We start from the raw sequence: 43,085 nt of genomic DNA on the forward strand, positions 1-43,085 counted from the left end.
CCGTGTCACCACGGGTTTCGTGCCGAGGCTTTCGGCTCCCTCGTCGCTGAGGTCGAGAAGCCGCAGTGGCCGGAGCAGAAGGAAGGCAGCAATGCCGGCCATCGCCAGCCATGGCGCGAACCCGAGCACCACGGCATCGCCGTTCTGGATTAGCGAACCGCTCTGCCAGATGAAGAGTTCCTCGGAATATTCGCGGTTGGCCGCCATCAGCAGGGCGCTCGCCGAACTGCATGTGAGGCTGACCACCAGGCCGGAAATGATGATCGCGACCGGCGAAAAACTCCGGCCCCGGGCCAGAGCCAAAACCGCCAGCGTCGACAGGGCGCCGCCGGCGAGCGCCACCCATTCGCGACCTTGCTCCAGCATCCACGGCGCGTAGAGCGTGGCGATCGTCAGGGCGACGGTGGCGCCGGCATTGGTGCCGATGGTCGTCGGCTCGGCGAGCGGATTGCGCAGCAGCTGCTGGAGCAGTGTGCCGGTCAGGCCGAGCGCCGCGCCGGCCAGCAGACTGATCGCCAAACGCGGCAGAAACGCATGCCGGTAAAGCAGCTGCCGCGGATCGGCAAAGTCGGTCGCCCCGAGCGACTGCCACCACATGTCGGCGGGCAACAGGCGCAAAAGCCCGGCAGCGGTGAGATAGGCGGCGAGCACCGCCGGCACGCCGACGAGGGCGACGAGCATCCCTGCCTTGAAACGAGCACGATGGCCGGCTGTGGACTGCATGATGGTCATGCCCGGGCCAAAAACGTCGCAAAACGGGTAGCGGCGGCTAGCCCGCCGAACGGCCATACCGGCGGGATTGTCCTGACGTTGCCGGCTTTGACGCAGGGAAGGTTGGCCCAGAGGCTGCTCTGGTCGATCCTGATCTTCACATGCGGCGGGATCGGATCGAGCGAAATCACGCGGGCCTCGCCGATCGCAACCAGCTCTTCGATGCCCAGCATGGAAAAGCCCCAGCTATCGGTCGGCGCCGTCCAGGCGTTGGTGAGGCTCAACCTGTCGAGCACGTCCTGGAACAGACTGCCCTTGCCGTAGACACGGACGTGACGATCGTCGAACATGCTGACCACCGCGAGCGGCTGGTCTGCCCGCCCTGAAAACTGTGCCCTGATCTGGGCGATTGCCGCCGCCGTTTCCTGGACAAGGCGCAGAGCCTCAGCCTTGCGGCCGAGCTGTGAGCCAAGTTTCAGCGTCTCATTCTCGGCCTGGCGATAAGGCGCTTCGGTGCCATCGTAGAAGGGCACCGTATGCAGCGGCGCGATCCGCCTGAACGGAGCTTCGTCCAGCCCATAGCCATAGGCGCCGGTGATAAGATCGGGCTTGAGTTCGAGGAGCAGTTCGAGATTGGGCTCGCCGCGCGAGCCGAGATCGAGGCAGCCGGCAGGAAGAGCCGGTCCCGCGACCCAGTCGCGGTAACCTTTTGAGTCGGCGACCGCCACCGGGCCGATCCCGAGCGAGATGACCATCTCGGCCGAGGTCCATTCGAGGCAGGCGACGCGCGGCGGCGGAGCGGCATGCGCCGGGTCGCCGCGCAGGCCGAGGCTCGTCGCGGCCAGGCCGGCCAGGCACCGGCGCCGCGTCAGTGGCGCCAATTGGGTCCGGGCCTGCACGCGCGGGTCACCATGTGTACTTCACCGAGCCGTTGATCCGGCGACCCTCGCCATAAAAGCAGCCGAAGCTTTCCGCGTAGCAGGAGGCGACATAGCGCTTGTCGAACAGATTGCTGACATTGAGGTTCAGCTCGGCGTTCCTCCATTCGTAGTGGAGTGCGGCATCGACAAGCGTGACTGCCGGCACTTTGAAAGTGTTGGCGTCGTCGCCGAAAGTCGAGCCGACATAGCGGATGCCGGCGCCGAGCCCGAAGCCTTCCAATTTGCCGCTGCCGACGGTGTAATTCGCCCACAGCGAGGCCGCATGCTCCGGCACGCCGAATGGGGTGTTGCCCTCATCGCTGATTGTCTCGCCACTATCGTCATCGACGGTGATCGAGGTGGCCCTGGTGATCTCGGTGTCGAGATATGTATAGGCCGCCCGGAAATCGAAGCCTGAATCGAGGCTGGCAACAGCTTCCAGCTCGATGCCGCGCGACCTGATCTCGCCGGTCTGGAAGATGTCGTTGGGCGCGCCAACACCGCCATAACGTACGACATTCTGCCGGGCCAGGTCGAACGCCGAAACGGTGACGAAGGCGTTCCAGCCGACCGGCTGGTATTTCAGCCCGACCTCGTACTGCTTGCCGGTTTCGGGCACGAGCGGATTGCCGTTGCTGTCGGGGCCGGACACCGGCTGGAACGATTCGGAATAGCTGACATAAGGGGCAAGGCCATTGTCGGCGAGATAAAGCAGACCAGCGCGGCTGGTGAAGGCGTCGTCCTTCTGGCGGGGACCGAAAGCGCCGGCCAGATTGTCGTGGACTTTCGCGTCGGCCCAGTCCTGGCGGCCGCCCAGCGTCAGTCGCCAGTTGCCCAGCTTGATCTGGTCCTGCGCGTAGAGGCCGACCTGCGACTGGGTGGTGTCGGTGTCGGTATAGGGCGTCATTTCGCCGACCGGGTAGCCATAGGCCGGGTCGAATATGTTGAAATCATCGTCGGTCATATCGTTGCTGGCGGCATAGTCGCGGTAGGTGTAGCGCTTATAGTCGAAGCCGAGAAGCAGCGTGTGGGCGAGCGGCCCGGTGTCGAAATCGGCCTGCGCCTGGTTGTCGATGGTCACGCCGCTGAGCTTGCTGCCGCCGGCATCGGCATAGCGGGAATAGTCGCCCTCATCATTCAGAAGCCCGCCGCCGAAGACGCCTTCCTCATAGTGCTTCAGATAGACGTAGCGGGCATGCTGGCGAACCTGCCACGTCTCGTTGAAGCGGTGATCCAACTCGTAACCGATCGACGCCTGGTCGTTGTCGTAGGTGTCGAAGCCCGGTTCGCCGACGAACATGCTGTTCGGCAGGTATTTTCCGTCCCTGCCCGGCCTGATCGTGCCGTATGCCGGCAGATACTGCATCGCCCAGCCGGACCGGTCGCGCTGATAGTTGGCGAGGATGGTCAGGCTGGTATCGGCATCGGGCTGCCAGGTCAGCGCCGGCGCGATGAAGATGCGTTCGTCCTCGACGAAATCAGTCTGCGTATCGCCGGTGTGGGCGGCACCGGTGAGGCGGAACAGCAGCGACTTGTCGGCGTTGACAGCCCCGCTGAAGTCGAACTTCCCTTCATAGCGGTCGAAGCTTCCGGCGCCGAGCTCGACCTCGCGGAGGTTCTCCTCGGTCGGGCGCTTGCTGACATAGTTGATGATGCCGCCAGGACTTGCCTGGCCGTAGAGAACCGATGCCGGCCCGTGCAGGATTTCGTAGCGTTCGGCGCCGTAGGAATCGAGCGCTGTGAACAGCGTGAAATTGCTTTCCTTGAGCTGCAGCCCGTCCTTGTAGAAGACGCCGCTGGAGTTCGAAATGCCGCGCATCTGCAAGCCGTGGCCACGATTGTCGGTGCCGTAGAGATTGCCGGTTGCGCCTGGCGTATACCGCAGCGCGCTGTTCAGGCTGTCCACCGCCTGCGCTTCCATCTGGTCTTTGGTGATGACCGATATCGACTGCGGCGTCTCGATCAGCGGTGTTTCGGTCTTGGTAGCGGTGGAGCCCTGGGTGGCGACATAGCCGTCGACCGTCCCAAAGGCGCTTTCGACGCGTTCCTGAATATTGATCGGGTCGAGAGTGGTGGTCGCCTCCTGCGCGACGGCGTGAGCGCCGCCAAGCAGCACCGGCAGCGACATCGCCGCGACCAGCAGGTTTCGGCGCGCAGTCACTTCGCTTTGAGTTCTTCCGCGACCTGAACCAACGACCATCTCGGCGCGCTCCACATTTCGTGTTTCGACGCAAATCCGGCGCGTCACGAAATTTTGTTGACTCAAAAGTCATCTTCATTGTTGACTAGTAAACTCATGTTTCATAGTCAACCGGACATCGGCGCCCGCAAACCGGATTGCCGAAAACCGGATTTCGAAATGCGCGCAAAGCTGGAGTGAGGCCGAGACCGTGGCAGGAATTCATGCCCAGACTGCCTTCCATGTCGAAGCGGTGCGGTTCGCTGTCGGCGAGCGGACGCTGCTCGGTCCCGTCACACTCGAGTTGCAACGCTCGCGCGTCTATGGGCTGATCGGGCACAACGGCTCGGGCAAGTCGACGCTGATCAAGCTCCTGGCGCGCCAGCAGCCGGCAAGCTCGGGCGGCATAACCTTCGCGCAGCGGCCGCTGGTGCAGTGGGGCGCGCGTGAACTGGCGCGCGCGCTCGCCTATCTGCCGCAGACGACGCCGGCGGCGACCGGCCTGACGGTGCGCGAACTGGCGACGCTCGGCCGCTATCCCTGGCATGGCGCGCTCGGTCGTTTCGGGCATGAGGACAGGCGCCATGTCGAGGAGGCGCTTGTCCTGACCGATATGGCTGACTTCACCGACCGGCTGGTCGACGAATTATCCGGCGGCGAGCGCCAGCGCGCCTGGCTGGCCATGCTGGTGGCGCAGAATGCCGGCGTCATGCTGCTCGACGAGCCGATCTCGGCGCTCGACATCGCCCATCAGGTCGAGGTGCTGGGGCTGGTCAGGGACCTCAGCCGCAAGCGCGACCTGTGCGTCGTCGTCGTGCTGCACGATCCCAACATGGCGGCGCGCTACTGCGACGAATTGATCGCGCTGAAGGACGGCAGGCTGCTGACGCGCGGCACGCCGGACCAGATCATGCAGGGCGACGTGCTCAAAGGAATTTTCGGTGTCGAGATGGGCGTGTTTGCGCACCCCGTCACCGGCCAGCCCATCGGCTATGTGCAATGAGGCCACTCTTGAGAATAAGGAAGAAGCCCTTGTCCAGACATGGTTTGTTCGCGGCGTTGCTCGCATCCGCCATCCTGTCGGCCGGCGGCGCAGCCGCCCAGGAGCAACCGGAGGCAGCCGCCCAGGAGCAACCGGGCGCGGCCCCGGCACTAGAGGCGCCGGCTCCAGTGCCTGGGCAGGCTGCGCCAGACGCCGCCGCGCCACCGGCGACCCAGCTCGGCGTGACAACACCTATCGAGACCACGCCTACCGAGACTGACCCTTCGACGGCAACGTCCCTGACCCTGCCGCGTGACCTCTCGCCATGGGGCATGTTCATGGCGGCCGACATCGTCGTGAAAGCGGTGATGATCGGGTTGGCTTTTGCGTCCTTCGTCACCTGGACGATATGGCTGGCCAAATCGCTGGAGATCCTTGGCGGCAAGCTGCGCGCCCGCCGCGCGGCACAAGCGATCGGCAATGCCGCGACGTTGAACCAGGCCGGGCGCGCGCTTGGCCACAATAACGGTCCTGGCGCCCTGCTGGTGCGGGCAGCCGAGGAAGAGACCGCGCTTTCGGCCGGCTCGCTCGACCATGTGTCCGGCGACGGGCTGAAGGAACGGGTCACCTCGCGCCTGTCGCGCATCGAGGCGGCGGCGGCGCGGCGCATGTCGCGCGGCACCGGCGTGCTGGCGACAATCGGCTCGACCGCGCCCTTCGTCGGCCTGTTCGGCACCGTCTGGGGCATCATGAACGCCTTCATCGGCATCTCGCAGGCGCAGACCACCAACCTCGCCGTCGTTGCCCCGGGCATTGCGGAAGCCTTGCTGGCCACGGCGATGGGCCTTGTCGCGGCGATCCCGGCGGTGGTCATCTACAACGTCTTCGCGCGATCGATAGCTGGCTACAGGCAGATCCTTGCCGATGCGTCGGCAGGGGTCGAGCGGCTGGTTAGCCGGGATCTGGATTTCCGCACGGTCGCGCCGGCAAAGCAGATGGCCGCGGAATGAACACGGAGCGACGCCATGGCGGCTAGATTTCGAGAGAACATCGACGGCGATCTCGAGGAAAACCACGAGATCAACGTCACGCCGTTCATCGACGTGATCCTGGTCCTGCTAATCATCTTCATGGTCGCGGCGCCGCTGGCGACCGTGGATGTCAATGTCGACCTGCCGGGCTCGACCGCAACGCCTGCGCCTCGACCGGAGACGCCGCTGTTCCTGACGCTGAAGAACGATCTCAGCCTGGCGATCGGCAACGACAGCGTGCCGCGTGCAGCCTTCGCCGCCGCGCTGGTCGGCAGGACAAAAGGCGACAGACAGACGCGCATCTTCCTGCGCGCCGACAAGGCGGTCGGCTACGGCGAGCTGATGGAGGTGATGAACCTTTTGCGCGGCGCCGGCTATCTGAAGATCGCGCTGGTTGGCCTCGAGACCGCGCCCGGCGATGCCGCGGCGCCGCAAGTCGGAACCGGCCAATAATGTCGCCGGCGGCCGCCCTGCCGATGGCCGATCAGCGGCGTTTCGGCGCGCGCGAGATCGCCTGGTGGGCGGGCGCGGCTGCGCTGGTCCTGATGGCGCATGCCGCGGTCGGCTATGCGATGCAGAGCTGGCGCCCGGCCGAGCCCGATGGCGGGCCGCCGCAGGCGCAGGTGATCGAGTTGTCGCCAATGGCGCTCACGCCGGCCGAGCCGGCGCCGATATCGGATGAGATAGCGCCCGATCAGCCGGACCCGGCCGAGGAGCCCGCGATAACCGAAACGGAGCCTTCGCCCGAACCGCCCGTCGAGCAGGCCGAGCCGGTCACCGAGCCGTCGGAGGCCGCTCCGGCCGACACGGTCGAGCCGACCCCGCCGACAGTGGCCGAACGGGTCGACCAGCCGCCGCTCGAGGAGGTCGTGCCCGAAATTGCCGAAGCCGTCACGCCGGAAGTGGTCGTTCCGCTGCCGCAGCCGAAACCGGTCGACAAACCCGTCGAGGCCAAGCCAAAGAAACAGGCAAAGACTGAGGTAAAGGAGCCGGCTGAGGTTAAGGCGAAGAAGCCTGTCAAAGAAGCCAAAAAGCGTCCGAAAAAGGAAAAGGCCGCACCGCCGCGGACGACGGCCAGTGTCGCTGCGACATCCGCAGCCAGGGCGGCCGCCCCGAAATCGACCAAGGCAACGGCTGCGAGACGCGGGGACGCCAAGAAGTGGAACTCGCAACTGACAAGGTGGCTCAATCGGCACAAGCGCTATCCGAAGGCCGCGAAAGCCCGCCGTTCGGAAGGAACTGTGACCGTCTCCTTCATGGTGGCCGGCTCCGGCCGAGTGACGTCCGTTCGCATCACCGGTTCGTCCGGCGACCCTGATCTCGACCGCGGTGTACTCGACCTGCTGCAGGGCGCTACAGTGCCGGCGCCGCCAGAAGGCGTTAGCTCGCGTGTCAATGTGCCGTTGAGGTTCGACCTGCGGTAATTCGCCCGCCGGCCGAGAGCCATTTGCCGCTTTCCAATTTCTACGTCGTGTTTGCAGATTGCGCGCTATTGTACTGTGCATTCGGCGACGATTTTCGAGTGCCAATTGTCATCTGACTGTCACATACCCGCCATATACATCGATAATTCCGGATTCTAGGATACATGGATAAGAACACCGCTCTTCTCGCATTGGCAGCGCTTGGCCAGGACACCAGGCTCGAAGTGTTTCGCCTGCTGGTGCGGGCGGGCGCGGACGGTGTGCCAGCCGGCGAGATCGCCGCGCGCCTCGGTGCGGTGCAGAACACCATGTCGGCGCATCTGAAGGTCCTCGACCATGCCGGCCTGGTCCGCGCCGAGCGCGACGGCCGGACGATCCGCTACGTCGCGGACATGACCGGCTTTCGCGATCTGCTTGCCTATCTCATGGAGGATTGCTGCAACGGCGCGCCGGAGCTCTGCCAGCCGGTCATTCAGGCCGTGACTTGCAACTGCTAGAAGGGAGGACCACCCATGAATGACCCATACAACGTGCTTTTCCTGTGCACCGGCAATTCGGCACGGTCGATCCTTGCCGAAGCGATCCTCAACCGTGTCGGCGCCGGCAAGTTCAGGGCCTATTCGGCCGGATCGCGCCCGAAGGGAGAGGTCCATCCCTACGCGCTCCAGCTTTTGAAAACCCTCAACCACGACACGTCCTTCGCCCGCTCGAAAGACTGGCAGGAATTTGCGGCTCCTGGCGCCCCCGAGATGAATTTTGTTTTCACCGTCTGCGACAACGCGGCCAATGAAGCCTGCCCGGTCTGGCCGGGACAGCCGATGACCGCGCATTGGGGCGTGCCCGACCCGGCCGCCGTGGACGGCACCGAGGCCGAAAAGCATCTGGCCTTTGCCGAAGCCTATCGCATGCTCAACAACCGGATCTCGATCTTCGTCAGCCTGCCGATGAACACGATCGACAAGCTCGCCCTGCAGAAACGGCTCGATGAAATCGGCCGCGATCTGCCGAAGGCCGGCTGACATCATGGCGGCTGACCTGTCCCGCCGCATCGTCGCGGAAGCGCTCGGCACGGCAATGCTGGTCGCGACGGTCGTCGGCTCCGGCATCATGGCGGATCGTCTGACGGACGATGTGGGTCTCTCCCTGCTCGGCAACACGCTGCCGACTGGAGCGATTTTGGTGGTGCTGATCACCATACTCGGACCGATTTCCGGGGCGCATTTCAATCCGGCGGTGACGCTGGTTTTTGCGCTGCGGCGGGAAATCGAAGCGAACGCTGCACTGGCCTATGTGATCGCCCAGACTGCCGGCGGCATCGCCGGAACGCTGCTGGCGCACGCCATGTTCGAACTGCCAATTCTCCAGATCTCGCAAACCGTGCGGACCGGAAACGGACAATGGATTGCGGAACTGGTGGCCGCCTTCGGCCTGGTCTTCACCATTCTCGCCGGTCTTCGCTTCCGTTCGGATGCCATTCCATGGCTGGTCGGGCTCTACATCACCGCCGCCTATTGGTTCACGGCCTCGACCTCGTTCGCCAATCCGGCAGTCGCCATTGCCCGGGCGGTGTCAAACACCTTCGCGGGCATCCGTCCAGTTGACCTGTCGGCGTTCCTCGTCGCCGAGCTGCTGGGCGCGCTGCTTGCCATGGCGTTGGCAGGATGGCTGCTCGCTGAGCCCAAACCAATCAGACAGATGAGAGCCGCGAAATGACCATCACCATCTACCACAACCCCGACTGCGGCACCTCGCGCAACACGCTCGCCATCATCCGGCAGTCCGGCGAAGAGCCTGAGGTGATCGAGTATCTGAAAAACCCGCCGTCGCGTGAACGGCTGGTCGAGCTGATCGCGGCGATGGGGATGACGCCGCGCCAATTGCTGCGCGAGAAGGGCACGCCGTACGCCGAGCTCAATCTCGGCGACCCCAAATGGACCGACGACGAGATCGTCGATTTCATGCTGGCGCATCCGATCCTGATCAACCGGCCGATCGTGGTGACGCCGCTTGGCACCATGCTTGCTCGGCCGTCCGAAGCGGTTCTCGACATCCTGCCCAATCCTGAGATCGGGCCGTTCGCCAAGGAAGACGGCGACGTTGTCATCGACGCGCAGGGCAAGCGCGTTGCCTGACCAAATGCCTGAAGACTCGTTGCCGAACGTCGACGAAGACCTGTTCCGGCCGATCGACCTGCAGGCGCTGCTCGACGTGCCGCGGTCGATCCAAAAACCTCGCGTGCTGATGCTCTACGGCTCGCTGCGCGAGCGGTCCTATTCGCGGTTTGCGACGGAGGAGGCGGCTCGCATTTTGCGCCGCCTGGGCGCCGAGGTGCGCATCTACAATCCCGCCGGCCTGCCGCTGCCGGATTCGACCTCGGCCGACCACGCCAAAGTCCAGGAGCTGCGAGACCTGTCGATCTGGTCGGAAGCGCAGGTCTGGTGCTCGCCGGAGCGGCATGGCTCAATGACGGGAGTGATGAAGGCGCAGATCGACTGGCTGCCGCTCTCGGCCGGCGGCGTCAGGACGACGCAGGGCCGCACGCTGGCGGTGATGCAGGTGTCTGGCGGCTCGCAGAGTTTCAACGCCGTCAACCAGCTTCGTATCCTCGGCCGCTGGATGCGGATGGTCACCATCCCCAACCAGTCGTCGGTAGCCAAGGCTTTCAACGAGTTCGACGAGGCCGGCCGCATGAAGCCGTCGTCGTACTATAACAGGATCGTCGACGTGATGGAGGAGCTGATGAAGTTCACGCTGCTTTTGCGTGATCGGTCCGCCTATCTCACGGACCGTTATTCCGAGCGCGTCGAAAGCGCCGAAGCGGTCGCCAAGCGGGTCAACCAGCGGTCGATTTGAGGCGTCTGCTAATTCGATAATTTTCGAAATAGTATTGACGCGGCGCTGTTTCGGCGCTAGCTTATTTCTATGAAACTCGAACAAGCAGCCAAACAGCTCGAGGCGCTCGGCAACCCGACGCGGCTCAATCTTTATCGCACGCTGGTGCGGGCAGGCGAAACCGGGAGACCGGTCGGTTATCTCCAAGAAGCCCTCGGCATCGCTGCGTCGACGCTGTCGCATCATCTCCACCGGCTCATCCTGACCGGCCTGGTCACCCAGGAACGCCAGGCAACGACGCTGATTTGCCGTGCCAATTACCCTGTGATGAACGATCTCCTTGGCTTTCTTGCCGATGAATGTTGTGCCGATGCCGCATGCGGCCCGGCTGTCGGTGAGGCGGCTGCATAACTCTTTTTTGACTGGTATTTCTATAATCCTAGAAACATAGAAGGTGTGTCATGGTTTCTGAAAACGATCTCCCGATCGCTATCATTGGCGGCGGACCTGTTGGCCTGGCGGCGGCCGCCCAACTGGTCAGCCGTGGCCTTCCGGTTAGGGTTTACGAGGCTGGTTCTTCTGTCGGCTCGAACCTTCGGGATTGGGGCCATGTGCGGGTTTTCACGCCATGGCGCTATTGCGTCGATGCGGTCGCCCGAAAACTTCTCGAGAGCCACGGCTGGCAAATGCCGGAGCCGGAGGCGTTCCCCACCGCCGATGAAATTGTCGACCAGTACCTCGCGCCGCTGGCAAAGCTTTCCGAACTGGCGCCGTCGATCGAGACCAGTGCCCGTGTTGTCGCCATTTCCCGCTGGGGAGCCGACAAGGTTCTGAGCAAGTCGCGGGAGACGCGGCCGTTCATGCTTGTGGTCGAAACGGCGGAAGGCACGCGCCGGGACAGCGCCCGTGCCGTGATCGATGCATCCGGCACCTGGCAGACGCCGAACCCGCTCGGTGCGGGTGGCTTGCCGGCCGAAGGTGAGAGGGAATTTGGCGACCGCATCGCCTACGGCATCCCAAATGTTCTCGGCCGCGACCGTCATCTCTATGCAGGTCGCACGACATTGGTGGTCGGCGCCGGCCATTCCGCTGCCAATGCCTTGCTGGAACTGGACAGGCTTGCGCAAACCGGGCCGGGCACCTCGGCACTATGGGTGACGCGCAGCACCGACCTTGTCCGCATCTACGGCGGCGGCGATGCCGACGCCCTGCCGGCGCGCGGCGAACTTGGCTCCGATGTACGGCAACTCGCTGAGAGCGGCCGCGTGCGGCTGGTGACCGGCTTTGCCATTGTTGCCATCCGTGAGGTCGACGGCCGTCTCGCTGTCGAAGGCCGGACAAAGGATGGGTTGCGCACGCTCGGACCCGTCGACCGGATCATCGCCGCGACGGGGCAGCGCCCCGATCTCGTGTTGACCCGCGAGCTCCGGCTGGACCTCGATCCGTGGCTCGAAGGCGTCAAGGCGCTGGGACCGCTCATCGATCCCAATGAGCATTCCTGCGGCGACGTCCCGCCGCATGGCCATCGCGAGCTCAGCCACCCCGAGCCCGATTTCTACACGGTCGGCGTCAAAAGCTATGGCCGGGCGCCGACGTTCCTGCTGCTGACCGGCTATGAGCAGGTCCGCTCGGTCGCCGCGGCGCTCGCCGGCGACATGGCTGCCGCCGATGCCGTGCAGCTGGTGTTGCCCAAAACCGGCGTCTGCACGGTGCCGGTGTCACTTTCAGGCGCGTCGTCCCAAGGTTGCTGCGGCGGACCCGTGCCGGCTGCTGTCGATGCCTGTTGCGTCGACGATGCCAAGGCAAAGGCGAGCGGCAAGTCTGGGTGCGGCTGTGGCAGCACGCAAGCGATCGCAGCAGTGCGCAGCGGCGATCTTGAGATCGCCGCTCCATGAGCGACCGGAAAATCCCGGCTGCCGCACTCTGGGCGTTGGGGCTGACGCAGATCATCGGCTACGGCACGCTCTATTACAGTTTTAGTATCCTGGTGCCGTCGATCGCGCTCGAGTTCGCCTGGCCGGAACAATGGGTTTTCGGCGCCCTGTCGGCGTCGCTGCTGGCGGGTGGCCTGTTTGCGCCGACAGCCGGGCGCTGGGCCGATCGTTTCGGCGCCGGCCGGGTGATGACCTTTGGTTCGCTTGCGGCCGCAGCAGCGCTTGTCGCTTGCGCGATAGCACCCGGCCGGGTGAGCTTCGTGCTGGCCTTGATGGTCATGGAACTGGCGTCCGCTTTCGTGCTCTACAGCGCCGCTTTCGTCGCCATCGTCCAGATCGGTGGCGCCAGGGCGCAGCGCAGCATCACCCATCTGACGCTGATCGCCGGCTTCGCCTCCACCCTGTTCTGGCCGCTGACGGCCGCACTTCACGAATACCTGAGCTGGCGCGAGGTCTATCTGGTCTTTGCCGGCATCAACGTCGCCATCTGCTTGCCCATCCATGCCTGGCTGGCACGACTGTCGCGTCGGGTGGACAAAAACGCTTCGGCGACACCTGCGGCCATTGGGCCGGCGGGCGGGCCGGTTGCCTTCACCGCGCGCGACCGCAGCAGAGTGTTTCTGCTCATGCTTGGCGGCTTCGCGATCGAGGGTTTTGTGCTGTCCTCGATCCTCGTTCACATGGTGCCGCTGACGGCGGCGCTCGGGCTTGGCTCCGCCGGGCTTGTCGTCACCACGCTTTTCGGCCCGTCCCAGGTGGCAAGCCGGCTGATCAACATGCTGTTCGGCGGCCGGCTGGCGCAGACCTGGCTCGCGGTCATCGGCGCGACATTGTTGCCGCTCGGCCTTGTCGTCCTGCTGGCGACGACACCGTCGGTGGCCGGCGCCATCGCCTTCGTCATCCTGTTTGGATTGGGCTCGGGCCTTGCCAGCATCGTCGGTGGCACGCTGCCGCTGGAACTGTTCGGACGGGAGCGCTACGGCGCCCGGCTCGGCTGGGTGACGGCCGCGCGGCAATTCTCGTCAGCGCTTGCGCCGTTTGCCCTGGCCATGGCGATGGCAGGCATCGGCGTCCAATCCTCGCTCTGGCTGACCGCTGCGGTCGGCATGCTCGGCATTCTGGCCTTTTCGGCCATCATCCTGATCAGACGCCAGCCTCTTGCGCCAGTGATGCTTCCATCAGCGAACTGACACCGCGCGCAGCGTCGAGCTGTGCGCAACCCGAAACCGCCGGCCATCGGCGCTCGACGGGCTGTGATGCGGTTGATAAGCCCTCTCCGTAAGGAGAGTCGAGACATGACCGTTGCGATCGAGATGGGCCACACGACCGCAGGCGCCCCGGCGGCGCTGGATCTTGAGGAGCTGCTGGCGACGCGCCTTTTGGTGCAGGGCAATTCGGGCTCCGGCAAATCCCATCTGCTGCGCCGGCTGCTGGAGCAGAGTGCCCCTTGGGTGCAGCAGACCATCATCGACCCCGAAGGCGACTTCGTCTCGCTGGGCGACCGGTTCGGCCATTTGGTGATCGATGCCGAGGAGCATACCGAGCGCGGCCTGCAGAGCGCCGGCGAGCGGGCGCGCATCCACCGCGTCTCCACGGTGCTCAATCTCGAGGGGCTCGACGCCGAGAACCAGATGCGCCGCGCCGCCGCCTTCCTTGGCGGGCTTTTTGAGGTCGCCCGCGACCACTGGTACCCGATGCTGGTGGTGGTGGACGAGGCGCAGCTGTTCGCGCCGGCTGTGGCCGGCGAGGTTTCGGACGAGGCGCGCAAGCTCTCGCTTGGCGCCATGACGAACCTGATGTGCCGAGGCCGCAAACGCGGGCTTGCCGGCATCATCGCCACTCAGCGGCTGGCCAAGCTCGCCAAGAATGTCGCCGCCGAGGCTTCCAATTTCCTCATGGGCCGGACTTTTCTCGATATCGACATGGCGCGCGCCGCCGACCTTTTGGGCATGGAGCGGCGCCAGGCGGAGGCTTTTCGCGACCTGGAGCGCGGGCAATTCATGGCGCTCGGCCCGGCGCTGTCGCGCCGTCCGCTCGGCTTGCGCATCGGCCCGACCGACACAAGTCCGCGCAATGGCACGCCGCGGCTGATGCCGCTGCCGGAAGCAGCCCTTGAGGACGCACGCGCCATCATCCTGGCAGCACCGCCGCCGGAAACTGTCCGGCCGCAGCGCCGGTCGTCGCCGGACCTTCTCGATCAGCTGATGGCGGCGAAGTCGGCGGCGCTGGAAATCCGCCCCGAACCGTCGGAGCCGCCGATCAGCGCCGAGGATTTGGCGGAGCGGCGTGAGCGCGTCGACCGTGTCCTGCGCGCCGTTCTGGCGCAGCCCGACGCGGGCTTCCGGGTCATCGGCGTGCTTTATCAGGAGTTCGTGGTCCGCTGCCGGATAGAAGGCCTCGCCTCGGTGGTGCCGGACCTGCCCGCCTTTCGCCGCATGCTGACGCGCGCCCGCGCCGGCCTCGGCTCCGACATGGCAGGGGATGACGCCTGGCAGGACGTCTCGGCGCGCGCCTCGCTGCTGCCCGAGGATATGCAAGGCGTGTTCATGATGATCGCCCGCGCAGCGAAAGAGGGCTGGCCCTGCCCAAGCGACGCAGCGATCGCCCGCGCCTACGGCTCGCACTCGCTGCGCCGCGCCCGGCGCCTGCTGACCTATATCGAGGAGCAGGGGCTGATCGTCTGCCAGCTTGACGGGGTTGGACGGCGGACGGTGACGCTGGTGGAACTGGCCTGGGCCACGGCGCCGGGGGATCCCGGTGCTGCGGAGGTGGAGCAGGGGCGTTTGGCTGTGTGAGGCGGCGGCCGAGCGCGCAAGGGAAATGCCACGCATCAAGGCGATGTATGGCCAAGCGGCAGGTACAGCGGCGAGTCTTTTTTGCGCAGCTAGGGCCTTGGCCCGCCACAGCTCTTCTGCCCGGTCTTCATCATACGCCGACGATTGGCGCGACGCAGACCCGCCTATTGTAAATTGTTCGACGCTACAGCACTCCCTCCTGCCGACGGCGCTTCACATATCTTCTAAATTACCCGCGGGTCGGTTTGCTAATGAAGAGATCAGCCCCGATCAACTGACGAATGACAAGAAATACGGCAGCACTGTAGCGCAAATAGCCGCCGAAACTACGCTACCGCCGCCGATTACCCCCTTCGGTTCATTCTGTTGACATCCCCTGCTTCTGGAGAGATGGTAAGATACTACGCGGCGGCCCTTTTTCCGAAAATTTTATTCTGCAGCTTCATCAAAGGTTTTCGGCAATGCGTTTGTCTCGATCGCGCCGACTTGTGGCCATCGCTTTGACGGCAATCGCAGCCGTTCCCTCTTCTGGACATGCCGAGGACAAGCTGCTGACCGAAGCGGTGCAGTTCAACGGTACGATCCTGTATCTCTCCACCGAAGTGCCTGGCCTGATCTTCGGCGCCGTGCGCAACGGCGAGACGGCCTTGGCCGGTTTCGGCAAGATTGCCGATGGGAGTGAAAAAGTGCCCGACGGCGACACAATGTTCCGCATCGCATCCGTGAGCAAGGTGTTCTGCGGCAGTGTGCTTCCCTCGCTGGCGATCGACGGCAAGGTACAGCTCCACCGACCGGCTGCAGGATCGCCTTGGCTGGGACGTCACGCTCCCTGAGAAGGATGGCCGCGCCCTCCGGCTGATCGATCTCGTCGCGCAAGCTTCCGGCCTTCCGCGGGAGGTGCCAGTGGCCGATGCGCCCCCCTCCGACCCCTTCTCTACGAACACCAAAGAGGCGCAGATTGCCGCCCTCAAGGACATCCGCTGCTGTTCGCGCCGGGCACCGCCGTTCTCTTTTCGAACTTCGGATACGACCTCCTTGGAGTGGCGCTCGCGAATGTCTCTGGAAAGCCTTATGCCGAGTTCCTTCGGGAGCGTGTCCTCGATCTTCTCGGCATGAAAGACACGGTTTTCAACGCAAGACCGGAGGACGAGCCGCGCCTGATGCAGGGCCATAACTTCGACGTCAGCGCCATGCCCATCGTGCCGACGAGCACAGCCATGGAGTGCGCCGGTGGATTGTACTCGACCGCGGACGACCTGCTGCGCTGGATGAACTGGCATGTCGAGAACAAGCCTTCTGCGGCCGATGCCGAGTTGCGGCTTTTGAACCACGCGGCTTTTTTGTACCGGGATGGTCTCGCGTCGGTGGTGGGGCTGGATGACGGCGGCCCGATGGACGCCATGGGTCTCGGGTGGGTCATCATGCTCCCCACGAGCATAGCCCGCTCATCCTCCAGAAGAGCGGCGGCCTGCAAGGGATGTTTCTCTATGTTGCGATTGCACCGACACGCGGCGTCGGCGCTTTCTTCGTCATGACCAATTCAATGCCGCTGGCTTCATGGCGGGGGTCAAGACGACGAACGATCTCGTCGCAGAGATCGCTCCACGCTGATTTTCGCGCTGATCAGGGGGAACGTGCGCGATGATTAACGCTGTGGAGGGGGCCTGACGGACCGCATGTTTGGTGGCAAGGCAAGCTCGACATCGGCTATTTCCGGCCGACGGCTTAGTTATTCCCTCCTGAGGACGACCACCGCATGGATAGGTCGCCGCGTGCAAGGTCAGGCCCAAGCGGCGCTTTTGATCTCAAATGTGGAGCTCTCTGGCTCGACTGTTCTGAGCTTGAAAGGGTCGATTGACCAAGCTCAGATTGAGCCGTAGCTTCAGATAGCGTGCGGCCTGGTTGTTCAGCAGAGGCTCGCCTTGAGGGTACCGATGGCTGGCAATGACGATGCGCGTCTGCCCAAGCAGGTAGGTCAGCCGGCGGCGCATCATTCTGCGTCGGCAACAGTGCGGCGACGCGAGCTTCTCATTGCCGTCTCGACGCTCGCAGCATTCTTCGGATTGCCCGCCGCGGCCCGTAGCCAGGTCGCGTTGAGCAGCGCGATCGAGCCCGGCGCGTTTCGCGAATTGACAGGCATACTGACGGGCATGTCGCCGAGCGACGCCACGCTGCCGGAATTGTTCCTGCAGGCATTCTCCGCTGACGCCGCCGATCTCGGAAAACTGCATGCGATCGTGACGGAACAGCCGGAGACAGAATGGGACAGCGCGGTTGCGTCGGCGGGGCTGAAACCGCTGTCGGAATCGCTCATCCAAGCCTGGTATACGGGTAGCATCATGCACGGCTCGGAAGAACGCGTCCTTACCTATCTCGATGCGTTCGTCTGGCATGCCTGCGGTTACACCAAGCCGCCGACGCGATGCGACACGAATTTTGGCGCGTGGGCGAACGCACCGCCGCCCGGACGGTTTTCCGAATGACCGCGCCGGCGTCCGCCGATGTCGTGTTTGTCGGTTCAGGCGTAGCCGCGGCGCTTGCCGGCGCGGCTATCGCGAAAGCAGGGTTCAGCGTGCTGTTCCTCGAGGCGGGACCGCGCGTCGATCGCGGCACCGCTGTGACACGATTCCAGTACTCGTCCGCGAAGGGCCAGAACTCGCCTTACCCCGACCAGCCCTATGCGCCGCAGCCGGAAGAATCCGACTTCTCCGCCTACTATGTCGAGGCTGGGCCGGACACCTTTAGGGGACAGCAGGCGAGGATCGTCGGCGGCACCACGTGGCACTGGGGCGGGCTCGCCGCGCGGTTCCGGCCAAACGATTTCAAGATGCGCTCGAAGTTCGGCGTCGGCGTCGATTGGCCTATCGCCTACGGCGACGTGGAGCCGTGGTATCAGGCCGCCGAGGAAGAGATCGGCGTCGCGGGCGACGACACCGCCGATTTCGGCGCGCCGCGCTCAAAGTCGTTTCCGATGCCACCGATCCCCATGACCTATGCCGACAAGCAGGTCGGCATCGCTGCCAAGGCGCTCGGCTACTCGGTGTTGCCATTTCCACAGGCGCGCAATTCGGTGTGGCGGGATGGCCGCCCGCAATGCTGCGGCAATGCGAGTTGCGTGCCGATCTGCCCCATCCAGGCGAAGTACGACGCGACGCATCATCTCGCCATCGCGGAGCGCGCCAGCGCGCATGTCGAGCCGCAGGCCGTGGTGCACGAGCTAGTCGTCGGTCCGGACAAACGCATTGCCGAAGTGCGTTACCGTCGCCCAGATCGCAGCGAGGGCAGCGCGACCGGAAAAATTGTGGTCATCGCGGCGCATACCATTGAGACGCCAAAGCTGCTACTGCTTTCGACGGGAGACAATGCGCCGACGGGCGTGGCGAACAGTTCCGACCAGGTCGGCCGCAATCTGCTGTCGCAGATCGATGTCGGCATTCAGGGACTGACCAGGGATCCCGTGTTCACCTATCGCGGACCGGTCTCGACCGGTGGCATTGCCGAGCTTCGGGACGGCGATTTCCGCAACGAGCGTGCGGCCATCGGCATCTCGCCTTCCAACGAGGGCTGGGCGCGGGCGGTCGGTCCGTTCCAGGCTGCGACGACCTTCATCAAACAGGGCCTGCGCGGCGATGCGCTGAAGGCGGCAGTCCGTTCGCACGTCGCGCGGGAGCTGATCATTGGCAGCTCTGCCGAAATGCTTCCCAATCCGGACAATCGCGTGACGCTGAGCAATCAGATGGACGGGATCGGCATTCCGCGGCCGAACATCGCCTTCAAGTCTGACGACTACACGGCGCGCGGGCTGGCGGTCGCGCGCGATTTGCAGAACAAGCTCATGGCTGCACTCGGCGCCACGCAGATCAAGCAGCTCGGCCCGATCGCTGACAGCGCGATCATGGGCGGCACGACACGCATGGGAGATGACCCGCTCACCTCGGTCGTCGACAGGGACCTGAAGAGCCACGACCATCCAAACCTCTACATCGTTGGCTCGTCCGTCTTCCCGTCCATCACGGCGAATGCGCCCACGCTCACCATTGCGGCGCTCAGTGCGCGCCTCGGCGCGCATCTCATCTCCCTGCTGAAGGCGTAGATGTCATGCGCGGGCGGGGCACTGTTTTCCTCGGTTTTGTCTCCGCAATGATGCTCGACGCACGGCACGGCTTGGCGCAGGCGCCGGCGAACTGGCAGACAAGTTTCGGCGTCTCAGCCTCGGAGACGAAGGAGCGGATCGTTGCGCTGCACGACCACATATTGCTGATCGGCGTCTGCATCGTCGCGCTCGTCGCCATGCTGATCGGTTTCGCGCTCTTGCGCTTCCGGGCGAGCCGGCACCCCACGGCGTCAAAAGTCACGCGCATGCCCTGGCTGGAATTCGGCTGGACTATCGCGCCGGTGCTGGTGCTGGGCGCGATCGCCGCGCCGTCGCTCCAGCTGCTCGCCTATGAGAGCGATCTTCCCGACGCACAGTTGACGATAAAGGCCAGCGGCCATCAGTGGTTCTGGCGTTATTCCTATCCCGACAATGGCGGCTTCGCATACGATTCCATCATGTTGCCGCCGGCCTCCGTTCCGGCCGGTGAACCGCGTCTGCTAGCGGTCGACAATCGCATGGTTGTCCCGGTCGGCGCTGTCGTGCGCATACAGGTGACATCGTCGGACGTCGTGCACTCCTTCTTCATGCCGGCACTGGGCCTACAGATTTACGCCATGCCCGGGCGCCTCAACGAAACCTGGACACGCGTCGAGAAGCCGGGCGTCTATTACGGGCAGTGCAACCAGATCTGCGGTCTGAATCACTCCTTCATGCCGATCGCGATCGAGGCCATGGCGCAGCCTGATTTCGACGCCTGGGTGCGGGACGCTGCAACGCGATATCCGGTGGTCAGCGCCGCGACTATATCAGCGCAGGTGGCGAAATGAGCGCCACCGAACATAGGCGCGAGTGCCGGTCGATTGCGGCTTGGCTGTTCACCACCGACCATAAGGCGATCGGCACGCTTTATCTCGGATTCGCGATCATGGCGGGGACGCTGGGCGGCGCGATTTCGGGCTACATGCGGCTCGAACTGGCGCAGCCGGGCATGGACTATGTCGTTAACGGCCAGTCCTGGAACGCGCTGATCACCGCGCATGGCCTGATCATGATCTTCTACATGGTGATGCCGGCGTTGATCGGCGGCTTCGGCAACTGGTTCGTCCCGCTGATGATTGGTGCGCGCGACATGGCCTTTCCGGGACTGAACAGTCTCGGCTTCTGGTTGCTGCCGCTGTCTTTGATCATGCTGATCGGGTCGCTGCTGGTCGGCGACGGAACGGGTACCGGCTGGAGCCTCTATCCGCCGCTGTCGGGCATAGACGGCCAGCCCGGACCATCGGTCGACATGACGATCCTCGCGCTGCACTTGGCCGGCATTTCTTCCGTGATCAGCGCGATCAATTTCGTCACTACCATCCTCAACATGCGCGAGGATCGCTTGCCGCTGTTCGGCATGCCGCTGTTCGTTTGGTCGATCCTGATTTCGTCGCTCATGCTGCTTCTCGCCATGCCGGTGCTGGCTGCCGCGCTGGCGATGCTGCTTGCCGACCGCAATTTCGGCGGCGCCTTTTTCGATCCAGCCGGCGGCGGAGACCCGATGCTGTTCATGAACCTCTTCTGGTTCTTCGGCCATCCGGAGGTCTACATCATGATCCTGCCGGCCTTCGGCATCATCAGTCAGATCGTCTCGCGGTTCTCAGGTCGCCCGATTTTCGGTTATCCCGGCATGGTGCTGGCGATGGCATCAATTGCGGCGCTGGGTTTCATCGTCTGGGCGCACCATATGTTCACCGTCGGTGTCGGCTTCGCGCCGCGTGCCTTCTTCACGCTGGCCTCGATGGTGATCGCGGTGCCGACCGGCATCAAGGTGTTCGCCTGGATTGCCACTATGTGGGGCGGGTCGATCCGCCTCACCGTGCCGATGCTGTGGGCGCTGGGCTTCATCATCATGTTCACGGTCGGCGGCACGACGGGGATCGTGCTTGCCAATGCCGGCGCGGATCAAGTGCTGCACAACACCTACTACGTCGTCGCGCATTTCCACTATGTGCTGAGCCTCGGCGCGACCTATGCGATCTTCGCCGGCTTCTATTACTGGTTCCCGCGCATGACCGCACGCATGTTCCCGGAGTGGGTTGGACGGTTGCATTTCTGGTGCTTCTTCATCGGCACCAACGTTCTGTTTTTCCCGATGCATTTCCTCGGACTGGCAGGAATGCCGCGGCGCATCGCGGATTATCCGGACGGTTTCTTGGGCTGGAATATGATTGCGTCGCTCGGCGCTGTGCTCGCGCTCGCCTCCACGCTGCTGTTCCTGGTGATGCTTGCGGTCTCGCTGCGGCGTGGCGCGCCGGCCCCGCGCGACGTGTGGGGTCCGGCTTTCACGCATGAATGGGATGACGATCCCGAGATGGCGCGTGCGCGTGGCACGGCGGGCGCGGAGGCAGGCGCGTGAGCAAGACTGTCACCGAGGTCGGCGGCACGGATGGCCGATGGCCTGTCGCGATTGCTGTCTCGCTGTTCCTGCTAGCGTGCGCCGGTCTCGCGCTCTTCCACCCGTCGCTGTTCGGCACGCTGGCAGGCAGCATCGCGGTACTCGGTCCGCTCGTGATCGCGGTGGGGCTTCTGCCATTGTTCATCGCTCTGACAGCGTGGTCGCGGGCGACGAGTGGTGAGCGTGCGAATGGTCCGCAAAACACCTTTGGCCCGAGGATCGCGATCATCGCCTTAATCGCGTCCGAGGTAGCGTTCTTCGCCGCCTTGTTCGCCGCCTACCTACGATACGCGATCTATCCGGAGGTCGCGGGGTTCAGCTCATGGCCACCTACGCCGATGCGCCCCGACGACCCTTGGGGCGGCCCGCTTCTCAACACAGTGATCCTCGTCGCGTCGGGGGTCTGCGTCGCAGCGGCGCACGACTGGCTTCTGAAAGAGCGATGGCAGCTTTCGGCTATCGGGCTTACCGTGGCGATCGCGCTCGGCGGCGTGTTCGTCGGCCTTCAGCTTCGGGAATTCAGCCTCGCCTCGGTGGGATTCCGCGACGGTGTCTATCCCTCGATCCTCTTCCTTACGACTGGCTTCCACGGCCTGCACGTCATTATCGGCATCTTGTTGCTGTCGATCGCCGAATATCGGGTGATCCGCGCGCGCTCAGCCGGCGGCGCCGGCTTCATCCCGACGGCGGCATCCTGGTACTGGCATTTTGTCGATGCGGTGTGGCTTCTGCTGTTCGCCGTCTTCTACGCCTGGGCCAGCTAGGAGCGTGCGGACGCGACGTCGACTAGCATCGGCATTGCTGAAACATATCTGGGAGCCGGCTGAGGGCGGGCCTTCGCGGTTCAAAGTTGCATAGAATCAAACTCAAAAGCACCCAGAAGAGCTGCCTCTGGCGGAAGTGACCTTACTCCATAGTCGATCAGTTTCCTGCAGGATCAAGTAGTGTAGTGGCTCCCCTCCATCAATCGACCAAGCATATCTCAAGCTGTAGTTGCAAAAGAATTGCGGCCGTGGTTTTGCCTAAATGCAAGTTGCGTTTCAGGATGGGGGCCGCAATGGCAGAGCGTCATTCAATTGATCACGAACTTGCCGTAAAGGCGATGGCGTCTTCCGTGCACGATGCCATAGCGACTCGCCATGGCTTGAGCGGCTGGAACACGAGCCAGGTGAACCGGCGACGGCACCGGGCGATCCTAATGCCGAGGAGGCGGAGCAGGGGGGGAGGTTGGCTGTTGAAGGTTGATGCGCTTGGGCGAAAGCTGACGTCGCTCAACATCAGCAAAACGCCAAAAGCCGCCGGGGTGGGTGGCCGATCAGAGTCTTCGCAATCTCTGTCGCCACGACATGCCGAAAAATGCGCGCCCCAGATCCTTGGCGAACAGATCCCAGTCCGCCTCCGCGACCTGTCTTTACGCAGGTGGCTGAATCGGCATTGTGGGTTTACATCGGCAGCCAAGCCCCTAGTTTTAGAGTTTCGCGCCGCGCACTTTAGTGCGTGGATGATCGAAAACGGGACCGTGAACTCTGGCCAGTCCCTCAAATATCCCAAAGGATGACTGCCATGACACAGGCCAAGAATGGCGACACCGTGCGCATCAATTATACTGGACGTCTTGCTGACGGCACTCAATTCGATTCTTCCGGCAGCGAACCGCTGCAATTCAAGCTCGGTGAAGGGCAAGTGATCCCCGGCCTTGAGACCCATGTCGAGGGGATGGAGGTCGGCGCGAAAAGCACCGTCACCGTTCCCGCCGACGCCGCCTATGGTCCCAACCGCCCCGAAGCGGTCATGACCGTCGACCGCGCGAGGGTGCCGGACAACATCAACATCGATATCGGTACTCGACTGCAGGCCAGAACCCCCGAAGGGCGCCCCATGCAGGTGACGGTCGTCGGCGTCGACGACGCCAGCGTCAAGCTCGACGGCAATCATCCGTTGGCCGGAAAGGATCTGGTGTTCGACGTTGAACTGGTCGAGATCGTTCAGGCGGCGTAGGGTATCCATGCGGCCAGGACCGTGGTGGCTATGATTTCGGGTGACGGACTTCCGCCGGAGGTTTCGGCGGTTTGTGCCGCCTGCCGCCCTGCTTTCCGCGCTTAGGCCATCGCCAAAACCGTGCCGACATTCGTAAGGTTCGACACTGCATCTAATCTAATGCGACAGCGCGCAAAGCTGTCATGCACGGCTGCGTTTGCGAGAGTCTGCTTCGGTCAAAAGCAGCCTCCCGGCTCTAGCCTCCACCCCTACCGATCCTCAATAATCCGCAAATACGCCGCCGTGACGAACAGCACGATCAGCCCGAACAGTATCCGCCGCGCGCCTTCCGGCATTTGCAGGATGGTCAGCAGCGTCGTCAGCACGGTGAGGATCAGCGCCCCGATGATGGTGCCGGTGTAGCCGCCGCGGCCGCCGAATATCGAGGTGCCGCCGATCACCGCGGCGGCCACCGAAGGCAGCACCAGCGGCTCGGCCAGCGACAGCGACGGCGCCTTGATCAGGCCGATGTAGAGCAGGCCGGTGATGCCGGCGAGCACGCTGGAGATGACGTAGAGCGCTGTGATGACCTGCCAGTAGCGGACGCCGGACAGGCGCGCTGCGCCTTCATTGTCGCCGACTGCGTAAAGCAGGCGGCCAAAGCCGGTGCGGTTCAAGGTGAAGACGATGAGGACGGCGATGGGCACGAACAGCAGCAGCGCGTTGGGCACGCCATAGGTGAGGCCAGTGCCCAACCAGGCCAGGAAGGGCGGAATCTTGGCGCCCGAAGCGATGACGGTGCGCTGATAGACCTGCAGGCAGCCGGTGCCGATCAGGCTGGTGCCAAGCGTCATGATCAGTGGGTGCACGCGAAACACGCCGACGCCGATGCCGTTGACCAGGCCGATCAGCACCGCCGGCACCAAGGCGATCAGGATCGCCACCGCCGGGTCATGGTTGACGACCTGCGTCGCCATGATGAAGGCGCTCATCGTCGCCACGGTTCCGACCGACAGATCGATGCCGCCGGTCAACATGGTCATGGTCTGGCATCCGGCCAGAATTGCCAGCGGAATGGCGAATTTGACGGTGTTGGCGAGCCAGCGCTCGTTGACGATGCCGGGGCGCAGGATCTGCAGGACCACCACCAGGATGACCAGCAGGATGATCAGCGGGATCAGCGGCCGGTCGGCCATGAAGCGCTTGAGGCGGCGGCCGAAGGGGACGGTTTGGATCGCGGTTGTGCTCATGAGGTTGCTCGCGATTGGGGTGGCGCGATGCCGGGAGAGGATGGCGTTCTACGGCGCTCCCCTCTGTCCTGCCGGACATCTCCCCCCCCGGGTGGTGGGGAGATTGGCAGCTTCGGCGCCTCGCTCATTCTTGCAACGTCGACAATTGGCGAAAGCCGTCGCGCCGTCCAATCTCCCCCCAAGTGGGGGAGATGCCAAGTGATTGCAAAGAGGGCAGGACAGAGGGGGGCGCCGTGGATCGCCGACTCCGTAAACCAGCCTTGCGCCATTGCTCATCATTGCCGCCCCCTCATCGTAATAAAGGCGCCAAACATGACGACGGCGACCATGATCGCGCCCTCGATGATTGCGGTGACGTTGGGATCGATGGCCAAGAGCGTCAGGTCGGTGCGCACCAGCCGCAGCACGAAGACGGCGACGATCGGGCCGAGCAGGCCGCCCTTGCCGCCGCCAAGCGCTACGCCGCCGAGCACCACCGCCGCCACGCTGGCGAGAAGATAGGGGCCGGGAATAGGGGCGCCGATGCCTGTGCTCATGGTCAGCGCCAGCCCGCCCATGGCAGCGAAAAGCCCCGACAGGGCATAGGCGATGATTTTGGTGCGCGCGACCGGCACGCCGCTGCGAAATGCGGCGAGCTCGCTGCTGCCGATGGCGTAGATCGACAGGCCGAGTTTTGAGCGCTTGAGCGGTATCCAGATGATGCACAGGCAGACGACCAGAAGCACCAGCGCCTTCGGTATCCAGGCAGAGATATCTGGCAAGCCCGGGATCGCGACGGTGCCGACGATGGTCGCCCGCAGCCATTCGGCCACCGCGCCGCCGGGCGCGCCGAGCACCAGCAGCGCCGCGCCCTGCAGGACGAACAGGGTGGCCAGCGTGACGACGATATCGGGCACGCGGGTGACGACGATCAACATGCCGTTGACGGCGCCCAGCACCAGCCCCATCGCCAGCACGAACGGAACGACAAAAAGCGCGTATTCCTCGCTGGCGCCGTCCATCATCGAGGCGGCGGTGACGCTGGTCAGCGCCATCATCGCGCCGACGGAAAGATCGATGCCGCCGGCGATGACGACAATCGTCTGGGCGGCCACGGCAAAGGCGTAAGGCAGCACCGCGCGCACCAGCGAGCCGAAATCGCCACTGCCATAGCCCGGCTGGATCAGCCTGGTGATCACCAGCAGGACCACGAACAGGACAAGCAGACCGGCGACCCAGCCCTGACGGCGGACGAGGCGGGTCAAGGTTTCGCCACCGGGCTCGAGTGGATATCGGCAAGAATGCCGACGTCCACCTTGGCGCCGCGCGGCAAGCCATAGGCGGCGCGCATCAGTGCCGGCTCGTCGGCGAGTTCGACGGGGAAGACATCGACGACGCGTCCCCCAAAGATGACGATGACGCGATCGCAGACACGCTGCACCTCCTCGAGTTCGGATGTATAGAACAGCACCGACTTGCCTTGGTCGGCGAGTTCGCGCAGCAGCTTGTAAATCTCCTGCTTGGTGCCGACATCGATGCCGCGCGTCGGGTCGAAGCAGAGGATGGTCTGTGCCTCAGCGGCGATCCAGCGGGCGATCGTCACCTTCTGCTGGTTGCCGCCGGACAGCCGCTGCACCTCGCGCTGGGCGCGGGTGTCGATCTGCAGACGCTCGATCGCGCTGACGACCCTTGAGCGTTCCTGCGCCATGTTGATCGGCCCCCAGTTGCGCAAGGCGGCGCTGAACGGGAGCGCGATGTTTTCGCGCACCGAGCGCTGCATGGTCAGCGCTTCGGTGCGGTCGCCGGGCACATAGGCGATGCCGGCGCGGATCGCATCGGCCGGATGCGCGAATTTCACCGGCTGCTCGTCCACCTCGATCGTGCCGCCGGACGGGCGGATCGAGCCGGCGAGCGCGGCGAACAGCTCGTCCTGGCCTTGGCCCTCGAGCGCGACGACGCCAGCGACCTCGCCATTCGCCAGGTCGAACGAGACGTCGTTGAGCTTGGTGCCGACACGAAGGTTCGCCACGCCGAGGCGCGCGCGGCTATCCCCAGGCGAAGCGGCCTGGCTCGCCTGGCGCGCCGTCACGCGCGTCTTCTCGACCTTGGCGCCGAGCATCATCTCGACGATGCGCTCCTCGACGCCCGGCTCGATGTCGACGACGCCGACAGTCTCGCCGTCGCGAAGCACGGTGGCACGGTCGCAAAGCGCCGATATCTCGACAAAGCGGTGGGAAATGAAGATCACAGAACGGCCGCTGTCGCCCTGGCGGCGAACGACCTCAAGCACCTTTTCGGCAAGGTTAGCCGGCAATGCTGCGGTCATCTCGTCGAGCAGCAAAACGTCGGGCTCGACCGCCAGCGCCCGCGCCAGGTCGAGCACGCGCAACACGGCCAGCGGGATGTCGCGCGCGGTGTCGCGTATGTCGAGGTCGGGAATGCCGAGTTCGCGCACCCAGGCGCGGAACGGCTCGACCGGCGTGTCGGTCAGGCGAAGGTTGGAGGCGACGTCGAGATCGGGGATCAGCGATGGTTCCTGGTAGACCGGAAGCAGGCCGGCGCGGCGCGCATCGGCAGGCGAGCGCACGTCGCGCGTCTCGCCGCGGATCAGGATATGCCCGGTATCGGCGCGGATGGCGCCGGTCAGGATTTTGACCAGCGTCGATTTGCCGGCGCCATTGGCGCCCATCAGGGCGTGAACCTCGCCCGGCAGGACCGACAGCGACGCATTGCGCAGCGCCACCACGGCGCCGTAAGTCTTGACGACGCCGGTGGCGTCCAGGAGCGGGTTGGTGGTCAAAATCGCGTTGCTCTCGTTCAAAGTTGTCTAAAACGGCGATCTTGCCTTCTCCCACAAGGGGAGAAGGAGGAAGCGCGGCAGAGATCATTACTCGCCAGGGCCCTTGCAGGCGATGATCTGCTCCTTGGTGTAGGTGGTCCACTCCGGAATGGAGATCGAGACCGGCCATTCCGGGCTCAGCGACGGATCGGCGACGCTTTTCAGCTTGGCCTTGCCCTCTTCGGTGGCGTTCTCCCACAGCTGCGGCTCGACGAGCACGGTCTGCTCCGCCGGCTTCTTGCCGTTCAGGATCTGCAGGGCCAGCGTCACGCCGGCGCCGCCGATCGAGCCGGGATTGGTCACCGCCGCGCCGACAAGGCCTTCGACCGAGTTCAGCTGGCCGACGAAGCCGGCATTGTCGGCGCCGACCACCGGCACCAGCGGCGTCTGCGACTCGACCAGCGCGTCGACGATCACATTGTCGATGCCCGAGGTCCAGATGCCGTTGAACGGCGATCCGGTGGCGATGAAGTCGAGGATCTGCTGCTTGCCCTGGTCCTGCTGCCAGCCGGTGAAGACCTCATGCACGACCTTGACGTCGGGGAATTCGGCGAGCGCCTTCTTAAAACCCTTGTCGCGGTCGCTGTCGGCCGAGGCGCCGGCGGCACCACGCATATAGACGACGTCGCCCTTGCCGCCGATCTGCTGGAACAGCCATTTGGCGCCGAGATAGGCGTACTGTTCCTGGTTGTTGGAGATGATGTAGGCCGAAGGCTCGGTGACCGCCTGGTCGACGGCGACGACGACGATGCCGGCCTTGGTGGCTTCCTCGAGCGCTGACTTGATGCCGGCGGGATCGGCCGGGTTGACGACGATGGCGTTGACCTTGGCGCTGATCAGGTTGCGGATGTCCTCGAGCTGGCCGGCGGCGTCGGTGTTGCGATGGGCGATGTTGAGCTTGGTGACCTCGCCGGAGGCAAGCGCCTGCGCCTTGATGGCGCAGATCATCTCCTCGCGCCAGCCATTGCCCTGCACCGTGTTGGAGACGCCGATCGTGTATTTGGCTTCAGCGGACGAGACGCCCGCCGAAGCCAGGAACGCCGCGCCGGCAAGCAGCGGGACCATTGCCAGATATTTTTTCATTTCAGTCTTCCTCCACCTTGTTTTTCAGTTCAGTTCGAAAAGGGGTTCATTTCACGAAGGGGCGCAGCATGTCGCGGGCGAGCAGAAAGCCGCGCTTGACGTCGTCGTCGCTTCCCTCAAAGCGCCGGTCCTCGTGTTCGATGATGATGGCTCCGTCGTAGCCGGCGCGGTAGAGGCCGGAGAAGATCACATTCCAGTCGACATCGCCAAGCCCCGGCATGCGCGGCACCTGCCAGCCCATGCCGGCCGAGAGGATACCGCGCTCGTAAAGCCCATCATGATCGATCATCAGGTCCTTGGCATGGACATGCAGCATGTACGGGCCGAATTCCCTGATGAAGCGGGCCTGGTCGATCATCTGCCAGACCAGATGCGACGGGTCGAAGTTCATGCCGACGTCGCCGCCCCAGGCATCGAGGATGCGGCGCCAGATATAGGGCGAATAGGCGATGTTGTGGCCGCCCGGCCATTCGTCGTAGCTGAAGATCATCGGGCAGTTCTCAAAAGCCAGCTTGACGCCGTTGTCGCGCGCACGGGCGATGATATCGGGCCACAGTTTGAGTGCCTCTTGCCAGTTGGCGTCGATGGTTTTTGAGGCGTCGCCGCCGCAGAAGGTGTTGACGACAGGCACGCCCATATGGCTCGCCAGCACGATCACCTTCTTCAAATGATCGACGACAGCCTTGCGGTGGGCGGCATCGGGATGCAGCGGATTGGGATAAAAGCCGAGGCTGGAGATCGACAGGTTCTCTTCCGCCAGTGCGGCGGCGATTTCCTTGGCCTGCGAGGCCGAGGTCGAGGCGGCGTCGATATGGCTGGTGCCGGCATAGCGCCGGGCTGCGCCTGAGGATTTCGGCCAGCAGGCGATCTCCAGCGCCTCGAAGCCGGCAGAACTTGCCCAGTCGGCGACCTCGCCAAGCGGGGTGTCGGCAAACGGTGCGGTGAGCAATCCGAGCTTCATGTGGCCCTCCCGTGGTTCACGACCGGCCTACTATGCCGATTGTGCAGGCCGCTTCAACCGTGTCGCCGCCGGCAATGCGCAAACCTGTCTGACGAATGCCATCGGATCGTCGCAGAGCAGGCCATCGTGAGCGGCTGTGACAGCCGTGCGGAACGGCTGGATTTAGTTAGGCGTCTGACAACAGCAGGACTTCCCTTGGCTGGGCACCTGTCCACTCCCGCAACGACCTGATTTTGCTCTTGTGGGGCGATTTCGGTCGAGCTAATGATGTGTCGGGATTAGGGGTTTGAAGTGACTGACATCATCACATTCGTGGTTGCTGGCGCGTGCGCGGCAGTTGGATTTGGCGTGATCTGGTACGTCAGAACGAGACCGCCTATCCCTGAAGGTCACGAGGACTCCGATCTGAGGGAATGGCTTGATGGCCAGGTTTAAGCCCCAAGCTCAAAGCCCGCCAGAGCGCGTTCGGGGTGCCGGTACAGCTATCTTCTTGATTTTACTGAGGTAAAAATCCGCTGGTGGAGCTGAGGAGGATCGAACTCCTGACCTCGTCATTGCGAACGACGCGCTCTCCCAGCTGAGCTACAGCCCCATCCAGCGGAATGGGCGCATTTATCGGGCGCGGCGGTTTCCTGTCAAGACGGCGTTTTGCCCAAAGCCGGGCGGCCAGCCACCGGCCTGCCGTGCCGCGAAGCTGGCTCTTGCCGCCTCCGCCTGCAATGGCTACATGTCGGCAACAACCGGAGACCGGCATGATAGCCCTCATTCAGACCATTGTCCTGGCGCTTGACATTTATTGGTGGATCATCATCGCTTCGGCGATTTTCTCCTGGCTCTACGCCTTCAACGTCGTCAACTCGCGCAACCAGTTCGTCGATAGCGTCAGCAACATGCTGTTCCGGCTGACCGAGCCGGCGCTGCGGCCGATCCGCCGCTTCCTGCCCGATCTCGGCGGCATCGATATTTCGCCGATCATCCTGCTTTTGATCCTGTTCTTCCTGCGGCAGTTCCTGCTCACCACGGTGGCGCCGCTGGTCGTCTGACGGCGGTTCCATGACCGGGCCGTTTCGCCCGCGTAACGACGGCGTCGACCTGTTCGTCCGGCTGACGCCGAAAGCGGCGATGGACAGGCTCGAAGGCATCGAGATCTCGGCAGACGGGCGAAGCCATCTGAAGGCCCGCGTCCGTGCCGTGCCGGAAAACGGCGCCGCCAACCAGGCGCTCGAACGGCTGGTCGCCAAGGCGCTGGGCGTGCCGCGATCGGCCGTCTCGGTCATCGCCGGCGGCACGGCCCGGCTGAAGACGCTGCGCATATCAGGCGATCCGGCGGCGCTGGCGAAAGCCATCGAGGCGTTGGATGGCGGCCCAAGTGCGTCGCGTTAAAGTGGCCTGCTGTGCGAGGATACGTCGGTCCGTGCCGCCCCTCATTGCCCTGCCGGGCATTTCTCCCCGTATAGTGACGGGGAGAAAGACGCCGCCACAGATGGCTTCGCCAACCACCAGCATTGCAGAAGTAACGTCAAGATTGCGGCCAGCCTCTTTCTCCCCGTTTACGGGGAGAAATGCCCGGCAGGGCAATGAGGGGCGGCGCCGAGGTTCGCGATTGACCCATGGCAGCTCCGCCGGCCTCTACACCAGCCCGCGCTTGGCCATCATCGCTTCGGGAGACGGCATCTTGCCGCGGAAGGCGGTGTAGAGCTCTTCCGGGTCCTTGGAACCGCCGGCGGCATAGATGTTTTTCCTGAGCCGTTCGGCCAGCGCCGGATCGAACAGGTCGCCCGTCTCCTCGAAGGCGGCGAAGGCGTCGGCGTCGAGGACCTCCGACCACATGTAGGAATAGTAGCCGGCCGAATAGCCGTCGCCGGCAAAGATGTGGCCGAAATGCGGGGTGCGGTGGCGCATGGCGATGGTGTCGGGCATGTTGAGCCTCTCGAGCGTTTCGGCTTCGAAACGAAGCGGCTCGTCCGGCGCGTCCGGCCGTGCGTGGTAGGCCATGTCGACCAGTGCCGAGGCGGTGAACTCGACCGTGGCGAAGCCGGCGCCGAAGGTGCGCGCCGCCAGCATCTTGTCGACCAGCGCCTTCGGCATCGGTTTGCCAGTCTTCACGTGCAGAGCATGCTTTTCCAGCACCGCCGGCACCGTCAGCCAGTGCTCGTAGAGTTGCGAGGGCAGTTCGACGAAATCGCGGCTGACCGAGGTGCCCGCGACCGATGGCCAGGTGACCTCGGTTAGCATGCCATGCAGGGCATGACCGAATTCGTGGAACAGGGTTTTGGCTTCATCGACCGACAAAAGCGCTGCCTCGCCCTCCGGCGGCTTGGCGAAATTCATGATGTTGTAGATGACCGGCCTGGAGCCATCGCCAAGCTTGTAGCCGGACTTCAGCGCGCTCATCCAGGCGCCGGAGCGCTTTGACGGCCGCGCGAAATAGTCGGCCAGGAACAGCCCGCGCTCGCTGCCGTCGGCATTCCTGACGATGAAAACGCGCGCGTCCGGATGCCAGGTGGCAATGCCTTGCTTCTCCTCGAAGCTGATGCCGAACAATTTTGTCGCCACGTCGAAACAGGCGTCGATGATGCGGTCGAGCTGCAGATAGGGCTTCAGTTCGGCCTCGTCGAAGGCAAACTTCTCGGCGCGCAGCTTCTCCTGATAGAAGCGCCAGTCCCAGGCGGCGAAATCTTCGTTGCTGCCGGCCTCGGCCGCCAGCCGCTGCAATTCGATCTGATCGCTTGCGGCCTTTTCCACCGCCTTTCCCCAGACCGGGTCGAGCAGCGTATGCACCGCCTCGGGCGTCTTTGCCATGGTGTCGTCGAGCTTCAGCGCGGCGTAGGAAGCGTAGCCGAGCAGCTTCGCCTTTTCGGCGCGCAGGCGCAGCATGTCGCGCACCACGGCGGTGTTGTCGGTGGCGCCGCCGTTCTGGCCGCGCATGGTGAAGGCGCGGAAGGCGATCTCGCGCAGGTCACGGCGTTCGGAGAAGGTCGAGAACGGCTCGTAGATCGAGCGCGACAGGGTGACGGCATAGCGGCCCTTCTGGCCGCGCATCTCGGCGGCCTCGGCCATCGCGCTTTTCAGGAATTCCGGCAGGCCGGCAAGGTCGGCTTCATCGAGGAACAGCGCCCAGTCGCGCTCGTCGGCAAGCAGATTCTGGCCGAAATTCGTGCCGAGCGACGACAACTCCTCATTGATCACCGCCAGCCGCTTCTTGCCCTTAGCGTCGAGCCTGGCGCCGGAGCGGACGAAATTCTTCCAGGTCTTTTCCAGCACCCGCAGCGTTTCGGCATCGAGTTTTAGGGCGTCGCGGCGCTGGTAGAGATCGTCGATGCGGGCAAACAGCCTCTCGTTCATCGAGATCGCCGAGAAATGCCGCGACATTTTTGGCGATATGTCGCGCTCCAGCGCCTGGATCGCCTCGTTGGTGTGGGCGCCGGCCCGGCACCAGAAGATCGACGAGACATGGTCGAGCGCCTCACCGCCAAGCTCGAGCGCTGCAAGCGTATTCTCGATGGTCGGGGTCTCGGCATTGCCTGCTATCGCCTCGATCTCGGCCTCGTGCGCCGTCAATGCCGCATCGAAAACCCCGGAAAAATCGCCGTCGCCGATGCGGGTGAAATCGGGCAGGCCGAGCGGCCCTTGCCAGGTGGTCAGCGGATGGGCGGCGAGGTCGACGGCGGACGGCATGGGCAATCTTTCGTAAGTGAGGGGCTTTCGCTGAGTGGCGGGATGAGGCGGATCGTCACCGATGTAAGGCGCTGGCTTGCCGCACGCAATATCGCGGCTGGTCAGTAGCTATCGCAGTTTTCGGCGATCGCCGCCTGCGAGCTGGCAGTGATGCGGTTGTCGGCGATCGCGAAGGTTTCCTGCATCAGCACGTCGTTGTTGGGGAAATCATAACAGGCGATCACCGTGGTGACGCCGCCCTCGGTCTTCTCGATCCGATGCCGGATTTCAGCCCCGGCGACAGCGCCCTCCCAGTCGTCGATGGAGGCGATGAACTCCTGCTTGGTCTGGACGACGCCGAGATCGTCGAGTTTTATCCGGACGTCGTCGGCAAGCAGGTCCGACAGTTCCGTGCGATCGGCGACCAGCAGCGCCGCGTACCAGCGGCTGATGAGCGCGCCGTCGTCGGCGCCGGCGGACATGACTGAAAACAGCAGCGCCGCTGCGGCCAAAGCGATCGAACGGCATGCCATGCAACCCTCCTACGTCATCTCCGGCCGCTCGAAGTCGCCGGTGTCCTTGTTCATCACCCAGAGTTCGCCGGTCGAGATGTCGAACCAGGCGCCGTGCAGCGACAGCCGTCCCTTGCCTTCCAGGATCGAGACGCAGGGAAAGGTCCTGAGATTGGCGATCGAATAGCGGATCGAAATGCGCTCGAGCGCGGTCTGCCGCTCGGTCGCCGTCATGAAGGTGCTGGACGACACGGTCTCGGCGGCCGGCGCAATCAGGCTCATCCACTTGCCGATGAAGTCGCCGGGCGACAACGGCGCGGCGGTACTGTCGAGTGCTGCGCGGATGCCGCCGCAGCGGCCATGGCCCATCACCACTATGTTCTTGACCTTGAGGCTCTGCACGGCGAACTCGAGCGCCGCCGAGGTCGAGTGGAACTGGTCGTCGGGCGCATAGGGCGGCACCAGATTGCCGACATTGCGCAGCACGAAGAGTTCGCCGGGGCCAGCGTCAAAAATCGCCTCGGGAGCCGCGCGGGAGTCGCAGCAAGCAATGATCATTGTTTCGGGGGCCTGGCCCTCGCGAGCAAGCGAGCGATAGCGCCCGCTTTCGGCGAGATAGCGGCCACTCATGAAATTGCGGTAGCCGGTGAGCAGATGGTCTGGGAGATGAGGCATTGGCGGCGTCTGGAGCCTTTCGGGGTTAGGCGGCAGCTCTGTAGGTCAGGAAGGCTCTAGCGGCAAAAGCCGGTCGCGAGCAATGCCGAATCGCGAAGGACGTGGTTGCCATTCGCCAATGCGATTGCCTCGCCGATAGATGGGCCGAGGAGATTCACGCCCAAATGGCGACAGGGATACCAAAACGGTCGGCGAGCGGCGGATCCGGAAACGGCCTTGCCTCGCCGCTGGCGATGCGACCGGCGATCAGCATCATCGCTGCGGCGTCGAGAAAGTCGTCGGCAGCGGCGCCTCGCGGCGGCGTCCGGTCGAGAAAGCCCCTGACATAACCGTGCCGGCAAAGCAGCGCCTTGCGTTCCGCCATGCCGGCCGGGTTGACGGCGCCCTTGATCTTCTTCGGCAGGCGCATCGCCCGGTCGTCGTTCAGCCGGCAGAAGGCGACTTCCGGATGCGATTCGAAGACGCGGCGGCGCAGTTCGGGACGCGCGATCAGAACCGCATCGACCTCGCGGATCTTGGCAAAGATCCCAAAAGCCTGGATCGAGACGCCGCGCGGCGGATTGGAGGTCGCCTTGGCCACTTCGCTTGCTTGGCGATGCGCGGCATGCCAGGCCTCGATCGTGGTGAAGCCGTCCGTATGCGCATAAAGCGCCGCACGCGAGGGGATGGCGAAGACACTCGATTGCCTGTTGCCGAGCAGCGGCCGCACCAGCGATTCGGGTCCGCGGCCGCCCTTTTGTGAAACATCGGGCAGGCCGATCGGCATGTCGACGGCGACTGTTGCCTCGGCTGGCAATGCGTCGAGAAGTGCTGCGAAGCTTGGAAAAACGGCTACCGAGGGGGCTGCGCCCGGGTTACGAGGTGTCGAACCGGGCTCGCGGCGAACGGCGATCCAGCCGGCCTTGCAGCCATCGACGCCGACGACAGTCACGCTCTTTTGTCCCGCCCCGGATGCAGGAGATGGCGAAGCTGCACCATCGCCATCGGGTGCGACAGGCTCTGTGCATCGGTTTCGAGCTGCAATTCGTCGCCGCCGCGCTTGGCGGTGCGCGCCAGGATCTCGTAGACCGCCGCCGTGGTCGACTGCAGTGCCTTGATCGCCGGCTGGCCGGACAGGATGCGCGCCAGATAGACGGCCGCCGTCAGGTCGCCGAGGCCATTGGGCGGCTTGTCGATGAGGCGATGCTCGGCGAGCAGCGCCTGGTTGCCGTTGAGCAGCAGATTGCCGGTGCCGCCGGCCATCATCGCCGGCGCCGACGTGACCAGCATGGTCGACGGCCCGGCCTGAAGGGCGGCCGCCATCACCGCTTGGAGGTCGGGCAGCGGCGCTCCCGCCATCCATTCCAACTCGTAGCGGTTGGGCGTGGCGATGTCGGCGATCGGCATCAGCCGGTCGCGCATCGCGATGGCGGTCGTCTCCGGCACATAAAGCCCGCCCGAATCGCCCATCACCGGGTCGCAGATATAGACGGCGTCCGGCGTCTTCGCCTTGACCGCGCCGACCAGCGAGGCGACGGCGTCGGCCTGGCCGCCTTCGCCGAGATAGCCGGAAAGCACTGCGCCGACCTCGCCCAGCCACGGCGCGCGCTCGAGATCGGCCATTAGCGCCCTGAATTGATCGAGCGGCGGCACGATGCGCGTCGCCCGTCCATGGCCCGGATGCCAGGGCAGGATGACGGTCGGCACCGCCCACACCGGAAAGCCCAGCGTCTCCAGCGCAAAGACTGCGGCGCGGTTGCCGACCGAGCCACGCGCGACATGGCTGGAAATGACGATGACCGCGCGCGGCGCGTCGTGTTCTTCGGTGCTCACGAGGTTCCTAACCCTGGATGATGAAAAGCACGAGCCAGATCAACAGGCCAATGCCGACAATGAACCCCAGCGCCCGGCCAATGCGCGTGCCCCAATATTCGATCGGGTCCGCCCGGTCGGCGTCTGCTGCAGTGACGTCATCGCGCGCGCCCTTCGCCGTCCGCGCAACGGACGAGGCCGGGTCGGTTTCACTTGCCACGCGCTCGATGATGCGGCGCGATTCGTCGTCGCTGTCCTGGCGTCCCGCCATGGCTATGCCCTGTTTTCGCAGCGACTTTAACCTGTTCGCCCGGTCAATTACAGGGCCTGACAGTGAATGCCAAAGCACCAGCAGCGCCCCAGGTCGAGGTCATGTTCTTGCGCGCGGATTGTGGTAATGCTTCGCCCGTCAGTCTTGTTGAGGGATTTTTCCATGCCTGCCCTTTCCTCCCCTTTCGTCTTCCGCAACCTGCCAGCCTTGCTGATGATGGCGATCGTGCTGCCGCTGCTGGCCGGCTGCGGCTACAACACCATTCCGACGGCGGAGGAAAACGCCAAGGCCGCATGGAGCCAGGTGCTGAACCAGTACCAACGCCGCGCCGATCTCATTCCCAACCTGGTCGAGACGGTCAAGGGCTATGCGGCGCACGAGAAGGATACGCTCGATGCCGTTGTCGAGGCGCGCGCCAAGGCGACGCAGGTGACGGTGACGCCCGAAACGCTGAGCGATCCGGAAGCGGTCAAGAGATTCCAGGACAGTCAAGCCGGCCTGACCAGCGCGCTGTCGCGGTTGCTGGCAGTGGTGGAGAATTATCCCGACCTCAAGGCCAACCAGAATTTCCTGGCGCTGCAGGCGCAGCTCGAAGGCACCGAGAACCGCATCTCGGTCGCCCGCCGCGACTATATCGAGGCGGTGCGGGAGTATAATCTGACGCTGAGGACCTTCCCGTCGGTGATTTGGGCGACCCTGTGGTTCCGCGACAATCAGCCATTCGCCAATTTCACCATCGAGGAAGACAAGATGCAGACGCCGAAGGTCGATTTCGGCACGCAGCAGGGTGGGTGAGAACAGCTGGTTGGCGTTGTCCCTGTTGGCCTTGCACTCCGTCGCGCCCCCCTCTGTCCTGCCGGACATCTCCCCCACAAGGGGGGAGATTGGCAGCTTTGTCGAAGGCGCCTCCCTTGCAACGTTGCAGGTCTGCGAAAGCCATGGTGACGGCCGATTTCCCCCCAACTGGGGGAGATGTCCGGCAGGACAGAGGGGGGCGCGAAGGAACGCCAGCCTGACATTCCTGTACGTCGTCCTAAGCCTTCTCTTCCTCCCCCTCACCGCCCTTGCCGCCGAATTGCCTGCCCTGACCGGGCGGGTCGTCGACAATGCCGGCATCATCGATGCCGCAACCGAAGCGGCGCTGACCCGGAAGCTTGCGGATTTCGAGGCCAAGAGCTCTGACCAGATCGTCGTCGCGACGCTTCCTGGCCTCGACGGCGAGGAAATCGAGCCCTACGCCAACCGGCTGTTCCGCGCCTGGAAGCTCGGCCAGGCCGGCGAGGACAATGGCGTGCTTTTGCTGGTCGCCAAAGACGATCGCAAGATGCGCATCGAGGTCGGCTACGGGCTGGAAGGCACGCTGACCGACCTGCACACCAGGCTGATCATCGAAAACGACATGGTGCCGGCCTTCCGCGCCGGCGATTTCTCCGGCGGCATAATGAAGGCCGTCGACGACATGGTCATGGTGCTGGAAGGCAATCCGGAAGAGCTGGAAGCGCGCGGGACCCGCAACCAGCAGCCGCCATTCAACACCGACGATCTGTTCTTTGCGATCTTCATAAGCATATGGGCGATCATCTTCTTCGGCAGCATCGCCGCCTCCATTCTGCCGCCGATCTTCGGCCGGAAGATCGGCCCCGGTCGCTATCGCTGGCTGGGCATGATTTTCGAGCCGGGCCGGCAATCTTCTGGCGGTTGGTCGTCCGGCGGGGGAGGCTGGTCGTCGGGCGGAGGAGGCTCAGGCGGCGGCGGCTTTTCGGGCGGCGGCGGCTCGTCCGGTGGCGGCGGATCTTCAGGAAGCTGGTGAGACACGACATGGCAACTCGACCGATCAGCCGCGAGGACCATGACCGCATCGCGAAAGCGATCCGCGTCGCCGAATCAAACACCGACGGCGAAATCTACTGCGTGGTCGCCTATGCCAGCGACGGCTATTTCTTTCCGGCTGCCTTCATGGCGACGCTGGCGATGCTCGTCGTCAGCCTCGCCGTCAGTTACGGGCTGGAAGCGTGGTGGCTGTCGATCCGCGTGCCGCATTTCGTCATCGCCCAGCTTCTGGCGATGGCCTCGGTGCTTGTGCTGTTGTGGGCGCTGCCCGGCTTGCGCATCCACCTGGTGCCGAGACGGCTGCGTTACCAGGCCGCGCACGCCAATGCGATAAAGCAGTTCCTCGCCCGCAACGTCCACCGCACCACGGCGCGCACCGGCGTGCTGGTTTTCGTTTCGATTGCCGAGCACTACGCCGAAGTGATCGCCGACAGCGGCATCGACAGCCGCGTTGGCCAGCATGTCTGGGACGGCGTCGTCCGCGACCTTACCGCGCATGCCCGCGACGATCGTCTCGCCGACGGCTTCATCAAGGCGATCGAAGCGACGGGTGCGGTGCTGGCCGAGCATTTCCCGGTTTCTTCCGGCGACAGCAACGAGCTCGACGATCATCTGGTCGAAATCTGAGTCGCTACGAACGGTTTTTTCAGCACTCAACGGCACGTCTATCGTCTGTGCGAAAGCTTGGGAGCCGCTGACCGGACTCTTGCAATCGGGCGATCCGGGTTTATGGTTAACCAATCATGAAGACGCTGAGCATCGACATCAGGAAAGCCGAGCCGCGCGACGCAAGCGCCATCGCCGACGTGCACCTGCTGGCCTGGCGCGGCGCCTACTCCGGCATCATCCCGCATCGCACGCTGACATCGATGATCAACCGCCGCGGCGCCGACTGGTGGGCGAACGCCATCCGCCGCGCCGCCACCGTCCTGGTTGTCGAGATCGGCGGCAAGGTCGCCGGCTACGCCACGATCGGCAAGAACCGCGCCCGCGAGCTCAAGCAGCAGGGCGAGATCTACGAACTCTACGTGCGCCCGGAATATCAGGGCATCGGGCTCGGCAGCCGGCTATTCTCGGCCGCACGGGCGCGACTGGCAGACCACGGGCTGAAAGGCATGGTGGTGTGGGCGCTGGAGGACAACCAGAACGCGCTCACCTTCTATGCCGGCGCCGGCGGCCGCGACGTCGCCGAGGGCGTCGAGGTTTTCGAGCAGAAGGCTCTGAAGAAGGTCGCCTTCGTCTGGGAATGACGGCTCGACACGCCTCTCGCCAGCACCCTCAGCCGATTTCAGTACCATTCGCCGCATTGCACCATGCGCCGCTGCCCGCTATCGGTTTCCAATCGAAAGAGGGACAAAGCCATGCGTATCGAAGCCATCGCCATCGGAAAGAACCCGCCGGAGGACATCAACGTCATCATCGAGGTGCCGATCGGCGGCGAGCCGATCAAGTACGAGATGGACAAGGAGGCCGGCACGCTGTTCGTCGACCGCTTCCTGCACACCTCGATGCGCTATCCCGGCAATTACGGCTTCGTGCCGCACACGCTGTCGGGTGACGGCGACCCGATCGACGTGCTGGTCTGCAACACGCGGGCGCTGGTGCCGGGCTGCGTCATCAATGTGCGGCCGATCGGCGTGCTGGTGATGGAGGACAATTCCGGCCTCGACGAAAAGATCATCGCGGTGCCTTCGCCCAAGCTGACGCTGCGCTACGAGAACGTCACCGAATACACGCACCTGCCCGACATCACCCGCCAGCAGGTGCAGCACTTCTTCGAGCACTACAAGGATCTGGAACCCGGCAAATGGGTTAAGATCGAGGGCTGGCACGATGCCGCCTACGCCAAGAAGATGATCGTCGAGGCGATCGAACGGGCCAAGGCGAGCAAGTAGCCGAACGCCTGAAGTTGCGAGCAAACTGCTGGCGTAGCGCCGCCCCTCATCCGCCTGCCGGCACCTTCTCCCCGTGAACGGGGAGAAGCCCGCTGACCTCGACCTTGGCGCCCATTCAGCAACGGTGGTAATTGGCGAAACCATTGATGGCTGCGTCTTTCTCCCCGTCACTATACGGGGAGAAATGCCCGGCAGGGCAATGAGGGGCAGCGCTGACCGACGTTACTTTTCAATGCCACGCGCTCCTAATTGTCGACACGGCCGAAAGCGGGTGCGTTGCCGATAACCACGCGCTTGTCCTTGCCGCAGGCAAAGGTCCGCGCCTTCTCGTCGGCGAGCTTGCGGGCCTGGTCGTTGGCGCCGGGGTTGCCGGTGGCCAGCACCAGGCCGACGGTGCAGCCTTCATAGGTCTCCGGTTGGGCGACCTTGGCGACGATCAGCACGTCGATCGGTTTGTTCTCCGCCTCGGGATTGCTGATCGAGCGCCGATGAATGACCGCAAACGGGACGGCGCGATCGCCGTTCGTCTCGATGCGCCACTCGAGTTTGGATGCCGCCGAGTTGAAGGCGACAAAACTTTCCCAGACTGGGGTCATGTCGCTGGGCGGAAAACCATAAAACAGCGATTCCCGCGCGTCGTCGTAGGCGATCAGCACCGGGTAGCCGCGATAGCCCGAACAGGCGAGACTGGCCCAGTCGCCTTCGCCTTCCTCCGCCTGCGCGTAGGTCACGCAGTCGTTCTTCCAGTCGAGATCGGTGTAGGCGCTGGAAATGTCGCCGGCCTGGGCGGACTGGCAGAGGCCGGCGAGGGCAAGCGGGATCAGCAAAAGAGCACGCATCGCGGGCAACTCCGTTTCGGGGCTGCCGCACGGTATCGCTAAACGCTATTTCTTCAAGCTCGCTTCGATCAGCAGGTCGGCGTTGCGGGCCACAGACTTCGCCGGTCCGCCGGCCCCGAACAGTTGGCCGCTGATATAGGCGCCTTCGATCAGAAGCAGCAGCCCGTCGCCCAGCGTATCGGCGTCGCCGGCGCCCATCGCCGCCGCCATGGCGCGCAGGCGTCGGCGCAATTCCTGCTTGTTGGCCTCGCTCACCACACGGGCCGGGTGGCCACGTTCGGGATATTCGACGGCCGCGTTGGTCATGCCGCAGCCGCGATAGTCGGGTTTTTGCGTGCGCTTGCCTATGCGGGTCAGGAAGGCGCCAATCTGTGCGCGCGGATCGCCGGGATGGGCAGCCACCGCCTCGTCGAAGCGATCCCAGAACTCGAGGTCGTATTGCCGCAGATAGGACGCGGCCAATTCGTCCTTGGAGGGGAAGCTGCGATAGAGGCTGGGCTTGGTGACGCCGGCGCGCCGCACGATCTCGTCGACGCCGATCGCCCTGATGCCTTGCCGGTAGAACAGATCGCGGGCAACGCGAAGGATTCTTTCGCCCGCGCGGGGCTGTGCCACCTCATCTGCTTTGATCGTTGGTTCAATGCTTTTCATCCAGGATGTGCCGTTGCCTGCTTGACAATGTTACCGATCGGTACGTATACCCTAGTACAACTGCAACGTACCGGTCAGTAACATGATAGCTCAATCCCGCCCGTTTGGCCAGCGCTACGCTTTCGTCGTGGTCGCCGTCATCTTCCTCTGCCTGCTGATCGCGGCGGGCCTGCGGTCGGCGCCGGCCGTCATGATGCTGCCGCTGGAGGAGAGTTTCGGCTGGCGGCGCGATGTCGTCTCGCTCGCCGCGGCCATCGGCATCTTCCTCTACGGCCTGACCGGGCCGTTTGCCGCGGCACTGATGGAACGGATCGGGCTGCGCCGCACGCTGCTGGCGGCGCTGGTGCTGATGTCGGGCTCGACGGCGCTCAGCCTGTTGATGACCCAGCCCTGGCACCTGCTTCTCACCTGGGGCGTATTCTCCGGCGTCGGTTCCGGCGCGGTCGCCACGGTGCTCGGCGCCACCATCGTCAATCGCTGGTTCAAGACCAATCGCGGCCTGGTAATGGGGCTGATGTCGGCCTCGGCCGCCACCGGCCTGCTGGTGTTCCTGCCGTTGCTCGCCGCGCTCGCCCAGTCGGGCGGCTGGAAGCCTGTCGCCATCGCCATTGCGGTCGCCACCGCCTGCCTCGTGCCGCTGGTCTGGCTGCTGGTGCCGGAACGGCCGTCCGCGATCGGCATGGTGCGCTACGGCGCGGACGTCGACGACGTGCCGCCGGTTCCGCCAGCCTCGCAGGGCAACTTCCTCACCCACACGTTCAGCACGCTGCGTCGTGCCGCCGGCACGCGGGTGTTCTGGTATCTGTTCGCCACTTTCTTCATCTGTGGCTTCACCACCAACGGACTGGTCGGAACGCACCTGATCGCGTTTTGCGGTGACATGGGCATCGGCCAGGTGCAAGCCGCCGGCCTGCTGTCGCTGATGGGCATCTTCGACCTGATCGGCACGACGCTGTCGGGCTGGCTCACCGACCGTTTCGACCCGCGCAAGCTGCTCGGCGTCTATTATGGCATCCGCGGCCTGTCGCTGATCTATCTGCCTTATTCCGGCTTTTCGTCGACCAGCCTGATCATCTTCGCAGTGCTCTACGGATTGGACTGGATCGCCACCGTGCCGCCGACGCTCAGGCTGTCGAACGAGGCGTTCGGCGACCGCAGCGGGCCGATCGTCTTTGGCTGGATCGTCGCCGGCCATCAGGTGGGTGCAGCGGCGGCCGCCTTCTTCGGCGGCACCATGCGTGAATTGCAGGGCAATTACGAACTTGCCTTCCTCATCGCCGGCATGACGGCAATAGCCGCAGCCTGCCTCTCGCTGTTGATCAACACCAGCCGTCCGGCCTTCGAGCCGAACCCGCAGGCGGCTTGAGCTGTGACGGCCGAGCGCTAATCTCCCCCTTGAGGGCATATGCGCTAAGATAGGAGTTGCAGCGGGGAATCGGTTGTGATTCTACGCTGCGATGACTCACGAATCGCTTGTAGATGACGGCTGGGCCGAGACGATTGAGCTTCTCGGTGGTGAAGAGTTGATCGCGGG

45 protein-coding genes and 1 tRNA gene (1 of these 46 running past the window's edge) are annotated in these 43,085 nt (G+C 64.2%); 29 read left to right on the forward strand and 17 right to left on the reverse strand.

The window, feature by feature from the left end; genetic code table 11:
* The 3 genes in view from fhuB to AC0L3H_RS14095 are tightly spaced (at most 7 nt apart) and all read right to left on the reverse strand, a layout consistent with a single transcriptional unit that may run on beyond the window.
* On the reverse strand, positions 1–723 hold the start of the coding sequence (fhuB, locus tag AC0L3H_RS14085) for a Fe(3+)-hydroxamate ABC transporter permease FhuB (protein WP_473585849.1). The gene continues 1,275 nt to the left of window position 1, outside the view; the window shows 723 of its 1,998 coding nt (coding positions 1–723); its start codon is at positions 721–723; its stop codon lies beyond the left edge, outside the window.
* Positions 724–728: 5 nt separating this feature from the next.
* Entirely contained in the window at positions 729–1,610 is an 882-nt protein-coding gene (locus AC0L3H_RS14090) for an ABC transporter substrate-binding protein (RefSeq protein ID WP_473585850.1), read from the reverse strand.
* Between the two features lie 7 nt (positions 1,611–1,617).
* The gene (locus tag AC0L3H_RS14095) at positions 1,618–3,792 is read right to left on the reverse strand and encodes a TonB-dependent siderophore receptor (RefSeq protein WP_473585851.1); all 2,175 of its coding nucleotides are present in this window, start codon (positions 3,790–3,792) and stop codon (positions 1,618–1,620) included.
* 229 nt (positions 3,793–4,021) lie between these two features.
* Here AC0L3H_RS14095 and AC0L3H_RS14100 point away from each other — a divergent pair, with 229 nt between their 5' ends.
* From AC0L3H_RS14100 to AC0L3H_RS14200, 21 genes are all read left to right on the forward strand, one after another.
* Entirely contained in the window at positions 4,022–4,813 is a 792-nt protein-coding gene (locus AC0L3H_RS14100; protein ID WP_128173647.1) for an ATP-binding cassette domain-containing protein, read from the forward strand.
* Between the two features lie 29 nt (positions 4,814–4,842).
* Positions 4,843–5,802 carry a tonB-system energizer ExbB gene (gene exbB, locus AC0L3H_RS14105; protein WP_473585852.1) on the forward strand — a complete coding sequence of 320 codons (960 nt, stop codon included), beginning with the start codon at positions 4,843–4,845 and terminating at the stop codon, positions 5,800–5,802.
* 15 nt (positions 5,803–5,817) lie between these two features.
* Positions 5,818–6,276, forward strand: coding sequence for a TonB system transport protein ExbD (gene exbD, locus AC0L3H_RS14110; RefSeq protein WP_473585853.1), 459 nt, complete (start codon positions 5,818–5,820; stop codon positions 6,274–6,276).
* The gene (locus tag AC0L3H_RS14115) at positions 6,276–7,247 is read left to right on the forward strand and encodes an energy transducer TonB (RefSeq protein WP_473585854.1); all 972 of its coding nucleotides are present in this window, start codon (positions 6,276–6,278) and stop codon (positions 7,245–7,247) included. The genes exbD and AC0L3H_RS14115 overlap by 1 nt, the downstream gene beginning before the upstream one ends.
* A 164-nt stretch (positions 7,248–7,411) precedes the next feature.
* Positions 7,412–7,744, forward strand: coding sequence for an ArsR/SmtB family transcription factor (locus tag AC0L3H_RS14120; protein ID WP_077380823.1), 333 nt, complete (start codon positions 7,412–7,414; stop codon positions 7,742–7,744).
* A gap of 15 nt (positions 7,745–7,759) precedes the next feature.
* Complete coding sequence (locus AC0L3H_RS14125; protein ID WP_473585855.1) at positions 7,760–8,266, forward strand: arsenate reductase ArsC; 507 nt, start codon at positions 7,760–7,762, stop codon at positions 8,264–8,266.
* Between the two features lie 4 nt (positions 8,267–8,270).
* Positions 8,271–8,960: an aquaporin gene (locus AC0L3H_RS14130; protein ID WP_473585856.1), complete on the forward strand. Its 690-nt coding sequence runs from the start codon at positions 8,271–8,273 to the stop codon at positions 8,958–8,960.
* On the forward strand, positions 8,957–9,379 hold the full coding sequence (gene arsC / locus AC0L3H_RS14135; RefSeq protein WP_473585857.1) for an arsenate reductase (glutaredoxin): 423 nt from the start codon (positions 8,957–8,959) through the stop codon (positions 9,377–9,379). The genes AC0L3H_RS14130 and arsC overlap by 4 nt, the downstream gene beginning before the upstream one ends.
* A gap of 4 nt (positions 9,380–9,383) precedes the next feature.
* Positions 9,384–10,100, forward strand: a complete 717-nt coding sequence (gene arsH / locus AC0L3H_RS14140; RefSeq protein WP_473585858.1) for an arsenical resistance protein ArsH — start codon at positions 9,384–9,386, stop codon at positions 10,098–10,100.
* A gap of 69 nt (positions 10,101–10,169) precedes the next feature.
* Positions 10,170–10,490 (forward strand): ArsR/SmtB family transcription factor, encoded by a 321-nt coding sequence (locus AC0L3H_RS14145; RefSeq protein ID WP_023800502.1) that lies wholly within the window; start codon positions 10,170–10,172, stop codon positions 10,488–10,490.
* 50 nt (positions 10,491–10,540) lie between these two features.
* Positions 10,541–11,974 (forward strand): NAD(P)-binding domain-containing protein, encoded by a 1,434-nt coding sequence (locus tag AC0L3H_RS14150; protein WP_473585859.1) that lies wholly within the window; start codon positions 10,541–10,543, stop codon positions 11,972–11,974.
* Positions 11,971–13,203: an arsenite efflux MFS transporter ArsK gene (gene arsK, locus AC0L3H_RS14155; protein ID WP_473585860.1), complete on the forward strand. Its 1,233-nt coding sequence runs from the start codon at positions 11,971–11,973 to the stop codon at positions 13,201–13,203. Before AC0L3H_RS14150 ends, arsK begins: the two co-directional genes overlap by 4 nt.
* 105 nt (positions 13,204–13,308) lie before the next feature.
* Complete coding sequence (locus AC0L3H_RS14160; protein WP_473585861.1) at positions 13,309–14,808, forward strand: helicase HerA domain-containing protein; 1,500 nt, start codon at positions 13,309–13,311, stop codon at positions 14,806–14,808.
* 500 nt (positions 14,809–15,308) lie between these two features.
* The gene (locus AC0L3H_RS14165) at positions 15,309–15,641 is read left to right on the forward strand and encodes a serine hydrolase (RefSeq protein ID WP_473585862.1); all 333 of its coding nucleotides are present in this window, start codon (positions 15,309–15,311) and stop codon (positions 15,639–15,641) included.
* A gap of 150 nt (positions 15,642–15,791) precedes the next feature.
* Positions 15,792–16,343: a serine hydrolase gene (locus AC0L3H_RS14170; protein WP_473585887.1), complete on the forward strand. Its 552-nt coding sequence runs from the start codon at positions 15,792–15,794 to the stop codon at positions 16,341–16,343.
* Positions 16,344–16,742: 399 nt separating this feature from the next.
* Positions 16,743–17,291, forward strand: coding sequence for a sugar dehydrogenase complex small subunit (locus AC0L3H_RS14175; RefSeq protein ID WP_473585863.1), 549 nt, complete (start codon positions 16,743–16,745; stop codon positions 17,289–17,291).
* The gene (locus tag AC0L3H_RS14180) at positions 17,288–18,901 is read left to right on the forward strand and encodes a GMC family oxidoreductase (RefSeq protein ID WP_473585864.1); all 1,614 of its coding nucleotides are present in this window, start codon (positions 17,288–17,290) and stop codon (positions 18,899–18,901) included. The genes AC0L3H_RS14175 and AC0L3H_RS14180 overlap by 4 nt, the downstream gene beginning before the upstream one ends.
* A gap of 5 nt (positions 18,902–18,906) precedes the next feature.
* The gene (gene coxB, locus AC0L3H_RS14185; protein WP_473492498.1) at positions 18,907–19,731 is read left to right on the forward strand and encodes a cytochrome c oxidase subunit II; all 825 of its coding nucleotides are present in this window, start codon (positions 18,907–18,909) and stop codon (positions 19,729–19,731) included.
* Entirely contained in the window at positions 19,728–21,302 is a 1,575-nt protein-coding gene (locus AC0L3H_RS14190) for a cytochrome c oxidase subunit I (RefSeq protein WP_473585865.1), read from the forward strand. The genes coxB and AC0L3H_RS14190 overlap by 4 nt, the downstream gene beginning before the upstream one ends.
* Positions 21,299–22,105: a cytochrome c oxidase subunit 3 gene (locus AC0L3H_RS14195; protein ID WP_473585866.1), complete on the forward strand. Its 807-nt coding sequence runs from the start codon at positions 21,299–21,301 to the stop codon at positions 22,103–22,105. The genes AC0L3H_RS14190 and AC0L3H_RS14195 overlap by 4 nt, the downstream gene beginning before the upstream one ends.
* A gap of 799 nt (positions 22,106–22,904) precedes the next feature.
* On the forward strand, positions 22,905–23,339 hold the full coding sequence (locus tag AC0L3H_RS14200) for an FKBP-type peptidyl-prolyl cis-trans isomerase (RefSeq protein WP_473585867.1): 435 nt from the start codon (positions 22,905–22,907) through the stop codon (positions 23,337–23,339).
* Between the two features lie 248 nt (positions 23,340–23,587).
* On the opposite strand, the gene AC0L3H_RS14205 is transcribed toward AC0L3H_RS14200, so the two are convergent.
* The 6 genes from AC0L3H_RS14205 to AC0L3H_RS14230 all read right to left on the reverse strand — a co-directional run bounded on the left by AC0L3H_RS14205 (position 23,588) and on the right by AC0L3H_RS14230 (position 30,022).
* Positions 23,588–24,568 (reverse strand): ABC transporter permease, encoded by a 981-nt coding sequence (locus AC0L3H_RS14205; RefSeq protein ID WP_473585868.1) that lies wholly within the window; start codon positions 24,566–24,568, stop codon positions 23,588–23,590.
* Positions 24,569–24,843: 275 nt separating this feature from the next.
* Positions 24,844–25,812 (reverse strand): ABC transporter permease, encoded by a 969-nt coding sequence (locus tag AC0L3H_RS14210; RefSeq protein ID WP_473585869.1) that lies wholly within the window; start codon positions 25,810–25,812, stop codon positions 24,844–24,846.
* On the reverse strand, positions 25,809–27,347 hold the full coding sequence (locus AC0L3H_RS14215) for a sugar ABC transporter ATP-binding protein (protein ID WP_473585870.1): 1,539 nt from the start codon (positions 27,345–27,347) through the stop codon (positions 25,809–25,811). Before AC0L3H_RS14215 ends, AC0L3H_RS14210 begins: the two co-directional genes overlap by 4 nt.
* Before the next feature lie 87 nt (positions 27,348–27,434).
* Positions 27,435–28,469: an ABC transporter substrate-binding protein gene (locus tag AC0L3H_RS14220; RefSeq protein ID WP_473585871.1), complete on the reverse strand. Its 1,035-nt coding sequence runs from the start codon at positions 28,467–28,469 to the stop codon at positions 27,435–27,437.
* Between the two features lie 46 nt (positions 28,470–28,515).
* Entirely contained in the window at positions 28,516–29,430 is a 915-nt protein-coding gene (locus tag AC0L3H_RS14225; protein WP_473585872.1) for a sugar phosphate isomerase/epimerase family protein, read from the reverse strand.
* A 516-nt stretch (positions 29,431–29,946) separates the two neighbouring features.
* Positions 29,947–30,022: transfer RNA gene (locus AC0L3H_RS14230), tRNA-Ala, on the reverse strand.
* A 160-nt stretch (positions 30,023–30,182) separates the two neighbouring features.
* On the opposite strand from AC0L3H_RS14230, the gene AC0L3H_RS14235 reads away from it, so the two are divergent.
* Positions 30,183–30,473: a YggT family protein gene (locus AC0L3H_RS14235; protein WP_023800489.1), complete on the forward strand. Its 291-nt coding sequence runs from the start codon at positions 30,183–30,185 to the stop codon at positions 30,471–30,473.
* Between the two features lie 10 nt (positions 30,474–30,483).
* Positions 30,484–30,813 carry a DUF167 domain-containing protein gene (locus AC0L3H_RS14240; protein ID WP_473585873.1) on the forward strand — a complete coding sequence of 110 codons (330 nt, stop codon included), beginning with the start codon at positions 30,484–30,486 and terminating at the stop codon, positions 30,811–30,813.
* 246 nt (positions 30,814–31,059) lie between these two features.
* On the opposite strand, the gene AC0L3H_RS14245 is transcribed toward AC0L3H_RS14240, so the two are convergent.
* From AC0L3H_RS14245 to AC0L3H_RS14270, 6 genes are all read right to left on the reverse strand, one after another.
* On the reverse strand, positions 31,060–33,114 hold the full coding sequence (locus AC0L3H_RS14245) for a M3 family metallopeptidase (protein ID WP_473585874.1): 2,055 nt from the start codon (positions 33,112–33,114) through the stop codon (positions 31,060–31,062).
* A gap of 95 nt (positions 33,115–33,209) precedes the next feature.
* Positions 33,210–33,620, reverse strand: coding sequence for a nuclear transport factor 2 family protein (locus tag AC0L3H_RS14250; RefSeq protein ID WP_473512377.1), 411 nt, complete (start codon positions 33,618–33,620; stop codon positions 33,210–33,212).
* A 9-nt stretch (positions 33,621–33,629) separates the two neighbouring features.
* Positions 33,630–34,274: a carbonic anhydrase gene (locus AC0L3H_RS14255; protein ID WP_023800486.1), complete on the reverse strand. Its 645-nt coding sequence runs from the start codon at positions 34,272–34,274 to the stop codon at positions 33,630–33,632.
* Between the two features lie 154 nt (positions 34,275–34,428).
* Positions 34,429–35,205: a DUF429 domain-containing protein gene (locus AC0L3H_RS14260; protein ID WP_473585875.1), complete on the reverse strand. Its 777-nt coding sequence runs from the start codon at positions 35,203–35,205 to the stop codon at positions 34,429–34,431.
* Complete coding sequence (gene pdxY, locus AC0L3H_RS14265) at positions 35,202–36,086, reverse strand: pyridoxal kinase PdxY (protein ID WP_473585876.1); 885 nt, start codon at positions 36,084–36,086, stop codon at positions 35,202–35,204. Before pdxY ends, AC0L3H_RS14260 begins: the two co-directional genes overlap by 4 nt.
* Positions 36,087–36,093: 7 nt before the next feature.
* The gene (locus AC0L3H_RS14270) at positions 36,094–36,336 is read right to left on the reverse strand and encodes a hypothetical protein (RefSeq protein WP_091592375.1); all 243 of its coding nucleotides are present in this window, start codon (positions 36,334–36,336) and stop codon (positions 36,094–36,096) included.
* A 162-nt stretch (positions 36,337–36,498) separates the two neighbouring features.
* Between AC0L3H_RS14270 and AC0L3H_RS14275 the strand changes: the two genes are divergently transcribed.
* The 5 genes from AC0L3H_RS14275 to ppa all read left to right on the forward strand — a co-directional run bounded on the left by AC0L3H_RS14275 (position 36,499) and on the right by ppa (position 40,061).
* Positions 36,499–37,131, forward strand: coding sequence for a LemA family protein (locus tag AC0L3H_RS14275; protein WP_036263057.1), 633 nt, complete (start codon positions 36,499–36,501; stop codon positions 37,129–37,131).
* 217 nt (positions 37,132–37,348) lie between these two features.
* Positions 37,349–38,146 carry a TPM domain-containing protein gene (locus AC0L3H_RS14280; RefSeq protein WP_473585888.1) on the forward strand — a complete coding sequence of 266 codons (798 nt, stop codon included), beginning with the start codon at positions 37,349–37,351 and terminating at the stop codon, positions 38,144–38,146.
* An 8-nt stretch (positions 38,147–38,154) separates the two neighbouring features.
* Positions 38,155–38,793, forward strand: a complete 639-nt coding sequence (locus tag AC0L3H_RS14285) for a TPM domain-containing protein (RefSeq protein ID WP_473585877.1) — start codon at positions 38,155–38,157, stop codon at positions 38,791–38,793.
* Between the two features lie 116 nt (positions 38,794–38,909).
* Entirely contained in the window at positions 38,910–39,416 is a 507-nt protein-coding gene (locus AC0L3H_RS14290) for a GNAT family N-acetyltransferase (RefSeq protein ID WP_023800479.1), read from the forward strand.
* 111 nt (positions 39,417–39,527) lie between these two features.
* On the forward strand, positions 39,528–40,061 hold the full coding sequence (gene ppa / locus AC0L3H_RS14295) for an inorganic diphosphatase (protein WP_023800478.1): 534 nt from the start codon (positions 39,528–39,530) through the stop codon (positions 40,059–40,061).
* A gap of 245 nt (positions 40,062–40,306) precedes the next feature.
* Here ppa and AC0L3H_RS14300 read toward each other — a convergent pair whose 3' ends face one another.
* Positions 40,307–40,900 carry a hypothetical protein gene (locus tag AC0L3H_RS14300; RefSeq protein WP_473585878.1) on the reverse strand — a complete coding sequence of 198 codons (594 nt, stop codon included), beginning with the start codon at positions 40,898–40,900 and terminating at the stop codon, positions 40,307–40,309.
* Between the two features lie 45 nt (positions 40,901–40,945).
* A complete protein-coding gene (locus tag AC0L3H_RS14305) occupies positions 40,946–41,551 on the reverse strand; it encodes a TetR/AcrR family transcriptional regulator (protein WP_473585879.1) in 606 nt (201 codons plus the stop codon).
* 82 nt (positions 41,552–41,633) lie between these two features.
* Here AC0L3H_RS14305 and AC0L3H_RS14310 point away from each other — a divergent pair, with 82 nt between their 5' ends.
* The gene (locus AC0L3H_RS14310) at positions 41,634–42,917 is read left to right on the forward strand and encodes an MFS transporter (RefSeq protein WP_473585880.1); all 1,284 of its coding nucleotides are present in this window, start codon (positions 41,634–41,636) and stop codon (positions 42,915–42,917) included.
* Positions 42,918–43,085: the final 168 nt, after the last annotated feature.

Source organism: Mesorhizobium sp. WSM4816, from assembly GCF_055811535.1.

Coding starts and splice junctions, on each gene's coding strand:
- AC0L3H_RS14255 (WP_023800486.1), bottom strand. CDS start 34,274: ATGCCTCATCTCCCAGACCATCTGCTCACCGGCTACCGCAATTTCATG.
- AC0L3H_RS14125 (WP_473585855.1), top strand. CDS start 7,760: ATGAATGACCCATACAACGTGCTTTTCCTGTGCACCGGCAATTCGGCA.
- AC0L3H_RS14300 (WP_473585878.1), bottom strand. CDS start 40,900: ATGCGTGCTCTTTTGCTGATCCCGCTTGCCCTCGCCGGCCTCTGCCAG.
- AC0L3H_RS14160 (WP_473585861.1), top strand. CDS start 13,309: ATGACCGTTGCGATCGAGATGGGCCACACGACCGCAGGCGCCCCGGCG.
- AC0L3H_RS14205 (WP_473585868.1), bottom strand. CDS start 24,568: ATGAGCACAACCGCGATCCAAACCGTCCCCTTCGGCCGCCGCCTCAAG.
- AC0L3H_RS14290 (WP_023800479.1), top strand. CDS start 38,910: ATGAAGACGCTGAGCATCGACATCAGGAAAGCCGAGCCGCGCGACGCA.
- arsC (WP_473585857.1), top strand. CDS start 8,957: ATGACCATCACCATCTACCACAACCCCGACTGCGGCACCTCGCGCAAC.
- AC0L3H_RS14115 (WP_473585854.1), top strand. CDS start 6,276: ATGTCGCCGGCGGCCGCCCTGCCGATGGCCGATCAGCGGCGTTTCGGC.
- AC0L3H_RS14175 (WP_473585863.1), top strand. CDS start 16,743: ATGGCTGGCAATGACGATGCGCGTCTGCCCAAGCAGGTAGGTCAGCCG.
- AC0L3H_RS14130 (WP_473585856.1), top strand. CDS start 8,271: ATGGCGGCTGACCTGTCCCGCCGCATCGTCGCGGAAGCGCTCGGCACG.
- AC0L3H_RS14275 (WP_036263057.1), top strand. CDS start 36,499: ATGCCTGCCCTTTCCTCCCCTTTCGTCTTCCGCAACCTGCCAGCCTTG.
- AC0L3H_RS14250 (WP_473512377.1), bottom strand. CDS start 33,620: ATGGCATGCCGTTCGATCGCTTTGGCCGCAGCGGCGCTGCTGTTTTCA.
- arsK (WP_473585860.1), top strand. CDS start 11,971: ATGAGCGACCGGAAAATCCCGGCTGCCGCACTCTGGGCGTTGGGGCTG.
- AC0L3H_RS14220 (WP_473585871.1), bottom strand. CDS start 28,469: ATGAAAAAATATCTGGCAATGGTCCCGCTGCTTGCCGGCGCGGCGTTC.
- exbD (WP_473585853.1), top strand. CDS start 5,818: ATGGCGGCTAGATTTCGAGAGAACATCGACGGCGATCTCGAGGAAAAC.
- AC0L3H_RS14235 (WP_023800489.1), top strand. CDS start 30,183: ATGATAGCCCTCATTCAGACCATTGTCCTGGCGCTTGACATTTATTGG.
- AC0L3H_RS14145 (WP_023800502.1), top strand. CDS start 10,170: ATGAAACTCGAACAAGCAGCCAAACAGCTCGAGGCGCTCGGCAACCCG.
- AC0L3H_RS14200 (WP_473585867.1), top strand. CDS start 22,905: ATGACACAGGCCAAGAATGGCGACACCGTGCGCATCAATTATACTGGA.
- AC0L3H_RS14285 (WP_473585877.1), top strand. CDS start 38,155: ATGGCAACTCGACCGATCAGCCGCGAGGACCATGACCGCATCGCGAAA.
- AC0L3H_RS14225 (WP_473585872.1), bottom strand. CDS start 29,430: ATGAAGCTCGGATTGCTCACCGCACCGTTTGCCGACACCCCGCTTGGC.
- AC0L3H_RS14180 (WP_473585864.1), top strand. CDS start 17,288: ATGACCGCGCCGGCGTCCGCCGATGTCGTGTTTGTCGGTTCAGGCGTA.
- AC0L3H_RS14240 (WP_473585873.1), top strand. CDS start 30,484: ATGACCGGGCCGTTTCGCCCGCGTAACGACGGCGTCGACCTGTTCGTC.
- ppa (WP_023800478.1), top strand. CDS start 39,528: ATGCGTATCGAAGCCATCGCCATCGGAAAGAACCCGCCGGAGGACATC.
- arsH (WP_473585858.1), top strand. CDS start 9,384: ATGCCTGAAGACTCGTTGCCGAACGTCGACGAAGACCTGTTCCGGCCG.
- AC0L3H_RS14150 (WP_473585859.1), top strand. CDS start 10,541: ATGGTTTCTGAAAACGATCTCCCGATCGCTATCATTGGCGGCGGACCT.
- AC0L3H_RS14270 (WP_091592375.1), bottom strand. CDS start 36,336: ATGGCGGGACGCCAGGACAGCGACGACGAATCGCGCCGCATCATCGAG.
- AC0L3H_RS14310 (WP_473585880.1), top strand. CDS start 41,634: ATGATAGCTCAATCCCGCCCGTTTGGCCAGCGCTACGCTTTCGTCGTG.
- AC0L3H_RS14190 (WP_473585865.1), top strand. CDS start 19,728: ATGAGCGCCACCGAACATAGGCGCGAGTGCCGGTCGATTGCGGCTTGG.
- coxB (WP_473492498.1), top strand. CDS start 18,907: ATGCGCGGGCGGGGCACTGTTTTCCTCGGTTTTGTCTCCGCAATGATG.
- AC0L3H_RS14120 (WP_077380823.1), top strand. CDS start 7,412: ATGGATAAGAACACCGCTCTTCTCGCATTGGCAGCGCTTGGCCAGGAC.
- AC0L3H_RS14305 (WP_473585879.1), bottom strand. CDS start 41,551: ATGAAAAGCATTGAACCAACGATCAAAGCAGATGAGGTGGCACAGCCC.